The 54,289-nt window shown below is 70.9% G+C and carries 55 protein-coding genes (1 of these 55 cut by a window edge); 27 read left to right on the forward strand and 28 right to left on the reverse strand.

Features of this window, described 5'->3' with window-relative positions; all coding sequences use genetic code 11:
* A protein-coding gene (locus tag ACWD3H_RS26405; RefSeq protein WP_451956906.1) for an MFS transporter crosses the window boundary here: on the forward strand, positions 1-912 show its 3' portion. Its footprint begins 411 nt before the window's first position; the window shows 912 of its 1,323 coding nt (coding positions 412-1,323); the start codon falls outside the window, past its left edge; the stop codon is at positions 910-912.
* 107 nt (positions 913-1,019) lie between these two features.
* Positions 1,020-1,202 (forward strand): hypothetical protein, encoded by a 183-nt coding sequence (locus ACWD3H_RS26410; protein WP_451956907.1) that lies wholly within the window; start codon positions 1,020-1,022, stop codon positions 1,200-1,202.
* A gap of 19 nt (positions 1,203-1,221) precedes the next feature.
* Here ACWD3H_RS26410 and ACWD3H_RS26415 read toward each other — a convergent pair whose 3' ends face one another.
* Complete coding sequence (locus ACWD3H_RS26415; RefSeq protein WP_451956908.1) at positions 1,222-1,599, reverse strand: winged helix-turn-helix transcriptional regulator; 378 nt, start codon at positions 1,597-1,599, stop codon at positions 1,222-1,224.
* A gap of 131 nt (positions 1,600-1,730) precedes the next feature.
* Here ACWD3H_RS26415 and ACWD3H_RS26420 point away from each other — a divergent pair, with 131 nt between their 5' ends.
* On the forward strand, positions 1,731-2,096 hold the full coding sequence (locus ACWD3H_RS26420) for a DoxX family protein (protein WP_451956909.1): 366 nt from the start codon (positions 1,731-1,733) through the stop codon (positions 2,094-2,096).
* A 101-nt stretch (positions 2,097-2,197) separates the two neighbouring features.
* On the opposite strand, the gene ACWD3H_RS26425 is transcribed toward ACWD3H_RS26420, so the two are convergent.
* Both ACWD3H_RS26425 and ACWD3H_RS26430 read right to left on the reverse strand, forming a co-directional pair.
* Positions 2,198-2,890, reverse strand: coding sequence for a response regulator transcription factor (locus ACWD3H_RS26425; protein ID WP_355561415.1), 693 nt, complete (start codon positions 2,888-2,890; stop codon positions 2,198-2,200).
* Positions 2,887-4,182 carry a sensor histidine kinase gene (locus ACWD3H_RS26430; protein ID WP_451956910.1) on the reverse strand — a complete coding sequence of 432 codons (1,296 nt, stop codon included), beginning with the start codon at positions 4,180-4,182 and terminating at the stop codon, positions 2,887-2,889. The genes ACWD3H_RS26425 and ACWD3H_RS26430 overlap by 4 nt, the downstream gene beginning before the upstream one ends.
* 113 nt (positions 4,183-4,295) lie before the next feature.
* On the opposite strand from ACWD3H_RS26430, the gene ACWD3H_RS26435 reads away from it, so the two are divergent.
* The 3 genes from ACWD3H_RS26435 to ACWD3H_RS26445 are packed head-to-tail and all read left to right on the forward strand — an operon-like array spanning position 4,296 to position 7,566.
* Positions 4,296-5,228 carry an ATP-binding cassette domain-containing protein gene (locus ACWD3H_RS26435; RefSeq protein WP_451956911.1) on the forward strand — a complete coding sequence of 311 codons (933 nt, stop codon included), beginning with the start codon at positions 4,296-4,298 and terminating at the stop codon, positions 5,226-5,228.
* A complete protein-coding gene (locus ACWD3H_RS26440; RefSeq protein ID WP_451956912.1) occupies positions 5,225-6,793 on the forward strand; it encodes an ABC transporter permease subunit in 1,569 nt (522 codons plus the stop codon). Before ACWD3H_RS26435 ends, ACWD3H_RS26440 begins: the two co-directional genes overlap by 4 nt.
* Positions 6,790-7,566: an ABC transporter permease gene (locus ACWD3H_RS26445; protein ID WP_451956913.1), complete on the forward strand. Its 777-nt coding sequence runs from the start codon at positions 6,790-6,792 to the stop codon at positions 7,564-7,566. The genes ACWD3H_RS26440 and ACWD3H_RS26445 overlap by 4 nt, the downstream gene beginning before the upstream one ends.
* Before the next feature lie 39 nt (positions 7,567-7,605).
* On the opposite strand, the gene ACWD3H_RS26450 is transcribed toward ACWD3H_RS26445, so the two are convergent.
* Positions 7,606-8,589: a helix-turn-helix transcriptional regulator gene (locus tag ACWD3H_RS26450; RefSeq protein ID WP_355561401.1), complete on the reverse strand. Its 984-nt coding sequence runs from the start codon at positions 8,587-8,589 to the stop codon at positions 7,606-7,608.
* A 57-nt stretch (positions 8,590-8,646) separates the two neighbouring features.
* Here ACWD3H_RS26450 and ACWD3H_RS26455 point away from each other — a divergent pair, with 57 nt between their 5' ends.
* Together ACWD3H_RS26455 and ACWD3H_RS26460 are read left to right on the forward strand one after the other, a co-directional pair.
* A complete protein-coding gene (locus ACWD3H_RS26455) occupies positions 8,647-9,405 on the forward strand; it encodes a DeoR/GlpR family DNA-binding transcription regulator (RefSeq protein WP_350929912.1) in 759 nt (252 codons plus the stop codon).
* 95 nt (positions 9,406-9,500) lie between these two features.
* The gene (locus ACWD3H_RS26460; protein ID WP_451956914.1) at positions 9,501-10,670 is read left to right on the forward strand and encodes an MFS transporter; all 1,170 of its coding nucleotides are present in this window, start codon (positions 9,501-9,503) and stop codon (positions 10,668-10,670) included.
* A 114-nt stretch (positions 10,671-10,784) separates the two neighbouring features.
* On the opposite strand, the gene ACWD3H_RS26465 is transcribed toward ACWD3H_RS26460, so the two are convergent.
* The 4 genes from ACWD3H_RS26465 to ACWD3H_RS26480 all read right to left on the reverse strand — a co-directional run bounded on the left by ACWD3H_RS26465 (position 10,785) and on the right by ACWD3H_RS26480 (position 15,782).
* Entirely contained in the window at positions 10,785-12,383 is a 1,599-nt protein-coding gene (locus ACWD3H_RS26465) for a glycoside hydrolase family 13 protein (RefSeq protein ID WP_451956915.1), read from the reverse strand.
* A 39-nt stretch (positions 12,384-12,422) separates the two neighbouring features.
* Complete coding sequence (locus ACWD3H_RS26470) at positions 12,423-13,403, reverse strand: carbohydrate ABC transporter permease (protein WP_355561389.1); 981 nt, start codon at positions 13,401-13,403, stop codon at positions 12,423-12,425.
* A gap of 15 nt (positions 13,404-13,418) precedes the next feature.
* A complete protein-coding gene (locus ACWD3H_RS26475) occupies positions 13,419-14,336 on the reverse strand; it encodes a carbohydrate ABC transporter permease (protein WP_350929900.1) in 918 nt (305 codons plus the stop codon).
* Positions 14,337-14,408: 72 nt separating this feature from the next.
* The gene (locus ACWD3H_RS26480) at positions 14,409-15,782 is read right to left on the reverse strand and encodes an ABC transporter substrate-binding protein (protein ID WP_355561953.1); all 1,374 of its coding nucleotides are present in this window, start codon (positions 15,780-15,782) and stop codon (positions 14,409-14,411) included.
* 388 nt (positions 15,783-16,170) lie between these two features.
* Between ACWD3H_RS26480 and ACWD3H_RS26485 the strand changes: the two genes are divergently transcribed.
* The 3 genes from ACWD3H_RS26485 (at position 16,171) to ACWD3H_RS26495 (ending at position 17,081) form a co-directional block, all read left to right on the forward strand.
* Entirely contained in the window at positions 16,171-16,554 is a 384-nt protein-coding gene (locus ACWD3H_RS26485) for an FAD-dependent oxidoreductase (RefSeq protein ID WP_451956916.1), read from the forward strand.
* Entirely contained in the window at positions 16,551-16,679 is a 129-nt protein-coding gene (locus ACWD3H_RS26490) for a hypothetical protein (protein ID WP_451956917.1), read from the forward strand. Before ACWD3H_RS26485 ends, ACWD3H_RS26490 begins: the two co-directional genes overlap by 4 nt.
* 114 nt (positions 16,680-16,793) lie before the next feature.
* Positions 16,794-17,081, forward strand: a complete 288-nt coding sequence (locus tag ACWD3H_RS26495; RefSeq protein WP_350926173.1) for a Fe-S cluster assembly protein HesB — start codon at positions 16,794-16,796, stop codon at positions 17,079-17,081.
* An 87-nt stretch (positions 17,082-17,168) separates the two neighbouring features.
* On the opposite strand, the gene ACWD3H_RS26500 is transcribed toward ACWD3H_RS26495, so the two are convergent.
* Both ACWD3H_RS26500 and ACWD3H_RS26505 read right to left on the reverse strand, forming a co-directional pair.
* On the reverse strand, positions 17,169-18,350 hold the full coding sequence (locus tag ACWD3H_RS26500; RefSeq protein ID WP_451956918.1) for a zinc-dependent alcohol dehydrogenase: 1,182 nt from the start codon (positions 18,348-18,350) through the stop codon (positions 17,169-17,171).
* Between the two features lie 142 nt (positions 18,351-18,492).
* Positions 18,493-20,808, reverse strand: coding sequence for a phosphoketolase family protein (locus ACWD3H_RS26505; protein ID WP_451956919.1), 2,316 nt, complete (start codon positions 20,806-20,808; stop codon positions 18,493-18,495).
* A gap of 290 nt (positions 20,809-21,098) precedes the next feature.
* On the opposite strand from ACWD3H_RS26505, the gene ACWD3H_RS26510 reads away from it, so the two are divergent.
* Together ACWD3H_RS26510 and ACWD3H_RS26515 are read left to right on the forward strand one after the other, a co-directional pair.
* The gene (locus tag ACWD3H_RS26510; protein WP_451956920.1) at positions 21,099-21,956 is read left to right on the forward strand and encodes a fumarylacetoacetate hydrolase family protein; all 858 of its coding nucleotides are present in this window, start codon (positions 21,099-21,101) and stop codon (positions 21,954-21,956) included.
* A gap of 85 nt (positions 21,957-22,041) precedes the next feature.
* On the forward strand, positions 22,042-23,229 hold the full coding sequence (locus ACWD3H_RS26515; RefSeq protein ID WP_451956921.1) for an FAD-dependent monooxygenase: 1,188 nt from the start codon (positions 22,042-22,044) through the stop codon (positions 23,227-23,229).
* Positions 23,230-23,297: 68 nt separating this feature from the next.
* Here the strand turns inward: ACWD3H_RS26515 and ACWD3H_RS26520 are convergent, their stop codons facing one another.
* Positions 23,298-23,633, reverse strand: coding sequence for an ArsR/SmtB family transcription factor (locus ACWD3H_RS26520; RefSeq protein ID WP_355621942.1), 336 nt, complete (start codon positions 23,631-23,633; stop codon positions 23,298-23,300).
* A 2-nt stretch (positions 23,634-23,635) separates the two neighbouring features.
* Complete coding sequence (locus ACWD3H_RS26525) at positions 23,636-23,836, reverse strand: hypothetical protein (RefSeq protein ID WP_350926187.1); 201 nt, start codon at positions 23,834-23,836, stop codon at positions 23,636-23,638.
* A 291-nt stretch (positions 23,837-24,127) separates the two neighbouring features.
* Here ACWD3H_RS26525 and ACWD3H_RS26530 point away from each other — a divergent pair, with 291 nt between their 5' ends.
* Both ACWD3H_RS26530 and speB read left to right on the forward strand, forming a co-directional pair.
* A complete protein-coding gene (locus ACWD3H_RS26530) occupies positions 24,128-24,295 on the forward strand; it encodes a DUF3073 domain-containing protein (RefSeq protein ID WP_084195352.1) in 168 nt (55 codons plus the stop codon).
* Positions 24,296-24,657: 362 nt separating this feature from the next.
* On the forward strand, positions 24,658-25,683 hold the full coding sequence (gene speB, locus ACWD3H_RS26535; protein WP_355561929.1) for an agmatinase: 1,026 nt from the start codon (positions 24,658-24,660) through the stop codon (positions 25,681-25,683).
* A gap of 5 nt (positions 25,684-25,688) precedes the next feature.
* Here speB and ACWD3H_RS26540 read toward each other — a convergent pair whose 3' ends face one another.
* On the reverse strand, positions 25,689-26,138 hold the full coding sequence (locus ACWD3H_RS26540) for a hypothetical protein (RefSeq protein WP_451956922.1): 450 nt from the start codon (positions 26,136-26,138) through the stop codon (positions 25,689-25,691).
* A gap of 382 nt (positions 26,139-26,520) precedes the next feature.
* Between ACWD3H_RS26540 and ACWD3H_RS26545 the strand changes: the two genes are divergently transcribed.
* The 3 genes from ACWD3H_RS26545 to ACWD3H_RS26555 all read left to right on the forward strand — a co-directional run bounded on the left by ACWD3H_RS26545 (position 26,521) and on the right by ACWD3H_RS26555 (position 30,478).
* On the forward strand, positions 26,521-27,459 hold the full coding sequence (locus ACWD3H_RS26545; RefSeq protein WP_451956923.1) for a CHAP domain-containing protein: 939 nt from the start codon (positions 26,521-26,523) through the stop codon (positions 27,457-27,459).
* A gap of 95 nt (positions 27,460-27,554) precedes the next feature.
* Positions 27,555-28,493 carry a siderophore-interacting protein gene (locus ACWD3H_RS26550; RefSeq protein WP_451956924.1) on the forward strand — a complete coding sequence of 313 codons (939 nt, stop codon included), beginning with the start codon at positions 27,555-27,557 and terminating at the stop codon, positions 28,491-28,493.
* A 146-nt stretch (positions 28,494-28,639) separates the two neighbouring features.
* Positions 28,640-30,478 (forward strand): glycoside hydrolase family 15 protein, encoded by a 1,839-nt coding sequence (locus ACWD3H_RS26555; RefSeq protein ID WP_451956925.1) that lies wholly within the window; start codon positions 28,640-28,642, stop codon positions 30,476-30,478.
* Between the two features lie 63 nt (positions 30,479-30,541).
* On the opposite strand, the gene cbiE is transcribed toward ACWD3H_RS26555, so the two are convergent.
* Together cbiE and ACWD3H_RS26565 are read right to left on the reverse strand one after the other, a co-directional pair.
* Complete coding sequence (cbiE, locus tag ACWD3H_RS26560; protein ID WP_451956926.1) at positions 30,542-31,771, reverse strand: precorrin-6y C5,15-methyltransferase (decarboxylating) subunit CbiE; 1,230 nt, start codon at positions 31,769-31,771, stop codon at positions 30,542-30,544.
* Positions 31,772-31,926: 155 nt separating this feature from the next.
* A complete protein-coding gene (locus tag ACWD3H_RS26565; RefSeq protein WP_355561912.1) occupies positions 31,927-32,325 on the reverse strand; it encodes a TIGR03618 family F420-dependent PPOX class oxidoreductase in 399 nt (132 codons plus the stop codon).
* Between the two features lie 255 nt (positions 32,326-32,580).
* Here ACWD3H_RS26565 and ACWD3H_RS26570 point away from each other — a divergent pair, with 255 nt between their 5' ends.
* Positions 32,581-33,054: a low molecular weight protein-tyrosine-phosphatase gene (locus tag ACWD3H_RS26570; RefSeq protein WP_350926203.1), complete on the forward strand. Its 474-nt coding sequence runs from the start codon at positions 32,581-32,583 to the stop codon at positions 33,052-33,054.
* Positions 33,055-33,147: 93 nt separating this feature from the next.
* Here ACWD3H_RS26570 and ACWD3H_RS26575 read toward each other — a convergent pair whose 3' ends face one another.
* Both ACWD3H_RS26575 and ACWD3H_RS26580 read right to left on the reverse strand, forming a co-directional pair.
* The gene (locus ACWD3H_RS26575; RefSeq protein WP_355561906.1) at positions 33,148-33,945 is read right to left on the reverse strand and encodes an ABC transporter permease; all 798 of its coding nucleotides are present in this window, start codon (positions 33,943-33,945) and stop codon (positions 33,148-33,150) included.
* 35 nt (positions 33,946-33,980) lie between these two features.
* The gene (locus ACWD3H_RS26580; protein WP_451956927.1) at positions 33,981-34,886 is read right to left on the reverse strand and encodes an ATP-binding cassette domain-containing protein; all 906 of its coding nucleotides are present in this window, start codon (positions 34,884-34,886) and stop codon (positions 33,981-33,983) included.
* Positions 34,887-35,054: 168 nt separating this feature from the next.
* Between ACWD3H_RS26580 and ACWD3H_RS26585 the strand changes: the two genes are divergently transcribed.
* Both ACWD3H_RS26585 and ACWD3H_RS26590 read left to right on the forward strand, forming a co-directional pair.
* Complete coding sequence (locus ACWD3H_RS26585; protein WP_451956928.1) at positions 35,055-36,200, forward strand: sensor histidine kinase; 1,146 nt, start codon at positions 35,055-35,057, stop codon at positions 36,198-36,200.
* Positions 36,197-36,868: a response regulator transcription factor gene (locus ACWD3H_RS26590; RefSeq protein WP_355561898.1), complete on the forward strand. Its 672-nt coding sequence runs from the start codon at positions 36,197-36,199 to the stop codon at positions 36,866-36,868. The genes ACWD3H_RS26585 and ACWD3H_RS26590 overlap by 4 nt, the downstream gene beginning before the upstream one ends.
* A 61-nt stretch (positions 36,869-36,929) precedes the next feature.
* Here ACWD3H_RS26590 and ACWD3H_RS26595 read toward each other — a convergent pair whose 3' ends face one another.
* Both ACWD3H_RS26595 and ACWD3H_RS26600 read right to left on the reverse strand, forming a co-directional pair.
* Positions 36,930-37,898 (reverse strand): FAD binding domain-containing protein, encoded by a 969-nt coding sequence (locus ACWD3H_RS26595; RefSeq protein ID WP_451956929.1) that lies wholly within the window; start codon positions 37,896-37,898, stop codon positions 36,930-36,932.
* Between the two features lie 187 nt (positions 37,899-38,085).
* Positions 38,086-40,599, reverse strand: a complete 2,514-nt coding sequence (locus tag ACWD3H_RS26600) for a molybdopterin-dependent oxidoreductase (RefSeq protein WP_451956930.1) — start codon at positions 40,597-40,599, stop codon at positions 38,086-38,088.
* A gap of 93 nt (positions 40,600-40,692) precedes the next feature.
* On the opposite strand from ACWD3H_RS26600, the gene ACWD3H_RS26605 reads away from it, so the two are divergent.
* A complete protein-coding gene (locus ACWD3H_RS26605) occupies positions 40,693-41,235 on the forward strand; it encodes a TetR/AcrR family transcriptional regulator (protein ID WP_451956931.1) in 543 nt (180 codons plus the stop codon).
* A gap of 145 nt (positions 41,236-41,380) precedes the next feature.
* Here the strand turns inward: ACWD3H_RS26605 and ACWD3H_RS26610 are convergent, their stop codons facing one another.
* Together ACWD3H_RS26610 and ACWD3H_RS26615 are read right to left on the reverse strand one after the other, a co-directional pair.
* Positions 41,381-42,298 carry a helix-turn-helix domain-containing protein gene (locus tag ACWD3H_RS26610; RefSeq protein WP_350964959.1) on the reverse strand — a complete coding sequence of 306 codons (918 nt, stop codon included), beginning with the start codon at positions 42,296-42,298 and terminating at the stop codon, positions 41,381-41,383.
* A gap of 130 nt (positions 42,299-42,428) precedes the next feature.
* Positions 42,429-42,665: a DUF397 domain-containing protein gene (locus ACWD3H_RS26615; RefSeq protein ID WP_350964956.1), complete on the reverse strand. Its 237-nt coding sequence runs from the start codon at positions 42,663-42,665 to the stop codon at positions 42,429-42,431.
* Between the two features lie 229 nt (positions 42,666-42,894).
* Between ACWD3H_RS26615 and ACWD3H_RS26620 the strand changes: the two genes are divergently transcribed.
* The 3 genes from ACWD3H_RS26620 to ACWD3H_RS26630 all read left to right on the forward strand — a co-directional run bounded on the left by ACWD3H_RS26620 (position 42,895) and on the right by ACWD3H_RS26630 (position 45,335).
* A complete protein-coding gene (locus ACWD3H_RS26620) occupies positions 42,895-43,398 on the forward strand; it encodes an ATP-binding protein (RefSeq protein ID WP_355566648.1) in 504 nt (167 codons plus the stop codon).
* Positions 43,399-43,564: 166 nt separating this feature from the next.
* Complete coding sequence (locus tag ACWD3H_RS26625) at positions 43,565-44,380, forward strand: SAM-dependent methyltransferase (protein WP_451956932.1); 816 nt, start codon at positions 43,565-43,567, stop codon at positions 44,378-44,380.
* A gap of 136 nt (positions 44,381-44,516) precedes the next feature.
* A complete protein-coding gene (locus ACWD3H_RS26630; protein WP_451956933.1) occupies positions 44,517-45,335 on the forward strand; it encodes an SAM-dependent methyltransferase in 819 nt (272 codons plus the stop codon).
* Positions 45,336-45,554: 219 nt separating this feature from the next.
* Here ACWD3H_RS26630 and ACWD3H_RS26635 read toward each other — a convergent pair whose 3' ends face one another.
* The 3 genes from ACWD3H_RS26635 to ACWD3H_RS26645 form a co-directional block, all read right to left on the reverse strand.
* Positions 45,555-47,915 carry a glycoside hydrolase family 65 protein gene (locus ACWD3H_RS26635; protein WP_451956934.1) on the reverse strand — a complete coding sequence of 787 codons (2,361 nt, stop codon included), beginning with the start codon at positions 47,913-47,915 and terminating at the stop codon, positions 45,555-45,557.
* Complete coding sequence (locus ACWD3H_RS26640; RefSeq protein ID WP_355566636.1) at positions 47,915-48,655, reverse strand: beta-phosphoglucomutase family hydrolase; 741 nt, start codon at positions 48,653-48,655, stop codon at positions 47,915-47,917. Before ACWD3H_RS26640 ends, ACWD3H_RS26635 begins: the two co-directional genes overlap by 1 nt.
* 349 nt (positions 48,656-49,004) lie before the next feature.
* On the reverse strand, positions 49,005-49,685 hold the full coding sequence (locus ACWD3H_RS26645) for a fasciclin domain-containing protein (protein WP_451956935.1): 681 nt from the start codon (positions 49,683-49,685) through the stop codon (positions 49,005-49,007).
* A gap of 210 nt (positions 49,686-49,895) precedes the next feature.
* Here ACWD3H_RS26645 and ACWD3H_RS26650 point away from each other — a divergent pair, with 210 nt between their 5' ends.
* A complete protein-coding gene (locus ACWD3H_RS26650) occupies positions 49,896-50,357 on the forward strand; it encodes a PPOX class F420-dependent oxidoreductase (RefSeq protein ID WP_350926237.1) in 462 nt (153 codons plus the stop codon).
* A gap of 106 nt (positions 50,358-50,463) precedes the next feature.
* Here ACWD3H_RS26650 and ACWD3H_RS26655 read toward each other — a convergent pair whose 3' ends face one another.
* Entirely contained in the window at positions 50,464-51,108 is a 645-nt protein-coding gene (locus tag ACWD3H_RS26655; protein ID WP_355618141.1) for a hypothetical protein, read from the reverse strand.
* A 17-nt stretch (positions 51,109-51,125) separates the two neighbouring features.
* On the opposite strand from ACWD3H_RS26655, the gene ACWD3H_RS26660 reads away from it, so the two are divergent.
* Entirely contained in the window at positions 51,126-51,317 is a 192-nt protein-coding gene (locus ACWD3H_RS26660; RefSeq protein WP_451956936.1) for a hypothetical protein, read from the forward strand.
* 25 nt (positions 51,318-51,342) lie between these two features.
* On the opposite strand, the gene ACWD3H_RS26665 is transcribed toward ACWD3H_RS26660, so the two are convergent.
* From ACWD3H_RS26665 to ACWD3H_RS26675, 3 genes are read right to left on the reverse strand one after another with little or no spacing between them, the layout of a single operon-like run.
* A complete protein-coding gene (locus ACWD3H_RS26665) occupies positions 51,343-52,446 on the reverse strand; it encodes a Gfo/Idh/MocA family protein (RefSeq protein WP_451956937.1) in 1,104 nt (367 codons plus the stop codon).
* Positions 52,443-53,192, reverse strand: coding sequence for a sugar phosphate isomerase/epimerase family protein (locus ACWD3H_RS26670; RefSeq protein WP_451956938.1), 750 nt, complete (start codon positions 53,190-53,192; stop codon positions 52,443-52,445). The genes ACWD3H_RS26665 and ACWD3H_RS26670 overlap by 4 nt, the downstream gene beginning before the upstream one ends.
* Positions 53,189-54,109 (reverse strand): ROK family protein, encoded by a 921-nt coding sequence (locus ACWD3H_RS26675; protein WP_451956939.1) that lies wholly within the window; start codon positions 54,107-54,109, stop codon positions 53,189-53,191. The genes ACWD3H_RS26670 and ACWD3H_RS26675 overlap by 4 nt, the downstream gene beginning before the upstream one ends.
* Between the last annotated feature and the right edge of the window lie 180 nt (positions 54,110-54,289).

The raw sequence follows: 54,289 nt of genomic DNA on the forward strand, positions 1-54,289 counted from the left end.
GTCGGCCTGCTGCCCGCGGCGAACGGTCTCAGTTCGCTCGTCCGCTACACCGGGTCGATCATGGGCCCGTTACTGGCAGGCGTGCTGATTCCGGTGGTCGGGCTCGGCACGCTTTACCTGTTCGACGCCGTTACGCTGCTGGCCGTCGTGTGGGCGGTGGCCAAGTTGCCGCCGATCTTGCCCAGCCCTCACCCGGTGTCACGTGACGGATTGCCCGATGGGATATCAAAAGCACCAACGGACGATGCGCCGGCACAGCGTGACCGGCGTCGGTCCACGCTTGGACAGGTGCTCGCCGGGTTCCGCTACCTGCTTGCCGGCCGGGTGCTCGTAGCCGTGCTGGCAGTAGATCTTGCTGCGATGGTCTTCGGGATGCCGATAGCGCTTTTTCCGGAACTGGCGCAACGCACCTACGGCGGGCCCGCGGGAGGAGGCCTGGAGCTGGGCCTGCTTTACGCCGCCTACCCGGCCGGTGTCTTCGCGGCCGGGCTGATGTCGGGAAGGTTCACCCGCGCCCGTCGCCACGGTGCCCTGATGGCATCGGCTGCCGCCGTCTGGGGGGTAACCGTCGTGGTCCTTGGCTTGGCTCCGCGACTCTGGCTCGCGCTGGCGGCGCTCATGTTCGGCGGTGCGGCGAACTTCGTGCTCAGTACCTTCCGCAACGCCATCTCACAGGCGTATACCGACGACGCCATGCGCGGCCGGATTCAAGGATCACTCACCGTCGTCCTCATCGGGGGCCCGCAGATCGCCAACCTGCTGCACGGGACCGCCGCGGTGGTATACGGCCCTCAGGTGACGATCTGCGTTGGCGGGCTGCTCACCGTGATGACCGTCGCCATGATCGTGTGGATGGCACCTCAGCTGTGGCACTACGCCGCCCCGAGAACAGAGGATGTTGTCAGCGGGTGAGCACCGGGCCGGGTACCGCTGAACGTCAGGTCGTCTGGCTCACCCGACGGCCGCATTCCTCCGGGCAGCTCGGGCAAGGCGAAGGAGTAACGGCCCAGCATGTTCGCATGGGCGTGGCTGAAGGGCGAGCCGACGCGCGGGTCTTCCGCGAGCCGGTCGGCGACGCCGGCACCAGGGCCGCGTTCGTCGCGGACCTGCGGAGAGCTGCCGCCAGGGCGGTGCGGCCATGGCCGAGGACCTGCTTCTGGCCCGGGGCGCCGTTGAAGATCGGCGTACCAGGGGCGAAGTAGCCGGAGGCGGGGCATCGGGTCATTGGTTTCGGGTCTGGTAGGCCTCTCGGCTGGTCTCGATGTGCGGGACGTGCTCGATGGCCCAGCCGGCGAGGGCCAGTGCTGGCGGAATGAGGCTCTTGCCGGTGGGGGTCAGTGCGTATTCGACCCGTGGCGGGACCTCGGCGTGCACCGTCCGGGAGACCAGGCCGTCGCGTTCGAGGTTCCGGAGCGTCAGGGTCAGCATGCGCTGGGAGATCCCGGGGATCTGCTGGTGCAGGCCGGTGAAGCGCAGGCTTCCCTGATCGAGGGTCGCCACGATCAGCAGCGTCCACTTGTTGCAGATGCGGTCGAGGATGGCGCGGATCGTCCGTCCTCCATCTCCTCGGATCATGCAGGTGCGCTCGTACTCCGACATGACAGCCCTCTGTGTGTAACGCACATGCATGTGCCTTTTGTAAGGCTTTCAATAGTGACGCATCATGAAGCTACTTACGACTGGTAACCATCGTGGCCGGCGCCGCGTCACTAGCCCCCGAGGTGTCCTTCATGGAGATTTCCTACTGGATCGTCGCGGCACTCCTGGCCGTCTTCTACCTCTACGCCGGCGGCAAGAAGATCACCCAAAGCCAGGAGCGGCTTCAGCCGATGATGGGCTGGGTCGACACCGTTCCCATGCCGCTCGTCCGCTTGATCGGAGTCCTGGAAGTCCTCGGCGCGGCCGGCCTGATCCTGCCGCCGCTGACCGGGATCGCGCCCTGGCTCGCCATCGCCGCGGCGAGCGGCCTCGTCCTGATCCAGATAGGCGGCATCGCGGTCCACCTGAGCCGCAGCGAGGTCCGGCAGATCGGACTCAACATCGCCCTCCTGGCAGCCGCCGCCGCAACCGCCTGGCTCGGCACCATCTGGCTCTGAACCCTCTGCCCAACGTCGTCTGCCCTCGCTTGGCTCCGGGGCGCTCCATGTTGACCTGCGGCCCGACGACAGTCGCGGGTGCTCTCGGTGCTCGCAATCGATTAGCCGCCTCGGGTGATCGGCCCGCGGGAGCGCGGCACGACCAGTCCTGTCTCGTACGCCGTGACGACCGCCTGTGTCCTGTCGCGTAGCCCGAGCTTGTTCAGCACCCGGCTCACATGCGTCTTGACGGTCTCCTCCGTGACCGTCAAACGGCTTGCTATCTCCGGATTGGACAGGCCTTCCGCGACCAGCCGCAGGACCTGCGTCTCACGAGGGGTGAGCGCGGCGAGCGCGGCCATGGAGACGGCGTCGGGCTTCGGGGGCAGCAGGGCGAACTCACTGATGAGGCGGCGGGTGACCGCCGGAGCCAGGAGCGCCTCGCCTGCGGCGATGACCCGTACCGCGTCGAAGAGCCGCTCGGCGGTGACGTCCTTGAGCAGGAATCCGCTCGCTCCGGCACGCAGCGCGTCGTAGACGTACTCGTCCAGGTCGAAGGTCGTCAGAATAAGGACGCGTGGCCCGCCGGCGAGCCGCCTGGTGGCCTCGATACCGTCCATCCCCGGCATGCGGACGTCCATCAGGACGACGTCGGGCGACAGCTCGCGGCAGATCCGTACCGCCTCGGCCCCGTCGCGGGCGGTGCCGACGACCTCGAGGTCGGGCTGGGTGTTGAGCAGTTCGGCGAAGCCGGTGCGGACGACCAGGTGGTCGTCGGCGACGACGACGCGAACCATCGGTGGCCTGCCGGTCATCCGGCCGCCCCGGGCAGGCGCGCCTCGACGAGGAAGCCACCGCCTGCGGCGGGGCCGGTGCGCAGCTCACCCCCGACGGCTGTGGCACGCTCCCGCATGCCGGACAGCCCGTGACCGCCGGCAGGCACCGAGGCACGGGGGCCGGGTCCGTTGTCGCGGATGAGCAGGCGCAGGGCATCGCCACCGTAGTGCAGCTCCACGTCGACGGCGGCGCCCGGCGCGTGCCGCCGGGCGTTGGTGAGGGCCTCCTGGACGATGCGGTGGGCGGCGAGCTCGACACCTGGGTCGAGCGTGACCGGCGGACCGCGCAGGATGAGGCGGACACCCGTGCCTGACGCCTGCCGCGCCTGGTCGAGCAGCTCGTTGAGCTCGGCCAGGCGCAGGCCCGGCTGGGGCCGCCGGTCCGCCGCGTCCGCCTCGGCGTCCTCGCGTAGCACGCCGAGCAGTCGCCGCATCTCGGTCAGCGCCGCCCGGGCGGTGTCCCCGATGGCCGACAATCGTTCCGCACCGGCGGCCGGCATCCCGGGCACGGCCAGCCGGGCCGTCTCCGCCTGCACGGCGACCATGGAAATGTGGTGGGCGACGACATCGTGCAGCTCGCGGGCGATGCGAGCGCGCTCGCCGCGCGCGGTGTGCTCCAGCAGGCTGTCGGCGATGACCTGCCGGGCCGCGCTGTTCTCCAGGGCCTCAGCGCGGGCTCGCCGTGCGATCCCGGCCAGGGCCGCCGCCGGAGCCAGGCAGGCCGCCGACAGGATGAGAACCCCCGCCTCGCCGCCCGCGGGAACGGCAAGCGCCAGGATGGGGAACGGTGCCGCGAGAAGGACGGCCAGCCGCTGCGAGCCGGTGCGGCCGAGCCGGTATCCGCAGATCAGCTGTGCGGCCACACCCGCCACGGTCAGCGTGTGAAAGGCCACCGGCGACAACATGACCGTCGCGGAGACGACCACCGCGGCCGCGGCCGGCTGCGTCCACAGCAGCGCGACGGGCAGCGTGGTGGCCAGGCCGAGCAGGCCGAACACCACGAGATACAGAGCGGGGTTGCCGCTTTCGACCGGCGGCGCACCCCCGCCGTGCACGATCGACTCGCCCACCGGTGTAGTGACGGCATGACCGAACGCCTTCGCCAGCGGTGTGTCGCGGGCGTGCGCGATCGACTCGGCCAGCGCGAGCACCGCCAGCAGCGCGCCGGCCGCGACAGGCGCGTGCCGGGTCGCGGCGATCCGCCGCCAACCGGCGGCCCATCCGCCGATCCGGTCGTCCGCTGGGTGCACGAAGGCCATTGTCGTGGTCATCTGACGTTCTGGCATCCCTCACGTGAGGGATGCCGTGTCGCTCCTGCCCGTGACGGCGAAGATGGCTCCGCGGCGTGACGACCGCGTCCCCGCCGCTGCCTAGTCTGCCTGGCATGCGAGCAACCATCGAAGTCGCCGGGCTGCGCAAGCGCTTCGGCCGGACCACGGCGCTGGACGGGATGTCCTTCACCGTCAAACCGGGGCAGGTCACCGGTTTCGTCGGCCCCAACGGGGCGGGCAAGTCCACCACGATGCGGGTGATCCTCGGCCTGGACGCGGCCGACGAGGGCTACGCGCTGGTCGGCGGGCGGCCCTACCGGAGCCTGCGCCGGCCGCTGTGCCACGTCGGGGCGCTGCTGGACGCCGCCGCGCCGCAACCGAGCCGTACCGGGCGCAACCACCTGCTGTGGCTGGCCCACTCCCAGGGACTGTCCGCCAGGCGGGTCGACGAGGTGATCGGGCTGGTGGGGCTGGAATCGGCGGCCAGGCGCAAGGCGGGCGGCTACTCGCTGGGCATGCGGCAGCGGCTCGGGATCGCCGCGGCGCTGCTCGGCGACCCGCCGGTGCTGATGCTCGACGAGCCGGTCAACGGCCTCGACCCCGAAGGCGTCGTGTGGATTCGCGGCTTCCTACGGTCGCTGGCCGAGCAGGGCCGCGCCGTCCTGGTCTCCAGCCACCTGATGAGCGAGTTGCAGGACACCGCCGGTCATCTCGTGGTGGTGGGCCGGGGGCGGGTCGTCGCGGACACCGGCGTGGCCGAGCTGATCGCGGCCGCGTCCCGCGGCCAGGTCGCGCTGCGCACCACGGCGCGGGCGGAGGCGATGGAGGTGCTGGCGCGCGCCGGCGCCACCGTGGCCGCCACCGAGCGCGACACGCTCACCGTCTCCGGGCTGGAGGCGACGCGCGTCGTGGCGCTTCTCGGTCAGAACGCGGTGCCGTTCTCCGAGGTGACGGCCCACCGCGCGACGCTGGAGGAGGCGTACATGGACCTGACCCGGGACGAGGTGGAGTTCCGCGCCTCCCTGGGACAGGAGGCCACGCGATGACCACCGGCACCGTCACCCCGTACCGCTCGGACCCGCAGGCCGGGCGCGGCGGCTTCGCCCAACTACTGCGCGCGGAGTGGACCAAGTTCCGTACGGTCCGCGGCCAGCTGATCGGCATGGTGGTCACGGCGCTGGTCATCGTGCTGCTCGGACTGCTCACCGCCACAGGCAGCCACACATCCTGCGGCGGTGCGAGCGATGTCTGCCCCGCCCTCCCGGTGGGCCCGGGCGGCGAGGCGGTGGACGACACGTTGTCCTTCGCGCACCGGCCGTTGTCCGGAGACGGCGGCATCACCGTCCGGGTGACCTCGCTGAGCGGCATCATCACCTATCCCCCGCCCGACCACGACAAGATCGTCTCCGGTGTCGTGCCCTGGGCGAAGGCCGGGATCATCATCAAGGACGGCATCCGGCGGGGCTCCGCCTATGCGGCGGTGATGGTCACCGGCAGCCACGGAGTGCGCATGCAGCACAACTTCACCCGGGACACCGCCGGCCGGCCCGGCGGCGTTTCCGCGGCGTCCCCGCGCTGGCTGCGGCTGACCCGATCCGGCGACACGCTCACCGGCTACGAGTCGGCCGACGGCAGGCAGTGGACCAAGGTCGGCACGGCTCGCCTGACCGGACTGCCGGCCACGGTGCGGGTCGGGCTCTTCGTCACCTCCCCGGGCGATCTGACGGTGAAGCAGGCCGATCTCGGCGGCAGCATCCAGCAGGTTCGCTTCACCCAGGCAACCGCTGTCTTCGACCAGGTCAGCCTGGAGGGGGCGACGCCCCGCGGCGAGTGGAGCCGCGACAATGTGGGAGGCGCCGGAAAGACCGACTGGGAGCGCTACCACCGGCCGAGCGGGGTCGTCGAGTCCGGTGGCACGTTCACCGTGACCGGATCCGGTGACATCGCGCCGAGCACGGAAGGCCTGAGCATCGAGACCACCCTGTCCGGTGTGCTGGCCGGGCTGATCGTGGTGATCGTGGTGGCCGTGCTGTTCATCACCGCCGAATACCGGCGTGGCCTGATCCACACCACCCTGCTCGCCAGCCCACGGCGCGGCCGGGTCCTGGCCGCCAAGGCCGTGGTGATCGGCACGGTGACCTTCGTCGCCGGGCTGGCCGCCGCCGGCACGGTCGTCCCCGTCGGCACACGGATCCTGCGCGCGGACGGCAACCCCGTGCTTCCGGTGAGCACGCTCACCGAGCTCCGCGTCGTGGCCGGCATCGCGGCACTGCTCGCCGCCGCCGCCGTCTTCGCACTCGCTCTCGGCGCCCTGTTCCGGCACAGCGCCGCGGCGGTCACCGCCGCCATCGTGGCCATCGTCGTGCCCCATATCCTCGCCACCGCCTCCGTCCTGCCCCTGGGGGTGGCGCAGTGGCTCCTGCGGCTCACTCCGGCGGCCGGCTTCGCGATCCAGCAGAGCATCCCGGAGTACGCGCATGTGCTCGGCCACCACAGCCCGCAGGGCGGTTACTACCCGCTGGAGCCATGGGCCGGGCTCGCCGTGCTGGGCGGCTACGCGGTGCTCGCCCTCGGCCTGGCCGTCTTCCAACTGCGCCGGAGGGACGCATGAGACGAGCGCTGCACGCCGAATGGACCAAACTGCGCACCATACCGGGCACCGGCCGGCTGCTGCTCGCGGTCATCGTGCTGACCGCGGCCGTGAGCGCCGCGGCGGCCGCGACCGTCTCCTGCCGGCCGGTGGGATGTGACCACGACGTCCCCAAGCTCAGCCTCATGGGGGTCCAGGTGGGTCAGGCCGCCGTCGCCATCCTGGCCGTCCTGGCGATCAGCGGCGAGTACGGCGGCGGGATGATCCGCGCCACCCTCGCGGCGATGCCGCGCCGCAGCCACGTCCTGGCCGCCAAGGCCGCCATCCTTACCGGCCTGACGACGGCCGCCGGGACCGTTGCCGTGCTCGTGTCCGTACTGGGCGGGCGGCTCATCCTGCCCGGCAACGGCTTCACCCCCGCGCACGGCCACCCGCCGCTGTCGCTGGCCGACGGGCCGACGCTGCGCGCGGCCGCCGGCTCGGTCCTCTATCTCGCGCTGATCGCCTTGCTCAGCCTCGGCGTCGCCACCGCCGTACGGGATTCCGCCGCCGCCATCGGCGTCGTGTTCGGCCTGCTCTACGTTCTCTCGGTGCTTCCCTTCATGATCAGCGACCCGGACTGGCAGCGGTTCCTGTGGCGGCTCTCGCCGATGAACGCGGGGCTCGCCATCCAGTCGACCACCAACCTCTCCGCTCTGCCCCTGGCCCCGTGGGCGGGCCTCGGCGTACTCGCCGCCTGGGCCGCCGCGGCGCTCCTGGGCGGCGGCCTGGCGCTGCGGCTGCGCGACGCGTGAGCGCACCTCCCGGCAGCGCCCGGCCGGTCAGGCGAACGTTCAGCCGGGACTCGTGCCGTAAAGCGTGGCCAGGCCGGCGACGGTGGCGGCCATCCGCTCACGCAACTCGGGCGGCTCCAGCACCTCGATGTCCGCCCCCAGGCGCAGTAGCAGCCAGTGGGCGTGCCTGACGGACTCGGTCGGCAGGCGCAGCACCACCCAGCCGCGCTCGTCGGGCGGGCCCGCGGCGGCGAGCGCGGCCTCGGCGACCTCGGCGCCCACCGTGTGGCGAAGCATCCCCTCGGTGCCGGGCGCCATCCGCACCAGCGCCTCACCGGTGTACATCCGCTCGCGGAAGTCGGCCGCATAGCGCTGCCAGAAGGTGGGCAGATCGAAGTCGGCGGGGCGCTCGAAACGCCCCGCCAGGAGCTCGGCGCTCACGATCCGCGCCACCTTGTAGGTGCGCGGCTCCCCCTCACCGGCGGCGGCCACCATGTACCACGACCCGCCCTTGAGGACCAGGCCGTACGGGTGTGCCAGGCGCTCGACGTCGCGGGGCCCCCAGCGGCGGTAGGTCATGCGCAGCGGGCGCTGCTCCCACACCGCCTCGGCGACCTCTCCCAGGAAGGGAGCCGCGTCGGCGTCGCGATACCAGCCGGGCACGTCCAGGTGGAAGCGCTCGCGCATCCTGGCGGCGTGGAAGCGCGGCTCGGGGGGCAGCGCGGCGAGCATCTTCAGCTCGGCGTTCGCCGCGACCTCGGCCAGTCCTAGTTCGGCGGCGGGGCCGGGCAGCGCCGCCAGGAACAGCGAGGAGGCCTCCTCGGCGGTCAGGCCGTTGAGGCGGGTGCGGTAGCCGTCCAGCAGGCGATATCCACCGGCGGGCCCGCGGTCGGCGTAGACCGGCACCCCGGCCGACGACAGCGCCTCGACATCGCGGTAGACCGTGCGGACGGAGACCTCCAGCTCCCTGGCCAGCTCGGTGGCCGTCAGCTGCCCCCGCGTCTGCAGGAGCAGCAGGAGGGAGAGCAGACGACTCGCGCGCATGGCGGCCATTGTTCCGCACGTTTGCCAACCTCACACACTCCATGTTCAAATGAACACATGGAAGGTAACAATCGCATTCGCGCGATCATGTCGGCGCTGCGCGCCAGCGACGCCGTCTCCGTCGCGGAGCTGGCGGTCGAGCACGCGGTCTCGGAGATGACCATCCGCCGCGACCTCGACGAGCTCGCCCAGCAGGGCGTGGTCAGGCGGGTCCGCGGCGGCGCGGTGAGCCTGCTGCTGCGCGGGGAGGAACCGCCCTTCGTGGTCCGCGAACGCGAGGCGACAGAGGCCAAGCGGCGGATCGCGAGCGAGGTCGCGGCCCTGCTCGCCGACGGCGAGGCCGTGCTGCTCGACAGCGGCACCACTTCCCTGGAGATCGCCCGCGCGATCCGTGACCGCCGCCTGACGGTCCTGCCGCTCTGCCTGCAGGTCACCGCCGAGCTCAGCACCGCCCCCCGGATCCGCCTGGTGCTGCCCGGCGGGGAGGTCCGCCCCGGTGAGCTGAGCTTCACCGGCCCGTTGACCGAGAGCGCCATCCGCTCCCTGCGCTTCGACACCGCGGTCATCGGCTGCTGCGGCCTGTCCGCCGAACATGGCCTCACCGCCCACGACCTGTCCGACGTCGCCGTCAAGCAGGCCGCGATCGCCTCCGCCCGGCGCGTGGTCGCGGCCACCGACTCCGGCAAGTTCACCCGCACCGCGTTCGGCGCGGTCTGCCCGCTGGACCGCCTCGACATGGTCGTCACCGACACCGCGCTTCCCCCCGCCGAGCACGACGCCATGATCGCGGCAGGCGTCGCCGTCCGCGCCGTCTGACCCGCCGGCCGGAGCCCCTGCTCCACGGCCCGCCCCAAAGTCCGCGGCCCGAACCGTCTGCTCTGATCCGCACCACTTGACTGGAGCCCTCCCCCATGCACGTCATCCCCTTCGACCGGGCCGCGCTGCTGCGCGGCCGGGTAGCGATCTACCTGCTCTTCCTGCTCTCCGGCATGGCCATCGGCACCTGGACGGCGCGTATCCCATCGATCAAGCAGGGGCTGGAGCTGAGCGAGGGCGAGCTCAGCATCGCGCTGCTCGGCATCGCCGCCGGGGCGATCGCCGGCATGCAGGTGGTCGGCCGCCTGGTCGACCGCTACGGCAGCGCCAAGGTGATGCTGCCGATGGCCTTCGCCCAGAGCGTGGTGCTGATCCTGCCCGCCTACATGCCGAACCTGGCCGGCCTGGCCGTCGCGCTGTTCGTCTTCGGCGCGGTGCACGGCACCCTGGACGTCGCGATGAACGCAGGCGCCGTCGAGGTCGAGCAGGCCATGGGCCGGCCGATCATGTCGTCCTTCCACGCGGTGTTCAGCATCGGCGGGTTCCTCGGTGCCACCACCGGAGGACTGCTCGCCCAGGCTTCGTTCAGCCCGGGAGCCACGTTCGCCGCGGTCGCCGCGGTGATCGCCGCGCTCGCGCTCTGGGCGGCCCGCTGGGCGCTCCCCCCGACCGCACAGGCCGCCCCCTCGGGAACGGAACCGGCGTCCGGCAAGGGTGAAGGGGTGATGCTGCTGGGTGTCCTGGCCTTCTGCTGCATGATCGGAGAAGGAGCCACGGCCGACTGGAGTTCCGTCTACCTGAGCGAGAGCCTTGGCAGTTCCGACGGGTTCGCCGCGGCCGCCTACGCCGCCTTCTCGGTCATGATGACCGCCGGCCGATTCGCCGGCGACAGGCTGGCCGCCTGGCTGGGGCCGGTGAACCTGGTGCGCGCGTGCGGTGCGCTGGCCGCCTCCGGACTCGGGGTGGCCCTGCTGGCCGACCATCAGGTCGCCGCGGTGATCGGTTTCGGCTGCTTCGGGGCAGGCCTGTCCTGCATCGTTCCCCAGGTCTTCTCCGCGGCCGGTCGCCGCGACCCGGCTCGCGCCGGACAGGCGCTGGCCCGGGTGTCGAGCCTGGGCTACGTGGGATTTCTCACCGGCCCCGTGCTGATCGGAGGTGCCGCCGAGCTGATGGACCTGCCCCGCGCGCTGGGGATCCCCGCCCTGCTGGCCTTTTTCGTGGCCTTGGCCGCGGGGGCTCTCAGAGCCACGCCCTTTACAAAGTAGATCAAAATAGTGAGCGGGGCCGGAGTGTCACCCGGATGCACCAGGCCACCGGTGGACGGTGCCGCTGACCGGCCGAGCGAGGTACGGCCGGTCAGCGGCGGCCCCGGAGGGGGATCAGATCACACGGAGCCAGACGGCGGTGTCGGAGGGGAGCCTGTCCCCCTCCAGCGGACCGCTGGCCAGCAGGACCGACTCGTGCTCCGGCAGGGAGACCGGCTCCGCGCCGAGGTTGACCACGCAGATCAGGCCCGACTCCCGGCGGAAGGCCAGCACCCCCTCCCCCACCTCCAGCCAGGCCAGCGTGCCGTCACCGAGCAGCTCGCGGCGGAGACCCAGCCCGGTGCGGTAGAGGGTGAACATGGACGCCGGGTCGGCGGCCTGCACCTCGGCCGTCAGCGCCTTCCACTCCGGCGGCTGCGGCAGCCACGGCTGCCCCGCGCCGAACCCGAACGGCGGCTCGTCACCCGACCAGGGCAGCGGCACCCGGCAGCCGTCACGGCCGGGATCGGTGTGGCCGGAACGGACCCAGATCGGGTCCTGGCGCAGCTCGTCCGGCAGGTCCTCCACCTCCGGCAGCCCCAGCTCCTCGCCCTGGTAGACGTAGAGCCCGCCGGGAAGCGCCATCGCCAGCAGTGCGGCCGCGCGGGCCCGCCGCTCGCCCAGCACCGGATCCGACGGCATGCCGTGCTTGCGGTCGGCGTGGTCGAAGGAGGTGTCGGCCCTGCCGTACTTGGTCACCGGGCGGGTCACGTCGTGGTTGGACAGCACCCAGGTGGGGGGCGCGCCCAGCGGGATGTGCGTGGCCAGGGTCTCCTCGATCGACCGGCGCAGCGCGGCGGCGTCCCAGGGGCACGCCAGGAAGTCGAAGTTGAACGCGGTGTGCATCTCGTCGGGGCGCAGGTAGAGCGCGAAGCGCTCCTGGTCGGGCAGCCACACCTCGCCGATCAGGATCCGGTCGTCGTACTCCTCGGCCACCCGGCGCCAGCCCCGGTAGATGTCGTGCACGCCGTCGAGGTCGGTGTACGCCTCCTGTCCTCCCTCGCTGTCCATGTCCTTGACCAGCAGGGCGGCCGAGTCGATCCGGATGCCGTCCACGCCCCGGTCGAACCAGAAGCGCAGCACGTCGTGGAACTCCTCGACGACCTCGGGGTTGGCCCAGTTGAAGTCCGGCTGCTCGGGGGCGAACAGGTGCAGGTACCACTGGCCGTCGGCGACCCGGGTCCACGCGGGACCGCCGAAGATCGACTGCCAGTCGTTGGGCGGCAGCTCACCGCTCGCTCCCCGGCCCTCGCGAAACAGGAAGCGTTCGCGCTCGGGCGACCCGGGCCCGGCCTCCAGTGCCCGCACGAACCACTTCTGCTGGTCGGAGCCGTGGTTGGGGACGATGTCGGTGATCGTCTTGATGCCCAGGGCATGCGCCTCGGCGATGAACTCCTCCGCCTCGGCGAGCGTGCCGAACGATGGCTCGATGTCACGGTAGTCGGCCACGTCGTACCCGCCGTCGGCCATCGGCGACGGGTACCAGGGGTTGAGCCAGATCGCACCGATGCCCAGGTCGGAGAGGTATGGCAGGCGAGCGCGAAGTCCCGCGAGGTCGCCGATCCCGTCGCCGTCACCGTCGGCGAAGCTCCGGAGATAGACCTGGTAGATCGCGGCTCCCCGCCACCATGTTTCGGGGTCCGGGGTCGCTCCCGGGAAGGTGCTGCCGGACATGCTGGAACAACTCCTTGCGGTTGAAAGTGGGTAACGAGGTCAGCCCTTGAGGCTGCCGGCCGTGAGGCCGGCCATGATGCTGCGCTGGAAGATGAAGAAGACGACCATGGTCGGGATACTCGCGATCACCAATGAGGCGATCAGCACGTTCTGCGGCATCTGCGCCGAGAGCGAGGCGATGCCCACGCTGATCGTCATCTTCTCCCCGTCCGGCAGTACGAGCAGCGGCCAGACGAAATCCTTCCAGACGTTGACCACCGAGAGAATGGACACCACTCCGAGGATCGGCCGGGAGACCGGCAGCACGATCGACCACAGGATGCGGGCGGGAGAGGCGCCGTCGATCTGGGCGGCCTCCAGCAACTCCCGGGGGATCGAGTCGAAGAAACGCTTGAGCAGGAAGATGAAGAACCCGTTGGCCGCCGCGGGCAACCAGATCACCCACGGGGTGTTCAGCAGGTCCCAGCCGAAGATCGGCATGTCCTTGACCGTCAGGTAGGCGGGCAGCAGGATGACCATCGGCGGGATCATGAGCGTGGCCAGCATCAGCGCCAGGACCACGTTGCCCAGCACGGGCCGCAGTTTGGACAGCGCGTAGGCGGCCGAGACGTCGATGGCCAGTGTGAACAGCCAGGCGCCGCCGGCGTAGACGACGGTGTTGGTGAGGAAGAGTCCCAGGTCGAGCTGGTCCCACGCCTCGGCGTACACCCCGAGGTCGAAGGAGGTGGGAAAGAAGCTCGGCGGGATCTGGGCCAGTTCCTCGGGGGTCTTCAGCGCGCCGGTGACCATCCAGTAGAGCGGGAACACGAACACGGCGGTGAAGACCACCAGCACCAGGGTCAGCGTGATCCGGTAGATCAGCCGCCCGCGCGGGGTGTTGAGCGTGTGCGGGGAGACCAGGCTACGAAACTCCCTGGGCGCCTCCTTGGCCGCACGCGTCCGCCCGGCCTTCTTCCCCGAGCCCCGCTCCGGTGGCCGGGCGGGGGCGGGGCGAGGTGGGTGGACTGTGAGGTTCGACATCGGCTCGGCTCCTCCCTAGCTCTGGTTGTCCCGCGACAGGCGCAGGTAGAAGGCGGAGAACACCATCAGCACGACCATGAGCATCAGCCCGAGCGCGCCCCCGGCGCCGAAGTCACCGAAGTTGAAGGCGTACTGGTACATGAGGTAGGCGACGGTGAGCGTCGCGTTCTCCGGGCCGCCGCCGGTGAGCAGGTACGGCTCGATGAAGACCTGCATGGTCGCCACGATCTGCAGCAGCAGCATCACCAGCAGGATCAGCCTGGTCTGCGGGATCGTGACGTGCCAGACCCTCTTGAAGATCCCGGCACCGTCCAGTTCCGCGGCCTCGTACAGCTCGCTCGGGATGCTCTGCAGCGCGGCGAGGTAGATCAGCGTGCCGGTTCCCAGGTTCATCCAGGTGGAGACGATCACGAGGGAGATCAGCGCGGTGTCCGTGGAGTCCAGCCAGCTCAGGGCCGGCAGGTGCGCCAGCTCCAGGATCTGGTTGAACAGTCCGGCGCCCGGGTCGTAGAACCACTTGAACAGCAGCACCCCGACGGCCGGCGGCAGCATCACCGGGAGATAGACGATGAACCTCAGGTAGGCCCGCGCGTGTCGCAGCTCGTTGAGGACGATCGCCGCCACGAAGGGGATGACGTAGCCGAACACGAGCGCCAGGCCGGTGAAGGCGAGGGTGTTGAGCCACGCGTCGGCGAACGCCGAGTCCTCCGTCACGGTGCGGAAGTTCTCCAGGCCGACCCAGGTCGGGTCGTCGACGAAGTTCGTCTGCTGGAAGCTGAGCAGGACCTCCCGCACCATGGGGTACCAGGAGAAGAAGGCGAAGCAGATCAGCGCCGCGCAGAGGAACCCGTAGGCGGTCAGGTTGCGTTGCAGCCCCCGCCGGAACGCCCCCGCTCCCCGCCGCCGTGAGCCTTTCACGGTCATTGTGGTCATCGGTCGACTCCCGATTTCGACATGAGTGCCGGGGTGCCGGCCGACGGGCCGGCACCCCGGAGGGGCAGAAGATCAGCTCGACTTCGCCAGCACCTTGTTGGCCTTGGCCTCGGCATCGGCCAGGAGCTTGTCGATGTCGGCGTCCTGCCTGGTCAGCACCGCCGACATGGGGACGTCAAGGATCGCGTAGAGCTCCTGGGACTTCGGCGGCTCCAGCTTGTTCTGGATGGTCGCCGATCCCTCCACGAAGGGGGTGAAGTTCTCCACCGGCACCGTGGCGTTCGCCTTACGCAGCTCGGTGATCTCCTTGCCCGGCGCGGCGTCGCCGTACAGGTCGGGGATCGGCAGGCCGACCGGGCGGCCCTGCTGCTTGCTGCGCGCGTAGTTGAACTGACCCTGGCCCGGGGTCAGCTCATGGAACTCCAGCCACAGCATGGCGGCCTTGATCTTCTCGGGCGTGGCCTTGGGGTTGATCATGTAGCCGTCGCCGCCGTTGAGTGAGGCCCTGGCCTCGGGCAGGGCGGTGACCCCGTAGTCCTCGAACTTGCCCTTGAAGTCGTTGTTGACCGTCTGGACGACATCCGGGGCGCCGATCATCATGCCGAGCTTGCCGCCGCCCATCATCCGCATCAGGTCCTCCCACTGGAGGAGCTGCTTGGTGCCCATGCTGTTGTCGGTCCAGCGCATGGTCTTGAGGTTCTCCAGGACGGCCTTGCCCTCCGGGCTGTTGAACGCCGCGGTCTTGCCGTCGGGAGTGACCATCTCGCCGCCCCGCCCGTAGAGGGAGGCGGCGAAGTGCCAGCCACCGGTGTTGCCGGCGCTGTACTCACCGAATCCGACATATCCGGCACCAAGTCCGGAGATCTTCTTCGCGGCCTCCTGCACCTCGGCCCAGGTCTTGGGCGGCGCGGCGGGGTCGAGACCCGCCTGGGTGAACAACTTGCGGTTGTAGACCAGGCCCATGGAGTAGTTGTTCCTGGGAAGGCCGTAGATCTTGTCGCCTTCCTTGAAGATGCTCATGACGTCGGGCCGCAGGTCGCCCAGCTTGGTGACGCTGCCGACGTACGGGCTGATGTCGGCCGCCTGGCCCGCCGCGATGATCTTCTTGACATCGGTGTAGTAAACGTAGAAGACGTCCTCCATCGTGCCGCCGGCCAGCTTCGCCTGGAAGGTGTCCGGGTTGATGCAGGGGAAGGCGTCCTTGCTGTCGATCGTGATGTTCGGATGCAGTTTCTGGAACGCGGCGACGTCCTCGTCCCAGGCGGTTCGCTCCAGCGGGTTGCTCTTCGGCGGCTGGCAGCCGACGGAGATCGTGACCGGAGCATCGGCCCCAGCGGCGCTCGGACTGGTTTCGGCGGCCTTGGATCCGCTGTCGTCGTTGCCGCAACCGGCGGCGGTGAGCGCGATGGCTGCGGCGAGCAGCATCGAGAGCTTGGGGGATTTCATCCGAGGCACTCCTTGGCGGGTCGGTTGCGAGAAACATATAGATACGTGCAGGAAGTAGCAAGAGTCCGTCAGTTCAGATGCAAAAAAGTGACAGTGACCGGTCGGTCATCCCGCCGTAACACCTCACCGCAACCAAGAAATCCGTCTGACCTGCGAGTATGTCGAGACGACGCGGGATGGAGTCATCCAGCTGCAAGAAGATGCTTGATGACGTCATTTTCTTGTCGGAACTTTCAGAAAGCGGTTGTTCGAAGCCGTACCGTCCGGGGCGCCGGAAGGAGGGCCCGGGCCGGTGGCAGCGGTGCCCGGCCCCCGCGTGGACACTCGAAGGAACGCGCGGGCACGGCGTGACGAGATGGCCGTTTGGGCACTCCACACCGTGGAAGCCGTGGCATCGACGGCCCACGAGAGGGAGACGATGGCGGAACGACTGGTGGTGATCGGCGGCGACGCCGCGGGAATGAGCGCCGCCTCCCAGGCCAGGGACCGGCGCGGGCCCGACGACCTGCGGATCGTCGCCTTCGAGAAGGGCGCGCACGCCTCCTATTCGGCCTGCGGGATTCCCTACCTGGTGGGCGGTGCGGTCACCGATGTCGAGTCCCTGGCCGACCGGCGCCCAGAGGTGTTCCGCGACAAGCTGGGCATAGACCTGCGGCTGCGCAGCGAGGTCGTCGAGATCGACCTCGACCGGCGCGCGGTGGCCGTACGCGACGAGGGAGGCGACCTCGGCGGGGAATCGACGCCCTGGCCATCGCCGTCTGGCACGAGATGACCGCAGAGGAGATCACCGGGCTCGACCTGTCGTACGCTCCCCCGTTCGCCCCCGTGTGGGACCCCATTCTGATCGCCGCACGCAAGACGGCCGAACACGTCGAGCGGCTCGGCCGGAAGGGCTGATCCGCCGGCCCGACCTGGACGCGGCGGCCACGAGAAACTCCGGGTGGATGGTTGGGCCGGATGAGAGCGGGCAAGGGCGAAGAATCCAAGTGCCGATACCGACAAGGAGTAGCAATGCTCACATTGACGGACACCGCAGCCCAGGTAATCCGGGATCTCAGCTCGCAGGTGACGGACTCTCCCGATACCGGGGTCCGCATCTCGTCCCAGAGCGACGGCACCGGATCGCTCATGCTGTCGATCGCCGAACACCCCGAGTCCGCCGACAAGGTGGTGGAGTCGGCGGGAGCACGGATCTTCCTCGACCCGCAGGTCGTGGACATGCTGGACGACAAGTCCCTGGACGCCGACGTCGACGAGGGTGGCGGCGTCGCGTTTCTCGTCACCGAACAGCCTCACTGACCATCCGCCGTAAATCCGGCACGCGTGCCCCGATCCCCCCAGGGGGACCGGGGCACGTCCGTGTTCTCAGCGCTCCCTCGGTCCTCGTCAGGGGTTGAGCAGGATCTTGATGGCCCCGTCCCGCTTCTTCTGGAAGATCTCGTAGCCGTAGGGGGCCTGGTCGAGCGGGAGCCGGTGGGTGGCCAGGTCCATGACCCCGAGCGGATCGGCGTCATCGGTCACCAGCGGCATCAGGTCGTCGATCCAGCGCTTGACGTGGGCCTGACCCATTCGCAGCGTGATGCCCTTGTCGAACATCCTCAGCATCGGCAGCGGGTCGGCCATGCCGCCGTAGACGCCGACGACGGAGATCGTGCCACCGCGCCGTACCGTGTCGATGGCCTGGTTGAACGCGGCCAGCCGGTCGACCCCCGCGTTGGCCATCAACGGGGCGGCGATCGCGTCGGGCAGCAGGCCGGTGACGGTATGGGCGAACTTGGCGACCGGGGAGCCGTGCGACTCCATGCTGACCGCGTCGACGACGGAGTCGGTGCCGCGCCCGCCGGTCAGATCCCTGACCGCCCCGGGGATGTCGCCGGTCACGGACGCGTCGAGCACCTCGACGCCGTGCCTCCGGGCCATCGCGAGCCGCTCCTGCACCCCGTCGACACCGATGACCCGGTAGCCGAGGTGCCTGGCGATCCGGCAGGTCATCTGCCCGATCGGTCCGAGCCCGAAGACCGTGACGCTCCCGCCGTCGGGAATGCCGGCGTACGACACCGCCTGCCAGGAGGTGGGCAGCACATCGGACAGGTAGACGAACCGCTCGTCCGGTGGCCCCTCGGGGACCTTGATCGGGCCGAACTGCGCCTGCGGGACCCGCAGGTACTCGGCCTGCCCGCCGGGGACCTCGCCGTACAGCCTGGTGTAGCCGAACAGGGCCGCACCCATGCCCTGGTCGCGGACCTGGGTGGTCTCGCACTGGGCGAAGAGGCTCATGCGGCACATGTGGCAGTGGCCGCAGGCGATGTTGAACGGGATGACCACCCTGTCGCCCGGTTTGACGGCGGTGACCTCGGGGCCGACCTCCTCCACCACGCCCATCGGCTCGTGGCCCAGGATGTCGCCCTCGCCCATGAACGGCCCCAGGACCTCGTACAGGTGCAGGTCGGAGCCGCAGATGGCGGTGGTGGTGATCTTGATGATCGCGTCGTTCGGTTCCTTGAGCGCCGGATCGGGAACCTCCTCGACCCGTACGTCGCGCCTGCCATGCCAGGTGAGAGCTTTCATTTCCCCTCCCCTATCGCTTGAGCTGTGACGATGCCTCCTTACCCGCTCCGTGGGGGCCAAACTGGGTGGTTCTCCGCCGGGGGTGCGACCTGCCCGGGAAACCGGCGTGGCCTCCACGGGCGGGGCACGGGCGGGGTCGTGGTCAGTACGGCCAGGTCCAGTCGCGGATCTCGGCGGGATCCTCGCCGTACTCACGGGTGTAGGCGCGAGCGCTCAGCCGGCGGTCCATCATGTGCTGGCGCAGATGCGCCGACCGCTCCGCCAGCCCGGGAACCCGGTCGATGACATCCATGACCAGGTGGAAACGGTCGATGTCGTTGAGCATGGCCATGTCGAACGGGGTGGTGGTGGTCCCCTCCTCCTTGTAGCCGCGCACATGGATGTTGTCATGGCCATGGCGCCGGTAGGTCAGCCGGTGGATCAGCCACGGATAGCCGTGGAAGTTGAAGACGACCGGCTTGTCGGCGGTGAAGAGCGTGTCGAACTCCGCGTCCGACATGCCGTGCGGATGCTCGCTCGGCGGTTGCAGCCGCATCAGGTCCACCACGTTGACCACCCGCACCTTCAGCTCGGGCAGGTACTCGCGCACCAGGGCCGCCGCCGCCAGCGTCTCCAGCGTGGGCACGTCCCCCGCGCACGCCAGCACCACGTCCGGCTCGGTGCCGGCATCGCTGCTGGCCCATTCCAGGATGCCCAGGCCCCGGGTGCAGTGCGCGATCGCCTCGTCCATCGGCAGCAGGTCCAGCACCGGCTGCTTACCCGCCACGATCACGTTGACGTAGTCACGCGAGCGCAGGCAGTGATCCGCCGTCGACAGCAGCGTGTTGGCGTCCGGCGGCAGGTAGACCCGCACCACCTCGGCCTTCTTGTTCATCACCACGTCCAGGAAACCTGGATCCTGATGGGAGAAACCATTGTGATCCTGGCGCCACACATGCGATGACAGCAGGTAGTTCAACGACGCGATCGGCCGCCGCCAGTGAATCTTCCGGCAGGCCTCCAGCCATTTGGCATGCTGGTTGAACATCGCGTCGACGATATGGATGAACGCCTCGTAGCAGTTGAACAGCCCATGACGGCCGGTCAGCAGGTATCCCTCCAGCCAGCCCTGGCACAGGTGCTCGCTGAGCACCTCCATCACCCGCCCGCCCCTGGCGAGGTTCTCGTCGGTGGGCAGGGTCTCGGCGTCCCAGGCCCGGCCGGTGACCTCGAAGACCGCCGACAGCCGGTTGGACGCCGTCTCGTCGGGGCCCATCAACCGGAAGTTGTCGGGGTTGGCGGCGATCACGTCACGCAGGAACATCCCCAGGACCCGGGTGGGCTCCGTCGACACGCGAGCGGGAGCCTTCACCTCGACCGCGTAGTCGCGGAAGTCGGGCAGCGCCAGCGGCCGCAACAGCTCACCGCCGTTGGCGTGCGGATTGGCGCTCATCCGCAGCGGCCCCTCGGGTACCGTCTCCAGGACCTCCGCCACCGGGTGGCCCTGGCCGTCGAACAACTCCTCCGGCCGGTAGGAGCGCATCCACTCCTCCAGCATCGCCAGATGCTCGGGACTGTCACGCACTCTGGTCAACGGCACCTGATGCGCCCGCCAGGTCCCCTCCACCGGCAGGCCGTCGACCTCACGCGGCCCCGTCCACCCCTTCGGCGTCCGCAGGACGATCATCGGCAGGCGGCCGGCCCGTCCGTGCCGGTAGTCGGCGATCTGGTCGAACACCCGCTCCAGGGTCTCGGCCATCAGCGCGTGCATGACCTCGGGGTCGTCGCCGGAGACGAAGTGCGGCCGGTAGCCGTACCCCTCCATCAGCTTGACCAGTTCCTCCTCGGGGATCCGGGCCAGCACGGCCGGGTTGGCGATCTTGTAACCGTTCAGGTGCAGGATCGGCAGCACCACCCCGTCACAGGCGGGGTCGAGGAACTTGTTGGAGTGCCAGCTGCCCGCCAGCGGCCCGGTCTCGGCCTCGCCGTCACCGATGACGCAGGCCACCACCAGGTCCGGGTTGTCGAACGCGGCTCCGTAGGCATGGGCCAGGGCATAGCCCAGCTCACCGCCCTCGTGGATCGACCCCGGGGTCTCGGGCGCGACGTGGCTGGGTATGCCGCCGGGAAAGGAGAACTGCCGGAAGAGCCGCTGCATCCCCTGAGCATCCTGTCCCACATTCGGATATTTCTCGGTATAAGAGCCCTCCAGCCAGGCATGCGCCACCGCCGCGGGACCGCCGTGGCCGGGACCGGCGACGTAGATCATGTCCTGGTCGCGTTCGGTGATGATCCGGTTGAGGTGGGCGAAGCAGAAGTTCAGCCCCGGCGTGGTCCCCCAGTGCCCCAGCAGCCTGGGCTTGATGTGCTCGGGTCGCAACGGCTCGGTCAGCAGGGGGTTGGCCAGCAGGTAGATCTGACCGACCGACAGGTAGTTGGCCGCGCGCCAGTAGGCGTCGACGTGCGCGAGTGCGTCCATACATCGACAGTTCCTCCACGGAGGCGTTCCAACCTCGACGGGGCGAACGTGTTCATCCCGCGTGCCGGGCACGAGCGGGAAGGCGCCCGCGGCGGGCGGCCCCACCCGGGTTCCCCCTGGGCACCCCCGCGGCCGGAGCCGGGATCTCCACACCACCGTGATCATCTGTGTCTCCTGCCCCATTACCGTATTGAGGTGGAATGTACGAAGATCTCCGGGTGAGCCGATGGCACCGTGGCGGTGTTCGAGGATGCGGTGGTTCCCCTTGCCGGGAACGTCGGGAGTGAGCGATGAGATTTGTCGGGTTTCGGGATGGTCGTCAGGTCCGGGTGGGAGTGCTGACCGGCACCGACCAGGTGGTGCCGCTGGCCGAGGTGAGCGAGTTCTACGAGGACCTGCCCGGCTGGACCGCCAGGGCGCGCGAGCTCACCACCGGTGAGCCGGCGGGTGAGCCGGCAGGTGCGCTGGCGTTGGGCGAACTGAGCCTGGCTCCGGCGGTGACCGGTTCCGCACGGGTGCTGTGCGTCGGGTTGAACTATCGAGAACACGCCACAGAAGGCGGTTTCTCCACCCCGGAGACACCGACGATCTTCGGACGGTGGACGACGTCGCTCGCGGTCGACGGGACGCCCGTGCCGGTGCCGCCGGACGAGGCGGGCCTGGACTGGGAGGTCGAACTGGTCGCGGTGGTCGGTACGGCCATGCGGTGCGTGGACCCGGAGACCGCGCTCGCCGGGGTGTTCGGCTACGCGGTCTTCAACGACCTGAGCGCCCGGCGGGCACAGCGGCTGACCGCGCAGTGGACGCTCGGCAAGAACTCCGACCACAGCGGGCCGATCGGGCCTGTCGTGACCGCCGACGAGGTGGGCGACCCGGCCGGCGGCCTCCGGCTGGTGACCCGGGTCAATGGCGAGGTCGTCCAGGACGGCGACACCAAGGACATGATCTTCCCGGTCGGGCAGGTGCTGGCGCACCTGAGCCGGACGATGACGCTGCTGCCCGGGGACCTGGTGGCGACCGGCACGCCCTCGGGGGTGGGGCACGCACGCACCCCGGCGTGGTTCCTGCGGCCCGGTGACGTGGTCGAGGTGGAGATCGACCGGCTGGGCTCGGTGCGCAACCCGATCGTGGCCTGGCCGCAGAGCTGAAACGACGTCGCAGGCGTCTTGGCCGGTGCGCTTCCATATCGCGGCGCGCCGGGATGAGAGGCCGTTCGAGGAGAGGAACCCCTGAGTGAGAATCGCCATCATCGGCGGAGGCCTCGGCGGGCTGGCCGCCGCCCTGCTGCTGCGGCAGGCGGGTGTCGAGGCAGTCGTGTACGAGCAGACCGCCGAGCTGCGTGAGGTCGGCGCCGGGATCGTGGTGGGCCCCAACATGGTCCGTCCCCTGGCGCGGGCCGGGCTCGGCGAGCGGCTGGCGTCCTTCGCCGTGCCGCTGGAGGCCGCCTGGGAGTTCCGGCGCTGGCAGGACGGCCGGGTGCTGTTCTCCCAGCCGATGGGCGAGGAGTGCCGCCGGCTGTACGGCGCCGACTGCTATGTCGCGCACCGGGCCGACCTGCTCGAGATGCTGCTGGAGGCACTGCCCTCGGACGCGGTCAGGGCCGGCCGGAGGCTGGAGACCTTGCGCCAGGACGGCTCCGAGGTCGAGCTGGTCTTCACCGACAGCCGGGGCGAGAAGACGACGGTGACCGCCGACGGGGTGATCGGCGCAGACGGCATCCACTCGGCGGTACGGCCCACGGTCGTCGAGGAGGCGCCGCCGCGTTTCTCCGGGCTGTGCGCCTACCGGTGCCTGGTCGAGGCCGAGCACGCGCCGGAGCTGGCGCTACGCCGGGTGCAGACGCTCTGGCTGGGCCCGGGCCGTCACTTCGTCCACTACCCCATCAGGGACAGAAAGCTGATCAACATCGTCGCGATCGTGCCCGCCGGCGAGTGGCGTGTCGAGTCGTGGACCGCAGAGGGGCGGATCGAGGACCTGGCGCGCGAGTTCGAGACCTGGGACCCGCGGCTGAGGCAGCTGGTCGCCTCGGCCACCGAGACCAGGCGCTGGGCCCTGTACGACCGCACTCCCCTGGAGCGCTGGACATCCGGGCGGGTGGCCCTGCTGGGTGACGCCGCCCACTCGATGCTGCCCTTCCTCGGCCAGGGAGCCGCCCAGGCGGTCGAGGACGCGGTGGTCCTCGCGAGCTGCCTGCGTGCCGCCACCCGCGAGACGGTGGCGCAGGCGCTGGCCCGCTATGCGGAGATCCGCCGGCCCCGGGCCTCGCAGGTGCAGCTGATGAGCCGTGGCCGCGAGGTGCAGAACCACCTGCCCGACGGGCCCGCCCAGCTGGAGCGCGACGCGGCCTTCGCCGGCGGCGACCCGCTCCGGCAGAACGCCTGGCTCTACGGCCACGACCCCGAGACGATCATGGCGGGCTGAGGCGGCCCGGTCTCGCGCCGCCGGGCTCCGGCCCGCTCGGGGCGGGAACCCGGCGGCGGCGGGCGTGCTCACCCGCGAGCCTCGGCGCGCAGTTCGGCGAGCAGCTCACCCTGCTCGGCGAGCAGCTCGGTCAGGATGGATCGCGCCGCGAACATCAGGGTGGCCACATCCGGGGTGGAGAGCGCGTACACGACGGTGGCGCCCTCCCGGGTGGCGGTCACCAGCCCGGCACGGCGCAGCACCGCCAGCTGCTGGGAGAGGTTGGACGCCTCGACGTCGATGGCGCTCAGCAGATCCCGCACCGGCAGGGGGCCGTCCTGCAGCAGCTCCAGCACCCGGACACGGACCGGATGGCCGAGGGTGCGAAAGAGCTCGGCCTTGGCCTGGTGCAGTGGCACCGGCATGATCACGCGGCCCCGGCGACTGGCCCGCCACCGGGGGGGCGTACATCGACGCAGTGCCGGGCGGCGATGCGCAGCAGGTTCTCCAGGCGCCCGGTCAGGACCTCGACCGCGTGATCGTCGGAGGCCCGGCGCATGAGCTCCAACTCGCCGTCGACATCGGCTATGCGCGCCCTTAACTCCGCCGCGAACTCGCTCTCGCTCACGCCCCCCACCTCCCGTGGATCAGGTCATCCCCGGCGTCCGGTTTACCGGCACACCCTTCCTGATGATGTGCCAAATTGCATAATTCTTCAAATCGTAATGACGTTGGCTATGATGGCGGGAGCCGTTTTCCACAGGTCCCCGGCCGGTCGGGCCCGATCAATGACGGATCGACCGCCAAGCGGGATACTTGGTGCGGCTACCGCGGGCTGACCTGCGGCGTCAGAGCGCGCCAGCCGGCGATGCGACAGTGACGAGAGGCCGAGCACGGCCTGCGTGAGGGAGTACAGCCAATGGGACGGGGCCGAGCCAAGGCGAAGCAGACAAAGGTTGCTCGCGAGCTGAAGTACAGCAGCCACAGCATGGATCTCGACCGGTTGCGTAAGGAGTTGGGCGCCGGTGACGATACCGCGCCGGAGAGCGAGGCCGACGACCCTGTCGGCGAGCCGACAGGCAGGTAGGGCTGGTTGCGCGGGGTTTCGCGGATCGAGGGAACGGCCCGTGCCCCCGAGTACGACGGCGAATCCCGCGCAACATCCTGCAACATCATTGAGGCGACCGGGCAGAGCTGCTTACCGTCACGGTTGTGCGATACCGCCGCACGGCGGGTCACACCCCCGTACGGCGCGTCGACGGAGAGCTCTGGCGGGTCCCACCTCATCAAGACGGTGACCGGCTGCCCCTTCCCCCCGGACGCCGGGATCTGCCAGTTCACACGCCGTGGCCCCGGGAAGAATCGCCGGCTCCCGCGAGGTCACGCCTCGCCGAGGCGGAAAGTCTCCCTGGGCCACGGCCACCACCCATCGCGTGTGCCGGAGAGGCCTTGACGAACCGCTACGGGGCCCAGTTCGGGCCCGACATCACCTTCCTCGGCGTCGACCGATGCTCACTGGATGACCCCGCCGGCTATGCGGGCGCCGACGTCGTGATCGTGGGGGCGCCGTTCGACGGCGGCACCTCGCACCGGCCGGGAGCGCGCTTCGGGCCGCAGGCGATCCGGATGACCGACTACCTGCCGCACGACGGGGCGCGCCCCAGCCTGGCACTGCGCACCGACGGGCTGCGCGACCTGCGCGTCCTGGACGCCGGTGACGTCGAGATGCCGCCCGGCGACATTCTGGCCTCGCTGTCCGCGCTGGAGGCCGCCGTCGAGAAGGTGGCCCGAGCCGGAGCCATCCCGGTGGTCCTGGGCGGTGACCACTCGATCGCCTTCCCCGACGCCAAGGGCGTGGCCAACGTCCTCGGGCACGGCCGGATCTCGATGATCCACTTCGATGCCCACGCCGACACCGGCGACATCGAGTTCGGCTCGCTGTGGGGGCACGGGCAGCCGATGCGCAGGCTCATCGAGTCGGGGGCGCTGCGTGGCGACCGGTTCCTGCAGATCGGCCTGCGCGGTTACTGGCCGCCGCCGGAGACGCTGGACTGGATGGCGGAGCGCTCGATGCGCTCGTACGAGATGACCGAGATCGTGCACCGCGGCCTGACGGAGTGCCTCACCGAGGCCTTCGCCATCGCGACCGACGAGTGCGACGGTGTCTTCCTGTCCGTCGACATCGACGTGTGCGACCCGGGTCACGCGCCGGGCACCGGGACGCCCGAGCCCGGCGGCATCACCGCGCGCCAGCTCCTCGACTCCGTACGGCGCATCTGCCTGGAGTTGCCGGTCGTCGGAGTCGACGTGGTGGAGGTCAGCCCGCCCTACGACCACGCGGACATCACCGCCGCGCTGGCCAATCGCGTGGTTCTCGAGGCGTTGAGCGCCATCGCCCGGCGGCGGCGCGACGCCCGGGACGGTACGGCGTGGAACCCGCTGCTTCCCCTGCTCGCCGACCGCCCGGACCGCTGAGAGGTCTACCTGGCTCTCGGGCGGTTGCCCCACCTGGGCTTGCGGAACAGATCGCGCCGCTCCAGCAGGTAGACGAGCTTCGAGGCCGCGAGCCTGACGGCCTCCTCGTGCCGGTGGCGCTTCTGCGGTACGACGGCGCTCCAGCGCTCAAGCAGCAGGGCGATCTCCTCGGCGAGTTCGCCGATCACCCGGTAGCGGGTGCTGAAGGCGTAGAGGTCCCCGTGCACCGCGTTCACCAGGTCCTCCTCGACCCGGTGGGCGAGCGGCCTGACCCGGCTGAGGATCCCGGCCTCCATCGCCGGAGTGACCGGTGCCCGGCGGGCGTCGCCCTCGGGCACCATGATGAGAGCCCGGACCCGCGCGACGGCCAGGGCACGCTCGGCCTGTGAGGTCGAGGGGTGCTCGGCGAGGTCCAGGAGGCGGCGGAGGGTCTCCTGTGTCTTGTCGTCGAACATGGAAACCCATTCCGCCTTCGCGTCCGGTGTTTTCGCCGGACCGGGAGATCGGGTCTCGGCGTCGGCATCCGCGCATGCCGCGCATGTGCGATCACATGCTATTCGACCCGATGGGCACGGGCGGCTCCCGGTGTGCCCCCTGCTCCCGAGGGTGGCCTCGGCCTCTCGCTCGTGGTGTCCGCTCCCGGCCGCCGAACGATACTAAAGGGTGTACGGCAGGGTTTCACCCCTTTTGTCGAATCCGGTATTCGACAGCCCCGCAAGCCTGCTTTTTCCGCTAATAGCCTCACTTCTCGGTTTTTATGCGAATACAGTCCAGCTCTATCGGACGGCGCCCCCTTCGCGGAAGGGCGGAGGAGAGTGGACGGGGTGGCTCACGGCCATGGATCCGATCGGTGACGATCTGCTCAGAATCATCAGGCCCGAGATCGGGTACCGGGAGGGACCCGGCCGGCACAGCAAGTTCGGTGAGTGGTACGCGGCCAACGTGGTCCAGGACCCGCAGTACGAGACGGCCCCGTGGTGCGCGATGTTCATCGCCTGGGCCGCGGAACGGGCGGGCGTACAGCAGTACGTCGGGCAGTTCGCCTGGACCCCGTCGCAGGCCCGCTGGTTCGAGACGAACGGCGCCTGGTCGCGGACACCTGAGCCGGGTGCCCTGGTCTTCTTCGACTGGTCGGGCGGCAAGGACATCAAGGGGATCGACCACGTCGGTGTCGTCGAGAGCGTCGAGGGTGGAACGATCCACACCATTGAGGGGAACGTCGACCGGGTCTGGCTGAAGCGCAAGACGCGCGACCAGAGCAAGGTCGTGGGCTACGGCCTGCCGCGCAAGGTCAAGGAGAACCTGGCGGGAAAGAACGACACCGCCCCGCAGCAGATCGGCCGGATCGAGGTCCGCCCGGCACTCGCCCCGGCCTCCACCGCCCTGACCGACACCCCGGGTACGCTCCCCGTCTCCATGGAGACCGCCGTGGTCGCGGGGCTGCTGACCTTCGTCCTCGGCACGTCGTTCGTCCTGTCCCGGCTGCGTCCCCGCGTCTCGGCGGGACGGCACCGCAGGAGGAACGGGCGGCAGGAGCCTCGGCGGCGGGCGGAACGGCGGACCGGTGGGGCGCCCCCGGCCGGGGCCTCGCTCTCCCTGGCCGGGGCGCCCGAACAGGACGGGGCCGGCAGTCCGGAGACGCTCCGGGTGCGCAGACCGGGCTGGGCGCACGAGCCGTACCGCGCGGATCACCCGCGGCCCGTCAGCGGCCTTGCCCCCGAGATCTCCGCCCCCGAGACCCCGGCCCCCGAGGCGGAGGCGCGCCGGGCCGCGTGACCTCCCGGGCCGGTGAGCGCGCACTCACGGGTTGATTAATAAGGTTAGGCAAAGCTAAGTTACTGGAAACGGCACTTCCCAGTAAAGGCGGCGTGATGACAGCGGGCGGCGAGCAGACCCTGGAGCGGACAGCGGGGGTTCCGGTCTACCGGGGCCACCACGTGGAGGTTCTGCGGACGGCACGGCTCAGCCCGAGCTTCGTCCGGGTCACCTTCGGCGGCGAGGACCTGGCGGGCTTCGCCGACAAGGGCTTCGACCAGCGGATCAAGGTGATCCTCCCGCTGCCGGACGGCAGCCTCACCCCCCTGGGCGACGGGGACGACTGGTACCAGCGGTGGCGTGCGCTCCCGCAGGAGCTGCGCAACCCGATCCGCACCTACACCGCCCGCGCCGTCCGGCCTGAGCTGCGCGAGCTCGACGTCGACTTCGTCCTGCACGGTGAGACCGGCCCCGCGTCCCGGTGGGCGACCCATGTGACCCCCGGAGACCGGGTCGTGGTGGTCGGCCCCAACGCCGCCCACCCCGGCCCCACCGGCGGCCAGGAGTGGGCGCCGCCCGCCGGGGCGACGCACCTGCTGCTGGCCGGGGACGAGACGGCCGTGCCCGCCATCACCACGATCGCCGAGTCGCTCTCCGGTTCCGTGCCCGCCACGGTGCTGCTGGAGGTCCCCGAGGCCGCCGACGCGCTCGCCCTCGATGTCCGCCCGGGTGTGCGGGTCACCTGGCTGCCCCGCGGGGGTGCCCGCCACGGCGACCTGCTCATTCCCGCCGTCCGCGACGCCCTGAGCGCGCTCGCCGCACCGGCGGGCACCGCCCCCGATGCCGCCGCCCCGCTGGAGGACGTCGACGTCGACACGGAGATCCTTTGGGAGGTCCCTGACTCCTCCACGACCGACGGCCTGTACGCCTGGCTGGCGGGCGAGGCGGGGATGGTCAAGCTGCTCCGCCGCCACCTGGTACGGGAGGCGGGAATCGACCGCTCCTCGGTGGCCTTCATGGGCTACTGGCGGCTGGGACGCGCGGAGAGTGCCTGAACCCGGCGGCAGAGGCCCCGCGGGGCCTTTGCCGTTCCGTACCCGAAAACCTGCCGACTCCTTGCCCCGAGGCGGAGCCGGACAGGTGTCCGGGCCGCGTAGCTTGAGGACGTAGGGTACCCGGCTCGCGACCTGGGAGGGCCGACATGACAGCAGCACGGCCCGGCCCTCAGGACCCGGCGGGAGCTCCCGGATACCCGCCCATCGCCGACCACGGGTTGATCGGTGACCTGCGCACCGTGGCGCTGGTGGACACCCGCGGCACGATCGACTGGTACTGCTGCCCGCGCTTCGACGCGCCGAGCGTGTTCGGCTCGATACTGGACACCGCCCGGGGCGGCTCGTTCGAGCTGGGCACCGATGTGCCCGCGAGAACCAGGCAGTTCTACTTCCCGGACACCAACGTGCTGATCACCCGGTTCTCCGCGACCGACGGGGTGGGCGAGATCCAGGACTTCATGCCGGTCGTCGACGACTGCGGCGAGTGCGACCGGCACCGGCTGATCCGGCGGGTGAGATGCGTACGGGGATCACTGCCGTTCCGGGCACGGGTGGCTCCCAGGTTCGACTACGGCAGGCAGTCCCACATCCTGAGCATGCGGGACGGCCGGGCGATCTTCGAGTCACCGTCGCTCCGCCTGACCCTCGCCTCCAGCGCGACCCTGGAGGCGGACGGTCAGGACGTACGCTCGGAGTTCAAGCTCAACGAGGGCGAGTGGGCGGTGTTCGCCCTCGACAGGCTCAGCGACGACCTGGCCCCGCGCCCGTGCCCGATCGAGGAGGCCGAGGAGCAGTTCACCGCCACCGTCGCGTTCTGGCGCCGCTGGCTGTCGGCGTCGCGCTACCGCGGCCGGTGGCGGGAGATGGTGCACCGCTCCGCGCTCACACTGAAGCTCCTCACCTACGCGCCCACCGGCGGGATCGTGGCCGCCGCGACGACCAGCCTGCCCGAGCGGGTCGGCGGGGAGCGCAACTGGGACTACCGGTACGTCTGGATCCGCGACTCGGCGTTCTGCGTGTACGCGCTGCTCAGGCTGGGCTTCGGCGAGGAGGCCGAGGCGTTCATGAACTTCCTGTCCAAGCACGTCAGCCACGACTGCGGTGGTCCCTCCGGGCCGTTGCAGATCATGTACGGCATCGACGGGCGCACCGAACTGCCCGAGATCGAGCTGCCCCACCTGGAGGGCTACCAGGGCTCGGCCCCGGTGCGCGTCGGAAACGCCGCCGTGGACCAGCTCCAGCTGGACATCTACGGCGCTCTCCTCGACTCGGTCTACCTCTACGACAAGTGGCACCGGCCGATCTCCAGTGACCTGTGGGAGGAGGTCCACCTCCTGGTCGACTGGGTCTGCGACAACTGGGACCGGCCGGACGAGGGCGTGTGGGAGACCCGCGGCGGGCGCAAGAACTTCGTCTACTCGCGGCTGATGTGCTGGGTGGCGATCGAACGGGCCATGCGGATGGCCGCCCACCGCGGCCTGCCCGCCAACACGCAGCGCTGGCAGCTGGCCCGCGACGCGATCTACCGGCAGATCATGCGGCGCGGCTGGTCGGAACGGCTGCGGGCGTTCGTCCAGCACTTCGACGACGACGTCCTCGACGCCTCGGTGCTGATGATGCCGCTGACCAAGTTCATCTCCCCCACCGACCCCAAGTGGCTGTCCACCCTCGACGCGCTCGGCGCGAACCTGGTGTCGGACGCGCTGGTCTACCGCTACGACCCCTCGGTCAGCCCGGACGGGCTACACGGGCAGGACGGCACGTTCTCGATCTGCTCGTTCTGGTACGTCGAGTCGCTCACCCGCGCCGGGCGCCTGGACGAGGCGCGGCTGGCGTTCGAGAAGATGCTCACCTACGCCAACCACCTCGGCCTGTACGCCGAGGAGATCGGGCAGACCGGTGAGCAGCTCGGCAACTTCCCGCAGGCCTTCACCCACCTCTCGCTGATCAGCGCCGCGTTCAACCTCGACCACGCCCTGGGCTGATCCCCCGGCCACGGCGGGCGCCGAGACCCGGACCGCCGGGAGCACCCGTGCCGACCGGGCCGCTCAGCGGGCGCTCTTCCGAACCGGCGGCTTGACCACGGTCCAGATCGTGACGGGCGCCATGGGCCGCCAGCCGGTGAAGCCGCCGGCCGGGGCGGTCCTGCTGACCGCCAGCCGGACCAGGTCTCCACCGAGTTCCCCCTGCCAGGAGGCCAGAACCGCCTCCGACTCGACGGTCACCGCGCCGGCCACCAGCCTGCCGCCCGGTCGCAGCGCCTCCCAGCAGCCCTCCACCACCCCGGGAACGGTCACCCCACCGCCGATGAAGACGGCTCCCGGCGCCTTCAGCCCGGCGAGCGCGGCGGGGGCGGCACCGGTCACCACGTCGAGACCGGGAACTCCCAGCGCCGCGGCGTTACGGGCGATCACGGCCGCCCGTGAGGGGTGGGATTCCACCGCGACGGCCCGGTTCTCCGGATGGGCACGCATCCACTCGACACCGATGCCGCCCGCCCCCGCACCGATGTCCCACAGCAGCTCGCCCGGGGTGGGCGCCAGCCGGGACAGGACGACCGCGCGCACCTCACTCCCGGTGAGCCGGCCGTCGTGCTCGAACACCTCGTCCGGCAGGCCGGGCAGGCGGGGCAGCGGAACGGTCCCGGCATCGGCACGGCACTCCACGGCGACGACGTTGAGAGCGTGGGTCACCGGCAGGGACCACTGACCGGCCGTACCGGAGATCACCCGCTCCTCGGCGCCGCCCAGCCTTTCCAGGACCGTCATCGCGCTCGCGCCGTAACCTCGGGCGGCGAGCAACCCGGCGACCCCGGCCGGAGTGTGGCCGTCGGCGCTGAGGACCAGGACCCGGCGGCCGTCCTGGACGGCGGGGTGCAGCACCTCGACGGGACGCGCCACGAGGCTGACCACCTCGACCCGGTCGACCGCCCAGCCGAGCCTGGCGCAGGCCAGGGAGACCGACGACGGGTGCGGCAGGATCCGGACCCGGTCGGCGCCGAGCAGCCGTACCAGGGTCGCGCCGATGCCGTGGAACATGGGATCGCCGCTGGCCAGCACGCACACCCGGCGGCCCCGGTGGGAGGCGATCAGCCGGGGCAGGGCGGGCAGCAGCGGGGAGGGCCAGACGACGCGCTCGGCGCTGGGCTCGGGGAGAAGCCCCAGCTGCCGAGCGCTCCCCATCAGGACCTCGGCGGCGTGCAGCTCGCGCCGCGCCTCCTGGGAGAGCCCGGCCCAGCCATCGGCTCCGATGCCGACGACGGTGACGAGGTCAGACATCACCCACCCCTTCCCGATGCCGTTCTACCGCTCCACCGGGCGACATGCTAGCCCGGTGCCGGGCCTGGCCGCGGATCGCGGCCAGGCCCGGCGACGGTCAGCCGTGCACCGGTGCGGCGGGTGGGCGCGGGCACGCCGCGACCACTCGCCGCCGCTCAGCTCGCCGGGTTGAAGATGACGTCATCGGGCGTGATCCGCACGGTGACGCGCTGCTCATCCGGCTTACGGAAGGGATAGGACTCCACACCGAGATACTTGTTCGCCAGGCCGTCGATGACCTCGTCCGCGCCCTCCAGCTCCAGCCGGGCCTTCCCCGAGACGCTGACCAGGTGGTAGGCGTTCTGGGGGTCCAGGACGCTCACCGACACGCGCGGGTCCTCGCGCAGGTGACGCTCCTTGGCCCGGCCCACGGCCGTGTTGAAGACGACATCGTCTCCGTCGACGTCAACCCACACGACCGTGCTGTGCAGCGAACCGTCCGGCCTGACGGTGGTCACCCAGGCATGAATCGGCTGCTTGAGCAGGTTCTTGGCGTCTTCGCTCAGTTTTCCCACGGGAACCTCCACCTCATGGACGATGTCTACAGGGCAGTCGAACATCGCTCGCACGTGATCGATTCCACCTCCGCCGAGAAAACCGCCGGCGATTCGCGGAACCGGGCGCGTGCCGGCGGGCAACCGTCCGGGAGGGCTGCGGTCATCGAGGCTTCGCGGGCGGATCCGGCGCGGAGTCCGCTTCGGCGACGATCCCTTCCCCGACAGCCCGCGCACCCGGTCGCCGCACCCTCGGCAGACGGCATCCTGGTAGGCATGAGTTATCGCATATGCGTGGTGTGCATGGGAAATATCTGCCGGTCGCCGATGGCCGAGGTCGTGCTGAGAAAGACCCTCGACGAGCACGGCCTCGGAGATCGCGTCACGGTCGACAGCGCGGGCACCGGCGGCTGGCATCAGGGCGACCCGATGGACCCGCGGGCCGCCGAGATGCTCGCCGACCACGGCTACGACGGCTCGCGGCACCGGGCCCGGCAGTTCCTGCGTGACTGGTACGGCCGGATCGACCTGGTGCTGGCCATGGACACCCGCAACCTGAGCGCCCTGCGCCGCCTTGCCCCCAAGGGGGCGGACGTGCGCCTGTTCCGCTCCTTCGACCCCACGGCCCCGGAGGGCTCCGAGGTGCCCGACCCCTACTACGGTGAACGTGAGGGTTTCGCCGAGGTACTGGAGATGGTCGAAGCGGCGAGCAGGGGTCTGGCCGGGCATCTGATGATCACCCTTAGGTGAGACTCCCCCGGCGTTGCCGTTCGATTCTGCCGTGGGGAGTCCTCGAAGCCGCCGCCTTTACAAAGTAAGCCACAGGCCCGGCATCCGGAAGGATCACACGTCCCGGCGAGCGAGCGTGACGGCGGCCGCGGCGAGCGCGACGACGACGTACAGGAACATCACCGCCAGCGCCGCGGGCGGCGACAGTCCGATCCCGGCGGCCGCGTCGCCCAGCCCGACCGCCACCGGCGGCTCACCCGTGGCCTGGGCGGTCAGGTCCTCCAGCAGCACCGAGCCGATCCTGGCGTTCCACGGATCGGGCAGCAGGAGCGCGAACCTCGGGAACACGTACAGGTACACGACGACGGCGGTGATCGCCCCCGCGGTGGAGCGCAGGACGGCGCCCACGCCGAGCCCGATCATGGCGAGCACCACCACCGACAGCCCCCCGGCGAAGATCTTCGGAAACTCCTGCGACAGTGGCGCGGCGAAGTCCGGGATCGGGCGGTCACCGATGATCAACCGGCTGACGAAGAAGGTGATGAAACCGCTCGCCTGCCCCACCGTGAACGCGACGGCGGCCACGACCGCGGCTCTGGACGCCAGCACGACTCCCCGCTGCGGCAGCACCGTGAAGCTGGTGCGGGCCATGCCGGTGGCGTACTCGGAGGTGAACGAGAGAACGCCGAGCACGGCCATGCAGATCTGCACCGGCATCAGGATGATCTGCTCGGGACGCGCCGCGCGCAGGGTGAGCCGCCCCTCGGGCGGCAACCCGTCCCAGAGGCTGCCCACGTACAGGGTGAACACGGCCGCGAGCACGACGAAGACCGCGACGACCGCCAGGACGTACCAGGTGGAGCGGACCGTGCGGAGCTTCAGCCACTCCGCGGCCGGCACGTCGACAGCCATCAGGCCACCCGGTCCCTCGCGCCGCGACAGACCGCTCATCGCCCGCCCGCCCGGTGCTCGACGCTGTCAGCGGTCAGCTCCATGTAGGCCTCCTCCAAGGAGGCACTGCGCGGGGTGACCTCGTGCACGGCGAGGCCGCTCCCCGCGGCCAGGTCACCGATCGCCGCGACGTCCAGTCCCCTGACGACCACTCCCCCTCCCGGCTCCGTGTCGACCGTCGCCCCGGCGGCCTCCAGTACTCCGGTGAGCTCGGCGGCCCGGGGGGAGCGCACCAGCACGCCCCGGTCATGGCGGGCGGCCAGTTCTCCGACCGTGGTCTCGGTGACCAGCCTGCCGCGGCCGATGATCACGAGGCGATCGGCGGTGAGCTCCATCTCGCTCATCAGGTGGCTGGAGAGCAGCACGGTGCGTCCCTCTGCGGCCAGCGAGCGCATCAGATGGCGGATCCACCGCACGCCCTCCGGATCGAGCCCGTTGACCGGCTCGTCGAACATCAGCACCCCCGGGTCGCCGAGCAGCGCCGCCGCGATCCCCAGCCGCTGACGCATGCCGAGGGAGAAGCCACCGACCCGTCTGCGGGCGACTCCGGCCAGGCCGACCTGCTCCAGGACGTCCGTCACCCTGGAGAGCCCTATCCGGTTGCCACGCGCCAGGCAGCGCAGGTGGTCGAGCGCGCTGCGGCCGCCGTGCACCGCGTTCGCGTCGAGCAGCGCGCCGACCTCGCGCATCGGGTACCGCATCGTGGCGTAGCGGCGCCCGTTGACGAGCCCGTGGCCCGAGGTGGGGGCGTCCAGGCCGAGCAGGACGCGCATGGTGGTCGACTTGCCCGCGCCGTTGGGGCCGAGGAAACCGGTGACCAGACCCGGTTTCACCTGGAACGACAGCCCGTCCAGCACGGCTTTGTCGCCGTGGCGTTTGGTCAGCCTCATGATTTCGATCATGTCGTCGAGGCTCTCGCGGGGCGGGCCGCGCCCGCGTCGGCCTACGGCGGGCACTTCACGCTCAGCCCCGGGTCCGACGGCGGCGGCCACGGCGCGCGAAGGTGGGCCCCGGGGATGACGTCCTTGAGGTGGAGGCGAGGACACGACCCCGGCGGATACCGTTCCAGCGTGGACGACTCACTCTTCCTGAGCCGCTGGAGCCATGACCGGCTCGTCCGCCTCGATGCCGTGGCGGCGGCCGGATACGCGGTCGCGCTCCTGTTGTTCGCGGCCGGAAGCCCGGATCCCGCGGTGCCCGCCTGGGCGGAGTACCTGGTCCTGGCCGGGGTCGCCCTGCCGCTCGCGGTGCGGCGGCTGTGGCCGCTCACCGTCTTCTGCGCCGTCCTCGCGATGTCGCTGGCGTCCGTCCTTCTCGGCCTGGCGCACGACAGGTTCGCGGCGGCGGCCTTCGCGATCTACATGGTGGCGCTCACCCTGCCCCGGCCGCGCGGGGAGCCCACGCTCGCGATCGGCGCCTGCAGCGCGGTGGCCGTCCTGCTGCTGTCGGTGGCGGGTGGCCCCGGCCGGGCGGCGAACATCGCCGGGGTGCTGCTGGCAGGAGTGGCCTTCATGGGTGGCGCCTGGATCGCCGGTCGTGCCGTGCGCGAGCGCCGGGCGCACGCGGTGCGGTCGGCCGAGCAACTCGCCGACCGGGCGGTCACCGAGGAACGGCTGCGGATCGCCCGTGAGCTGCACGACGTGGTGGCGCACAGCATGAGCCTGATCGCCGTCAAGGCGGGCATCGCCAACCACGTCGCCGCGGCGCGGCCCGAGGAGGCCGCGGACGCGCTGCGCGTCATCGAGATCACGAGCCGGGGCGCGCTGACCGAGATGCGCCGGCTGCTGGGCGTGCTCCGCTCCGATCTCGACGCACCACCCGACCTCACCCCCTCCCCCGGTCTGACGGACCTCTCCGTGCTGGCCGGGCAGGCGGCGATGGCCGGGGTCCGCGTCGAACTGGACGTCCGGGCGACCGGCCTGCCGGAGGGAGTGGAGCTGTCGGTGTACCGGATCGTCCAGGAGGCGCTGACCAACGTCGTCAGGCACGCCGCCCCCGCCCGGTGCCGGGTCTCGGTCGAGGCGTCGGCGGGCGAGGTCAGGGTCGAGGTCGCCGACGACGGGCCCGGTGAGCGGGTGCTGCCCGGCGGCCCGGGGCACGGATTGATCGGGATGCGCGAGAGGGTGGCCGTGTACGGCGGGAGTCTCACAGCCGGGCGCCGTCCCGAGGGCGGGTTCGGGATCTCGGCGCGCATGCCGTACGGGGAGGCGCCGTGATCCGGGTGCTCGTCGTGGACGACCAGGCGCTGCTGCGCGGAAGTTTCCGGCTGCTGGTGGACAGCGCCCCCGATCTGGTGACGGTCGGCGAGGCCGGGACGGGTGCCGAGGCGGTGGAGCTGGCCCGCGACGAGTCGCCGGACGTGGTGCTCATGGACGTGCGGATGCCGGAGATGGACGGCATCGAGGCGACCCGGCGCATCTGCGGCCCCACGGGCGTCCTGGGGGTGCGTGTGCTCATGCTCACCACGTTCGACCTGGACGAGTACGTCTACGCGGCGCTACGCGCCGGGGCCAGCGGCTTCCTGCTGAAGGACACCCCGCCGGGCGATCTGCTGGCCGCGATCCGGGTGGTCGCCTCCGGCGAGGCGTTGCTCGCCCCGACGGTGACGCGCCGGCTCATCGCCGAGTTCTCCCGGCTCCCGGAACCGGCGCGCCCGGTGGCCCGCGAGCTCGAGGGGATCACCGGACGGGAGCGCGACGTTCTGGCGCTCATCGCCCGGGGGCTGTCCAACGCCGAGATCGCCGAGCACCTGACCCTGAGCCTGGCGACCGTGAAGACGCACGTGGGCCGGCTGCTCGGCAAGCTCGGCGCGCGCGACCGGGCCCAGCTCGTCATCGTCGCCTACGAGACGGGGCTGGTCGCGGCCGCGCGACCGCCCCGCTGAGGTGTGTTTCGCGGCTTCTCGCCACGGCGAGGAGCCGCGCGGGTCGGTACGGGCGAGCCGGTCAGCGGTGCCCGGCGGTTCCGGTGGCGCGCTCCAGAACCTCCAGGACGGTCCCGGAGAGCAGGGCGAGCTTGTAACGGTTGCGAGCCGCCGGGGTACACCGGGCGGTGGCCAGCCCGGCCGCCCGGTCGAGAGGTTCCCCGGCCAGGAGCGCCTCCTCGACCTCGGGCAGGCGCACCGGGACGCGGGCGACGCCGCCCGCGGCCACCCTGGCGAAGGTGATCCTGCCGCCGTCCACGACCAGCCGCGCCGCCGCCTCCACCAGCGGCCACTCGGCCTCGGACCTGCCGATCGCCCGGTGGTAGGCGGCCCGCTCGCCCGGCACGGACGGCGGCAGGACGACGGACAGCAGGATCTCCCCCGGCCCCAGCAGGTGGTCACGGGTGGGGTCGGAGCCGTCCCCGTACAGGTCGCCGACCGGGAACGGGGCCCCACTGCGGACATCATCTCGGACATCATCGCGGACACCGCCGTGGACCTCGGCCAGGGCGTCACAGGCGAGCAGCGCCACCGCCAGCGACGACGGGTGCGGGGCTATGCACGGTCCGGTGTCGACGATCGCGGCGTTCGGGGCGAGCCCGGCGCGGGCCGGGCAGTGGCCGCCGCCGTTCTGGTGGCAGGAGAAGGACGGGCCGCGGAAGTACGCGCAGCGGTTGCGCTGCAGCAGGTTGCCCCCGACCGTGGCCACCTCCCGGATCTGGGGCGTGGCCAGGCCCGCCGCCGTCAGCGCCAGGCAGGGGTGGGCGGCACCGAGACGCGCGTCGGCGGCGACGCGCGCGACCGTGGTCAGCGCGCCGATCCGGACTGCGCCGTCCGGCTGCCAGGCGAGGCCGGTCAGACCGGGCAGGCCGCGCAGGTCCACGTGCGGCCCGGCCGCGCGGCGGCCCATCAGGTCGGTGCCTCCGGCGCGGAACTCGCCCCCGCGCCGCACGGCGTCGCCGAGGTCGTCGAGGTCGGTGAGCGCGGTCATCGGACGCCTTCCGGTGCGCGGACCCGGAACCGCCGCTCCGGGGAAAGGGCCGATGGGACGGCTCCCTCGGGGAGCACGAGGTACGGCCCAGGGGCCGGCGGGAGCCTCGTCGCGGGGGCTTCAGGGTCCGGCTCCGGGGAGAGCGGACCCGCTCCGGGGAATCCGGGGGGCGGCTTCGGGGAGGAGGTCAACGGGAGATCCCTTCGAGGAGCCGGTCGGGGCGGATGGGCAGGTCGTGGGGGCGCCAGCCGGTGGCGTTGTGGACGGCGTTGCCCACCGAGGCGGCCACGCCGATCGTGGAGATCTCGCCGACTCCGACGCCGTTGCCGTTGACGTGGTCCCAGCCGTCGCGGTGGAAGTGCACGGTGATCTCGGGGGTGTCACCGATGCCGGGAATGCGGTAGTCGTCGAGGTTGGCGGTCAGCACGGTTCCCGTCACCGGGTCGACCAGGCGCTCCTCGTACAGCGCGTAGCCGATGCCCTGCACGACGCCGCCCTCGCACTGGCTGCGCGCCAGCCGTTCGGCGTAGATGTGGCCCACCGCGATCCCCGCCCACACCCGCAGCGGCCTGACGGCTCCCAGGCGGGTGTCGACCTCGACCTCGGTGACGTGGACGGCGCCGCTGAACCCCCGGCCGAGGGCTATACCGGCCACCGCGACCGGGGTCAGATAACCGCGCCGGTCGCGGCGGCGCCTGCCGACGACCCTGGCCCCGTCGCTCAGGCCCAGCTCCCGCAGCCGCCGCGCGGCGTCGCGTACGGCCGGGGCGACCGAGGCCGTGGTGCGGCTGCCGATGGAGGGCGGTCCGTGCACAGTGCCCGTCCTGCCGATCTCGACGCGGACGCGCTCGGCGGGCAGCGCGAGTTCCTCCCGCAGGATGTCGGCGATGACGCTGCGGATGCCGGTCCCGATGTCCTGGGTCGAGGTGGCGGCCACGACCGTGTCGCCCTCGACGCGCAGCTCCACCTCGGTGGCGGGGTCGAGCATGTAGAGCCAGTTGGCGGCGGCCACCCCGACGCCCCTGCGGAAGCGGCCCGTCTGGGAGCCGGTCCGCGGCCGGTCGGCCCACAGCGGCAGGGCCAGTGCCCTGTCGTAGAGGGCGTGCCGTTTGCGGTTGCCGTCCCAGCGGCGGCGCAGCGCGATCGGGTCCTCGCCGCGGCGGTGGGCGGCCTCGTCCACCGCCTGCTCCAGCGCCCAGAGCAGGGGCGGCGCCCCAGGTCCGCGGAACGGGGTGCCCGGCGGCTCGTTGGTGACCACGTCGTAGTCGCGGAGCCGCCGGGGCGCGGTGCCGTACATGAGGCGGGCCATCCCGGCGACCATCGATCCGATGGCCACGCCGCCGCGCCCGTGGACGTCCACGGTGAGGGCGGCGAGGTCGCCCCGGTCGTCGGTGAGCAGTTCGAGCGTGGTGCGGGTACCGGGGCGGTTGCCCGCGTCGGTGAGTTCCTCGGCGCGGCCGAACACCACGCGGACCGGTGCGCCGCAGGCCCGGGCGAGCTCGACGGCCGCGACCGTCTCGACGGTGACGCCGCTCTTGGCCCCGAAACCGCCGCCGACGTGATCGGCGACGACGTGGACCCGGTCGGCGGGCAGGTTCCAGCGTCTGGCCGCGTGTTCGGTGGCCAGGCCCACGGTCTGGGTGGACAGGTGCAGGTGGAGGTCGCCCTCGCCGTCCCAGCGGGCCACGCAGGCGTGCGGCTCCATCGGGGTGTGGACCTGCACGGCGGTGGTGAACGTGCCGGTCACCAGGCGGGGGTCGGCGTCGCGCCGCGCGGCCTCGATCCGTTTGACGGCGGTGCGTCCGCGCCAGCTCGCCCTGGTGAAGGGGCCGCGCACATTGCCGTGCCAGCCGCCGGGCAGGTCCAACCCCTCGCTGGAGCTGGGGGCGTGCTTCCTGGTGGACTCGTCGTAGACGGGCGGGGCCTGGGGCGTGTCGTCGAGCGCGGCGGGCATCGGGTCGTAGCCGATCTCCGCGGCCTCCGCGATCGCCAGGGCCTCGCGGCGGGTGGGGGCGGCCACGGCGGCGACGGGCTGGCCCGCGTAGCGGACGGTGCGATCGGGCGGCAGCAGGTCGACGACGTGCGCGGTGCCGGCGGTCACCGCGGTGACGCGGGCGTGTGCCCTGGTGGAGCGGATGACCACCCCCTCCAGCTGGCCGTCCAGGCGTACGTCGGTGGTGTAGCGGGCCCGGCCGGTGATCTTGTCCATCGCCTCCAGGCGGGCGGGGGTCCCGGCGGCGCCGTCGTGTTCGCCGCGGCAGGCGGCGGCGATCGCCGCGTGGATCCCCTCGTAGGCGCCGCACCTGCACAGGTGGCCCGCCATGGCGGCGGCGATCCGCTCGCGCGGCGGAGCGACGTCGCCGTGCTCGGCGCGCCAGGCGTCGACGAAGGCCGCGGCCTCCACCACGAACCCTGGCGTGCAGTAGCCGCACTGCAGGCCGTCGTGGACCGCGAACGCCCGCTGGACGGGGTGGTCGAGGCCCTCCGCGGTGACGACCTCGCGTTCCTCCAGGACGGCGGCGGGCAGCAGGCAGCTCGCCTGGGGCGTGCCGCCCACCATGACCGTGCAGGCGCCGCAGACTCCGGTGCGGCAGGCGGCCTTGGCGCCGGTGAGGCCGAGCCCGTCGCGCAGGACGTCCACTGCGGCGTCGTCGGAGCCTGCGTCCACCGTGGCGGGGACTCCGTTCACCGTGATCTTCATAGCTCTCCAGTTGACGTCGTCAACATCACGTTGACAGTGTCAACCAGCTACGTTGACATTGTCAACACAGGCTGCCGGGGAAGGTGCGGGCGCATGATGGACGACACCAGGACCCGCCTGGTCGAGAGCGCGCTGAGGCTGCTGCGCGAGGAGGGGCTCGACGCCGTGACACTGCGCGCCGTCGGCGACCTGACCGGCCTGTCCCGCACGGCCCCCTACCGGCACTTCACCGACAAGACCGCACTGCTGGCCGCGCTCGCCGTCCGGGTCATCGCCGACCTCAGCGCGCACGTCGCCGCGGCGATCTCGCAGGAAGCCGACCGGCGCGACCGGCTGCGGGCCTTCTACCTGAGCTACGTCGAGTACGCCACGGCGCACCGTGAGGAGTACCGGCTGGTGTTCGCCTCGGAGTTCCTCGCGGGCCACCATCCGGAACTGGAGGAGGCGATCGACCAGGTGACGACGGCGCTCGGCATGGCGGGCGCCGGGGAGGGGGCGGCGCCCAAGGCCCGGCTGATGGCCCTGCTTTCGACGGCCCACGGCCTCGCGGAACTCGCGGTGGCCGGGCAGTTGGCGCACAAGGGACTCGGCTACGAGGACATCGTCGACGTCCTGGTGGCCCCCTTCGTGGACTGACGGCCCGGAGCCCGGCCACCTCCGCGATCAGATCGGGGCGGCGCCCTCGCGACCACGGCGCGGGAGCGCGGACGCGGCGAGAGCCTCTCCCCAGGGGCGAGACCGCCGGGGGGGCGAGGCGGCGGCGGGTCGCCCCGCCTCCCGGCTAGCGCTTCCTGCTCAGCTCCTCACGGATTCCCAGCAGGATCTCGCGGGTGCGGGTGACCGGCTCGGCCTCGATGCACAGGCGCTCCATGACCTCCAGGTAGCTGTCGACGTCGTCGCGCTTCTCCAGGTAGACGGCGCTGGTGAGCTGTTCCAGGTAGACCACGTCGGGCAGGTCGGGCTGGGCGAACCGCAGGATGCTGAAGGGCCCGCCGGCCGCGGCGTGCCCACCCACGCTGAAGGGCACGATCTGGACCGTCACATTGGGCAGTTCGAGCGCCGTCAGGATGTGGTCGATCTGCTCGCACATCACCTGAACCCCGCCGAGCGGGCGGCGCAGCACGGCCTCGTCCAGCACGGCCCACAGGTGGGGCGGCGCGGAGCCTCGCAGCAGCCGCTGGCGCGCCATGCGCAGCCGCACCCGGCGGTCCAGCTCCTCCCGGGAGGCCGAGGGGAAGCCCAGTTGGACGACGGCTCGCGCGTACCCCTCGCTCTGCAGCAGTCCCGGCACGAACTGGACCTCGTAGTTGCGGATGCCGGTGGCCGACTCCTCCAGCCCCACGTACGTCTCGAACCAGCTGGGCAGCACGTCGTTGTAGTTGTGCCACCAGCCGGTGAGGTTGGCCTTCTCGACGAGGGACAGCAGCGGCTCCCGCTCGTCCTCGCTGGTCACGCCGTACAGGGTGAGCAGGTCTGCGACGTCCCTGATCCGGAAGCTGACCCTGCCGAGCTCCATGCGGCTGACCTTCGAGTGCGAGGCCCGGATGGCGTTCCCCGCCTCCTCCAGGGTGATGCCCCGGTGCTCGCGCAGACGGCGGAGCTGCGCTCCCAGGACGATCCGCAGCACCGTGGAACTGCCTCTCGGCACGGCCATGGGGGTTGGAACGACCGGCTGACCGTCGGCGTGAGGTGTGATCATCTACAGTCCTTTGGGCACGGAACGCGAGCCTGTTCCGACTTCCTTGCGGCGATCGCGACCTTTCACGGTACTCCGCCCGCCAAGCCCAGGCCATAGAGAATTTTATTCTTCAACCACCTCTCGCCGGCAGTCAGGTGATCAGGTCGTCGAACTCCCCGCTCTTCACCCCGCGGACGAAGGCGTCGGCCTCGCGGCGCGTGTAGATCAGCGCGGGCCCTTCGGGATCGCGGGAGTTGCGCATCGCGACCCTGCCGTCGGGGAGTTCCGCGAGCTCCACGCAGTTGCCGCTGGGGTTGCTGAAGTGGCTCTTGCGCCAGACGATTCCGCCCATCAGGGCTGCCGGCATGCCGTTGTACAGCTGGTTCATCCTCGCCTCTCACCGATTAGGGAGGGAAACAACACCACGAGCATAGAGCTTTTTGTGCAGATGCACGTGCATCTGTACTTGCCTATGCACATTACGGCGTGCAAGATGACTAGACGGATCGCCCTTGCCGCACGATCGCCCACCCCCAAGGTCGTCGATGACTGGTTACCAGAGACATGAAGCCACACCCATCCGAGCTGAGATCGGAGGGTGGGAACGGTGGTTGTCGATGCTCGATCACCTACTGCCCCCGAGCGGCCTGCCCCCCTGGGCCGGCGGCGAGAGCCACGTCAACCGGCTGCAGATGGCCGTACGCAGCTTTCGCCACGATCCGTGCGTCGCACGGACCGCCCGTGAGTTCACCGCCGGCGCCCTGAGGGCCTGGGAGCTCGAGCAGCTGATCGACGACACCGGTGTCGTGGTCTCCGAACTCGTGACCAACGCCGTACGTCACGGCACGCGGGGCGTCCAGCACTCCCGGGCCTGCCCCGAGGTCAAGGTGATCCTCTGCCACACCGAACGCTCGATGCTGTGCGCGGTCACCGACTCCAGTGACCAGGAGCCCTGCCTGCGCGAGCCCGACTACGAGGCGGAGAGCGGCCGGGGGCTACAGGTGGTCGACGGCATCAGCGAGATGTGGGGCTGGGCTCCCCTGGAGACCCGCGGCAAGGCGGTATGGGCGGCCTTCGCCCTCCCTGGGAGAGGGGGACGCCACCTGGAGGCCTGCCACTGAGCGCGGCGCGGCCCGTCACCGGCGAAACGGCGCCCAACCGGAGCGCAGGCAGCCGAGCATCAGGAAGATGCGCCGCCAGAAGGGGTTATTGACCCGAAATACATCACCTCGGGGCCTGAGGGCCGATAATGTCCGCTGAAAGCCGCACCGCCGGACGGAGGACATCATGGCGTCGCCGCAACCTGAGCGCCTCAGGTTCGACCCCACGATCCCGAACGCGGGCCGGATAGCCGACTACTTCCTGGGTGGCAAGGACAACTTCGCCGCCGACCGCGACGCCGCGCGGGTGGCGCTCGAACTGGCCCCCGAACTTCCCGCCATGTCGGTGGAGGGACGCAGGTTCCTCGGCCGCGTCGTGCGGTTTCTCGCCGAGACCGGCATACGCCAGTTCATCGACATCGGCTGCGGACTGCCGACCCAGGGCAGCGCGCACCAGATCCTGCACGACATCGCTCCCGACGCGCGGGTCGTCTACGTCGACAACGACCCGATGGTCGTCGTGCACGCCCGGGCCCTCCTGAAGGAGGACGGCCGGGCCACGGTCATCGAGGCCGACGCCCGCGACCCGGAAGGCCTGCTGGCCCATCCCGGCCTCACCGGCGTGATCGACCTCGATCGGCCCGTGGCGATCCTCCTCTTCTCGTTCCTGACCGACTTCCCGGACGACGCCGAGGCCCTGCGGGTCACCGCCACCCTGCGGAAGGCCATGGCCCCGGGCAGCTACATGGCCATCTCCCACGCTGTCTCGGACCTGTGTCCCGAGAGAACCGCGAAGCTCGCCGACCTCTTTCAGGATCGCGGGTCGATCACCGGTCCCCGCCGCGCGAACCTGCGCACCAGAGCCGAGGTCGAGCCTTTCCTCGATGGGTTGAAACCCGTCGAGCCGGGCCTCGTCTACATTCCCCGGTGGCGGCCGGAGGGCGCGGTGCCCCACCGGCCGGACTCCGTCTGGGTCGTCGGCGGAGTAGGCCGCAAGGAATAGACTGCCCCGGAAAACAGCTTGGCCCCTCGATCGTTACCCACGCCCTGACAGTTGAGTGTCACCGGAACCGACCGGGTGCCGAAATCCCCGGACCGCGAGCCCGGGAGGACGTCAGAGGCGACAGAGGAGATGACAGATGAGCGACGCCGACCGGCGACCGGCGGCCGGCCTGAACACGAGCGTGCCCAACATCGCCAGGATGAACGACTACTTCCTGGGGGGCAAGGACAACTTCGCCGCCGACCGTAAGGCCGCCGAGGAAGTGCTCGCCATCGCGCCGGAGATCAGGACCATGTCCCAGGAGGCTCAGGCCTTCCTACGCCGGGTGACGGGCTATCTCGTCGAGCAGGGCATGACCCAGTTCGTCGTCCTCGGTTCCGGGCTGCCCACCCGCAACAACGTCCACCAGGTGGCCCAGGCGATCGCGCCGGACACCCGCGTGGTCTACGTCGCCACCGATCCGGTCGTGCTCTCCCACGCCCGCGCCATGCTGGCCACCAACCTCCACACCACCATCGTCGAGGGTGACGTGCTGCACCCCCGCGAGTTGCTCAACGACCCCGAGCTGCGGCGCCTGATCGACCTGGACCTGCCGGTGGCCGTCCTGATCCTGTCGGCCCTGCAGTTCATCCCCGACGAGGACAACCCGCACAAGAACGTGGCGATCCTGCGCGACGCGGTGCCCGCGGGCAGCCACTTCGCCATCGGCCACGTCGTCTTCGACACGCGCCCGGAGGCGGCGGGTCCGCTGGTCGACATCTACCGGAAGGTCCTCGGCCGCCATGAGGACGCCTCCCGGCGCAGTGACCAGGTGCTGCGATTCTTCGACGGGCTGGAGCTGGTCGAGCCCGGCCTGGTCTACGTCCGCCACTGGCGCCCCGACAACCCGCTGGCGACGCAGGGCCGTGAGAAGACGTGGACGATGGGCGGGGTAGCCCGCAAGGTCGAATCCTGACCGGTTTCGCCCGTTCCCCTGGCGGGCGGGAGGGCGGTCTTCTCGCCGGGTAGCTCTCCGCGGAGCGGGCAGCGCGCGTCCTGCCTGGTGAGCAGGCGAGACGGGCTGTGATCTTCCTGCGCCGCTTGGCCCGGTCCGCCTGTCCTTATGCTCCGCCACGTCACCGAGGATTGCCGCAGCCGCTGTGATCGGGTTCGGTGTGCGGCGGCGGGTGTGTTGTCACATGTGTTCGGGGTGGCGGGATTTCGGGCGGCGTCCTGGTGGCTGCCGGGGCTCGGGACGGGGCGGCAGAGGTGGTGTGGGGCGTTGTTGCGGACGCCGGCCGTTGAGCGTGACCGGCCGCTGGTAGTGCCGGATCGTCAGATCGGCTCCCTTGAGCAGGCGGTAGGTGGTGGCGGAACCGGTGATCTCCACTTGCAGGCTTCGGCCCTGGATCTGCACGGTGAACAGCAGCCGAGTGAGGGTTTCCGGCAGGCGGGGCGCGAAGTGGAGCGTACCGTCCCGGTGGCGCATGCCGCCGAAGCCGGCGACCAGCACCAGCCAGGTGCCGGCCAGGGAGGCGATGTGCAGGCCGTCGCGGGTGTTGTGCTCCAGGTTCTCCAGGTCCATCAGCGCGGCTTCGCCGAGGTAGTCGTCGGCGAGGCGCAGGTATCCGGTCTCGGCGGCGATGATGGCCTGACTGCAGGCGGACAGGGAGGAGTCCCGCACGGTCAGCGGTTCGTAGTAGGCGAAGTTGCGTGACTTCTGCTCCGGGTCGAACGCGTCGCCGCGCAGGTACATCGCCAGGACCAGGTCGGCCTGTTTGACGACCTGTTTGCGGTACAGGTCGAAGTAGGGGAAGTGCAGCAGCAGCGGATACTGATCCTGCCGCGTGCTCGCGAAGTCCCACTTCTGGTGGCGGGTGAATCCGGCCGACTGCTCGTGGACCCCCAGCTCGTGGTTGTAGGGCACGGCCATGGTGTGGGCGGCGGCACGCCAGGCGGTCGCCTCGTCGTCGTCCACCCCATAGGAGGCGGCACGGCCGGGATGCCGTCCGGCGATGTCGGCGGCGGCCAGCAGGTTCGCCTGCGCCATGAGGTTGGTGTACAGGTTGTCGTCGGCGATCGCGCTGTACTCGTCGGGTCCGGTCACCCCGTCGATGTGAAAGCGGCCCTGGTGGTCGTGGTGACCGAGCGAGCACCACAATCGCGCCGTCTCCACCAGCAACTCCACCGCGACGTCGCGCTCGAACTCCTGATCCCCGGTGAAGGCGAGGTAGCGCAGGACGGCGTCGGCGATGTCGGCGTTCACATGGAAGGCGGCGGTACCCGCGGGCCAGTATCCGGAGCACTCCAGGCCCTCGATGGTGCGCCAGGGGAAGGCAGCGCCCTGGAGGCCGAGCTGGGCCGCCCGCTCCCGAGCCGGGGGCAGTGTGGACTGCCTCCAGCGCAGCGCTTCGGCCACGGCCTGCGGCACGGTACAGGTCAGCACCGGCAGAACGAAGGTCTCGGTGTCCCAGAAGCAGTGACCGTCGTAACCGGATCCGGTCAGGCCCTTGGCGGGGATGGCCCGGCACTCGGCGCGGGCACCGGCCTGCAGCACGTGGAAGAGTGCGAACCTCACTGCCTGCTGGATCTCCGCATCACCGTCGATCTCGATATCGGCGCCGGCCCAGAAATCGTCCAGGTAGCCGCGCTGTTGCGCCACCAGCCCCGGCCAGCCCGTGCTGCGCGCTCCGGCGAGCGCGGCCTCCACCTGGTCGCGCATCGCCGGCAGCGAACGCACCCCCGACCAGCCGTAGGCGACCAGCTTTTCCAGCCGCAGGACCTGCCCGGGGTTCAGCGACGCCGTGATGGTGAACCGGCCGACGTCCGCGCCGCTCTCGCCGTAGGTCTGTGTCGAGTCGGGTCCGGTGACAAGGTGGTCGGCCGCGGCGGCGACCCGCAGGCCGCTGTCGGCGGTGCGGTGGATCAGGCGCAGCCGGGTGCTCTCGGCGAGGTGTTCCTCCGGTCGCAGGGATGTCTCCAGGGCAGCCGAAACCCGCGGGTCGACGGAGGATGGCCGCGGCAGTTGCTCGTTGGCCAGCAGTTCGGACTGGATGACGACACGGATGGCCGCGTCCAGCGGCTCCACCTCGTAGGCGACGGCGGCGACGGCTCGTTGGGTGAAGGAGACCAGCCGGGTCGAGCGGACCCGGACGGTTCGCCCGGACGGTGAGGTCCACACGCAGGTGCGCCGCAGGACCCCCGCGCGCAGATCCAGCAGCCGTTCATGAGAGCGCAACCGGCCGTAGCGCAGGTCGAACAGCGCATCGTCGACGAGCAGCCGGATGATCTTGCCGTTGGTGACGTTGAGGATGGTCTCGCCGATCTCCGGATAACCGTAGCCGGCCTCCGCGTACGGCAGCGGGTGCCGTTCGTACACCCCGTTGAGGTAGGTGCCGGGCAGACCGTGCGGTTCCCCTTCGTCCAGGTTGCCACGCCAGCCGATGTGCCCGTTGGCGAGCGCGAACACCGACTCGCTCTGGGCCAGTACCTCCAGGTGCAGGGCGGTCTCCCGCAGACTCCACGGCTCGACCGCGTACGAGGGATGGCTGATCATCACTCCTCCCGAAGCAGTTCGGCCAGGTCCCTCACCACGACGTCCGCGCCGTGCGCGCGCAGCGCGTCCGCCTGGTCGGCCCGGTCGACCCCGACGACGTAGCCGAATCCGCCCGCCCGGCCGGCCTCCATTCCGGCCAGCGCGTCCTCGAAGACCGCCGCGCCGGCGGGTGGGACGCCCAGGTCGCGCGCCGCCGCGAGGAAGGTGTCCGGGTGCGGTTTGCCCGCGAGCCCCCGTTCGGCCGCGATCACGCCGTCGATCCGGGCGTCGAAGAGCCGCTCGATGCCGGCCGCGGCCAGGACGGCCTGGCAGTTGGCGCTGGAGGACACGACCGCGGTCGCGAGCCGCGCACCGCGGGCCGCCACCACCAGGCGTACCGACCCCGGATACGCCTGCACTCCGTCCTTGCGGATCTTCTCCAGTACCAGGAGGTTCTTGCGGTTGCCCAGGCCGTGCACGGTGTCACGCTCGGGCGGATCGCCCGGCTCCCCCTCGGGCAGCACGATGCCGCGCGCGGCGAGGAAGGTACGTACCCCGTCGAAACGCGGGCGCCCGTCGACGTAGGCGTCGTAGTCGTCCACCGCGTCGAACGGGCGGAACCTCTCGCCGTCTCGCCGTCTGAGGAAGTCGTCGAACATCTGCTTCCAGGCGGCCGCGTGCACCACCGCCGTCTTGGTCAGCACGCCGTCGAGATCGAACAGGCAGGCACGGATCTCGTCGGGGATCCCCAACCTCGTCATGGACCACACCTTCCCGGCACGATCCCCACGAATACCTGCGAGTGGGGTTCGACGTGCTCAGGACTCAGCGACTCACGCGGCAGCGGGTCGGTCATGAGGTGGAGCTGACCCGCGGCCAGGTAGTCGGCGGCACGCCGGCACACCTCCAAGTCCCCGGTTCCTCCTCCGAGAGGCACAGGTGATGTCCATCTGCGCCTCCAGATCAGCCGTCGGCCGCCGGCGCGGCCTCGCGGCACCACTCAAGGAGGTGGTGGACGACCAGCAGAAGACCGCCGAGACGGCCACGGGTGAGGGGCGCCTCCGCAGGCACCCCTCGCCCGGCCGGATCGCGACCACTGGGCCACCGCGATCACTTGGGCTTGAGTACCCCGTCGACGAGGTAGACGACGGCGTTGGAGGTCTGGATGTCGCCGCAGACGACCTTGGCGTCGTTGACCGTGTAGTCCTCACCGGAACCCTTGACCTTCAGCGTTCCCCCCTCCATCGTGGTCAGCTCGCCCTCCGCGAGGTCCTGCGGAGTCTTCTTCCCCTCGACGACGTGGTAGCCCAGGAGCTTGGTCAGCTTCTCCTTGTCGCCCAGGATCTTGTCGAGCTTCTCCTTCGGGATCTTGTCGAACGCGGCGTTGGTGGGCGCGAACACCGTGATGTCCTTGGCGGAGTTGAGCTTCTCGGCCAGACCGGCCTGATCGATCGCCTTGGACAGCGTGGACAGGTCGGGGCTGGAGGCGATGGCGGTGGCGACCGGCTGCGTCGCCATCTCGCTGGGACTTCCCGCCCCGCTGGTGGGCAGGGACGCGCAGCCGGGGCCGAACGGCTCCGTCATCACGCCCGAAGGCTCGGGCGATCCGCTCTCGCCGGGCATCATGGATTCCGTGGGCGCGGCGCTCTCCATCGGCGGGCTGGAGGCCATGTCCGTCGGAACCGGCGTGGGAGAGGTGATGCGCGCGGGGGCGGCGACCGCCTGCGCGGCGGGGACGGCGGACAGGGCGAGCACGGTCAGGGCCGATGCCAGAAGAGACTTCTGCTTCACGGTTATCTCCTTGATTGGGCGGATGAGCCACCGGGGTCCGTCGGCCGGTTCCCGAGCCACTCATGTGCTGTATTGGAGATCAATTCCCTGAGATTTGGCGCCAAATGCCCCATTAGAAGACTCTTGACCACATATCTCCCGAGAAAGAGGGCCATTTTCCACCCGGCAGAGCGTTAATTCAGGCGCGCCGTATCCCCGTACAGTAGGAGCATGAGCCCAAAGATCGCGACCAACGAGGTCGTCTCACACGACCGGCTGCTGGATTTCCTCCGTGATCGCCACCGCGCGCTGGTCATCACGACGCGGCGCGACGGCAGGCCACAGGCGTCCCCGGTGACCTGCGGCGTCGACGCCGAGGGCCGCATCGTGGTGTCCACCTATCCCGAGCGCGCCAAGGCCTCGAACGCCCGCCGCGACCCCCGGGTGAGCGTCGTGGTCCTGTCGGACGACTTCGACGGCCCCTGGGTGCAGGTGGACTGCGCGGCCGAGGTCCTCGACCTGCCCGACGCCCTCGAACCGCTGGTCGACTACTACCGGTCGATCTCCGGCGAGCACCCCGACTGGGAGGAGTATCGTGCGGCCATGACCCGGCAGGGCAAGTCGCTGCTACGTCTCACCCCCGAGCGCTGGGGCCCGATCGCCACGGGAGGCTTCCCCGCCCGGCTGGCGTGAATCACCCCAGGTCGGCCAGGACCGCGTCCCGGAGACCAGGGCGCCCTGCTGGGAACCGGTGTCACGGTGGGCGCCGCACACGTATCGGCCCGCCGCTCCGTTCCCCCTACGGGGCCTGCCCCAGGTTCACGGTGATCTCTCCGCCGAGCCGGAAACCGCCGGTCAGCTCGAGGTCGTCACCACTCCAGAACCGGCCCGGGTCGTACCAGTTCGGCCTGCGGCCGCCGGGCAGGAGCCCCATGGCCTCGTAGGTGACCGCGACGACCTCGGCGCAGTAGGCGCTCTCCAGGGCGCTCTCCCCGGTGCCCCGCTTGAAGATCCTGGGCACCCGCCCCTTCGCCCAGCGACCGGCGAGCCTGGCCGTCGACGGGAACGGCGTGCCGTCCAGCCGGGCGACGGTGCGCAGAACGGCGTCCTCCATCTCGCGGGTGACCTGCGGCTCCAGCTGCCTCAGCCAGCCGCGCTGGCCGTATCTGGTGGCCCAGACCGTGACCGCCTCCTGCAGGTCGTGCAGCTGCACACCGCGCTGGTTGGTCCCCGACCACAGGTCGGGCAGGGACCGGCCCAGCTCGGCGTGCCACATCATGGGGGGCATGTCCTCGATGACCACCGACATTCCGACGTGGTTCACCGGGCTGTTCGTCACGGTCTGGATGGCTCGATCGGGCACCGTTCGGCCGCGGAACAGCCACACGTCGCCGGTGCGGGTCAGGTTGACTGCCTCATCGAGGCTGATGTTCTTACCGGACATTCCGCTAGCGTAGGCACATGCGATGGTGGAAGGTACTCGGTCTGGCAGGTGTCGCAGGTGTCGCGGCCACGGGGGTGGTGATCGCGCGAGCCGAGCGCCGCCGGCAGGCCTACACCCCGGACGAGATCCGCACCCGCCTCCGCGCCCGCCTGGCGGAGTCCTCCGAGGGCGCCCCCGAGGCCGTCGCCCCCGCCGACCGGAACCCCTGACCATTCGGGCGCGGCCGTCCGGGGATCAGCCGAAACGGATCTCGGCCGGATCCCACCCTTCAGGCAGTGGTGCGGGCACCGGGCAGGTGCTGGCGATCTTCACGAACTCGGCCTGCTCCGAGGACTCCGCGACGGCGATCATCGTGTCGAGGACGTGCAGGCCCAGCTCGCCGGTGGCGCGATGCGGCCTTCCCTCGCGGATGGCCTGGGCCATGTCGAGCACGCCCAGACCACGACCGGCCTCGGTGCCCGTCGTGGGAACCGGCACCCATTCCTCGTCGGCGGCCCGGCGCAGTCGCACCTCACCCCCGAACGTGTTGGGATCGGGCACCTGCATGGTCGCCTCGGTGCCGGTGATCTCGATGAACCCGGCGCGGCGGAGCGGCGAGTCGAAGCTGAAGATCATCGTGGCCGCCTGTCCCGCGGCGAACTCCAGCAGCGCGGTCGTGTGGGTGGGGACCACCGCGGGAAAACGCGTGCCGACCCTGGGCCCTGAGCCGATGACCCGCTCGTCCCTGGCCCTGCGGCCGACGGCGGCCACCCGCTCCGCCGGGCCGAACAGGGTCACCAGGGCCGTCAGATAGTAGGGGCCCATGTCGAACAGCGGCCCGGCCCCCGGCTGGAAGAAGAACTCGGGGCTGGGATGCCACGACTCGGGGCCCGGACTCTGGAACAGGGTCAGGGCGGTGAGCGGCGTGCCGATGGCCCCCTCGGCCACGAGCCGGGCCGCGGTCTGCAGCCCCGCGCCCAGAAAGGTGTCGGGGGCACTGCCCAGGAGCACCCCCGCCGACGCGGCGGCCTCGACCAGTTCCGCTCCGGACTCCCTGTCCACCGTGAACGGCTTCTCGTTGTAGACGTGCCTCCCGGCCAGAACGGCGGCGAGCGCCACCTCGGCGTGCGCGGACGGGACCGTGAGGTTGATCACCAACTCCACGTCGGGGTGCGAGATCGCCTCCTCCGGCGCGGCCGCCACCGGCACACCGTAGCGCGCCGCGACCTCTTCGGCACGTGCCCGATCGAGGTCGGCGCACGCCACCACCCGCACGCCGGGGAAGGAGGCGAGGTTGTTCAGGTACTGGTGGCTGATGTTCCCGCAGCCGACGATCGCCACTCCGAACGGTCCGGTCACGAGCTCACCCGCCCGGCGGCGACGAGGCCGGTCAGGTAGGCGTGGCTGTCGGCCAGTGCCTGGAACATGTCGGTGGCACAGTGGTCGAGCTCCACGATCCGCACCGCGCCCGGAGCGGTGTTCAGCGCGTCCACGATGGGCACCTCGCCCGAGCCGACCGCGGTCATCGGGCCCTGGAGGGTGGCGGGTCCGTCCTTGACGTGCAGGTGACTCACCCGCTCGCCCAGCCGGGCCAGCAGCCCCGAGGGGTCGACCCCGCCGGTCGCCGCCCAGTAGAGATCGACCTCCAGCAGCACCGAGGGGTCCAGCAGGTCGGCCAGCACCTCCAGCGCGGGACGGCCCTCCACCCGCTGCTCCAGCTCCCACCAGTGGTTGTGGTAGCCGAGCCGCAGGCCGTGGTCCGCCGCCTCCCTGGCCACCTCGCCGATGCTCCTGGCCGCCTGCTCCAGCTCCTGTCTGCCGGCGAACCACTCGGCGGGGGCGGCGGGCACGATGACGGTCGTGGCGCCGATGGCCGCGGCGGCGGCCAGCGCCGTCGCGCGCCGCTCGTCGAGCAGCGGGGCGTGCACGCTGCACACCGCGAGCCCGGTCTCCTCCAGCTCCTCGCGGAGCCCATCCGGATCGAGGTGCGCGTCGTACGGCTCGACCGCGCCGTACCCCATCTCGGCGATGCGGCGCAGCACGGCGCGGCGGTCGACGGCCGCCTGTTCGCGCACGGAGTACAACTGGACGGCGAGTGGGCTCATCGGCTCTCCTTGAGGACCAGTGCCGCGGCGCCGTACAGGCCGGCGTCGCGTTCCAGACGGGTGCGCTCGACGTTCAGGCGGCGCAGGAAGCCAAGGCCCGCCTGCTTGGCGACCGCCTGGCGCAGCGGGGTGAGCAGGGTCTCGCCCGCCCCGGAGACGCCGCCCCCGATGACGACGTCGTCGATGTCGAAGAGCGCCGCCGTGGTGAGGATCGCCACGGCCAGCGCGTCGGCGGCCCGCTGGAAGGCCAGCTGGGCCATGGGGACTCCGCGCGCGGCGTCGGCCGAGAGCGTGCGGGCGTCCGTCGGGGTACCGGGGTCGCCCCAGCCGTTCGCCAGCGCCCAGCGGACCATGCTGGGGCCGCTGGCGATCGTCTCCAGGCAGCCGGTCGCCCCGCAGGGGCAGAGCTCACCGTTCCGGTCCACGGAGATGTGCCCGATGTGCCCGGCGTTTCCTGTCGGTCCCAGGTACGGCACCCCGCCGAGAACCAGCCCGCCGCCCACGCCGGTGGAGACCACGATGCCCAGCAGTGCCCGGGAGCGCGAGCCGTGCCCGCCCCGCCACCACTCCCCCAGCGCCATGCACTGCGCGTCTCCGGCGAGCGCGACGGGGAGGCCGGGAAGGAGCTCGCTCACCGTGCCGACCAGCGGGAAGTCACGCCAGGAGGGGATGTTCACCGGGCTGACCGTGCCGGCGACGGCGTCAAGGGGACCCGCGGAGCCGATGCCGACCCCGCTCAGGCCCCCCGTGCCGGTACCGCCGCCGGTGCCCGCGCCGACGTCGCGGACCAGCAAGGCCAGCGTCGCGGCGGGGTCGTGGCCGACCGGCAGTTCCACCCTGCGGACCATGGTGCCGTCCGGCCTGACCAGCGCGGCGGCGAACTTGGTGCCGCCGATGTCGATCGCGAGGGCGGTCACCGGCCGCCCCCGCGGGCACGCCGGTGCGCGGGGGGACGGCAGGTGGCCACCGGGAGCACCACGTGGCTGTGCAAGGGGATCCTCCGGTGATCAATGGAACAAAGAGTACGTTCCCCCGGCGACCGGGCAAACAGGCTGAAGGTATGACGACGCTGACAACGTTGTCAACGATGCGCGGGG

It is taken from the genome of Streptosporangium sp. NPDC002607, assembly GCF_053592655.1.

Excerpts from the sequence above, each read along its gene's own strand:
- ACWD3H_RS26410 (WP_451956907.1), top strand. The coding sequence starts at position 1,020 with ATGGGCGTGGCTGAAGGGCGAGCCGACGCGCGGGTCTTCCGCGAGCCG.
- ACWD3H_RS26415 (WP_451956908.1), bottom strand. The coding sequence starts at position 1,599 with ATGTCGGAGTACGAGCGCACCTGCATGATCCGAGGAGATGGAGGACGG.
- ACWD3H_RS26420 (WP_451956909.1), top strand. The coding sequence starts at position 1,731 with ATGGAGATTTCCTACTGGATCGTCGCGGCACTCCTGGCCGTCTTCTAC.
- ACWD3H_RS26425 (WP_355561415.1), bottom strand. The coding sequence starts at position 2,890 with ATGACCGGCAGGCCACCGATGGTTCGCGTCGTCGTCGCCGACGACCAC.
- ACWD3H_RS26430 (WP_451956910.1), bottom strand. The coding sequence starts at position 4,182 with ATGACCACGACAATGGCCTTCGTGCACCCAGCGGACGACCGGATCGGC.
- ACWD3H_RS26435 (WP_451956911.1), top strand. The coding sequence starts at position 4,296 with ATGCGAGCAACCATCGAAGTCGCCGGGCTGCGCAAGCGCTTCGGCCGG.
- ACWD3H_RS26440 (WP_451956912.1), top strand. The coding sequence starts at position 5,225 with ATGACCACCGGCACCGTCACCCCGTACCGCTCGGACCCGCAGGCCGGG.
- ACWD3H_RS26445 (WP_451956913.1), top strand. The coding sequence starts at position 6,790 with ATGAGACGAGCGCTGCACGCCGAATGGACCAAACTGCGCACCATACCG.
- ACWD3H_RS26450 (WP_355561401.1), bottom strand. The coding sequence starts at position 8,589 with ATGCGCGCGAGTCGTCTGCTCTCCCTCCTGCTGCTCCTGCAGACGCGG.
- ACWD3H_RS26455 (WP_350929912.1), top strand. The coding sequence starts at position 8,647 with ATGGAAGGTAACAATCGCATTCGCGCGATCATGTCGGCGCTGCGCGCC.
- ACWD3H_RS26460 (WP_451956914.1), top strand. The coding sequence starts at position 9,501 with ATGCACGTCATCCCCTTCGACCGGGCCGCGCTGCTGCGCGGCCGGGTA.
- ACWD3H_RS26465 (WP_451956915.1), bottom strand. The coding sequence starts at position 12,383 with ATGTCCGGCAGCACCTTCCCGGGAGCGACCCCGGACCCCGAAACATGG.
- ACWD3H_RS26470 (WP_355561389.1), bottom strand. The coding sequence starts at position 13,403 with ATGTCGAACCTCACAGTCCACCCACCTCGCCCCGCCCCCGCCCGGCCA.
- ACWD3H_RS26475 (WP_350929900.1), bottom strand. The coding sequence starts at position 14,336 with ATGACCACAATGACCGTGAAAGGCTCACGGCGGCGGGGAGCGGGGGCG.
- ACWD3H_RS26480 (WP_355561953.1), bottom strand. The coding sequence starts at position 15,782 with ATGAAATCCCCCAAGCTCTCGATGCTGCTCGCCGCAGCCATCGCGCTC.
- ACWD3H_RS26490 (WP_451956917.1), top strand. The coding sequence starts at position 16,551 with ATGACCGCAGAGGAGATCACCGGGCTCGACCTGTCGTACGCTCCCCCG.
- ACWD3H_RS26495 (WP_350926173.1), top strand. The coding sequence starts at position 16,794 with ATGCTCACATTGACGGACACCGCAGCCCAGGTAATCCGGGATCTCAGC.
- ACWD3H_RS26500 (WP_451956918.1), bottom strand. The coding sequence starts at position 18,350 with ATGAAAGCTCTCACCTGGCATGGCAGGCGCGACGTACGGGTCGAGGAG.
- ACWD3H_RS26505 (WP_451956919.1), bottom strand. The coding sequence starts at position 20,808 with ATGGACGCACTCGCGCACGTCGACGCCTACTGGCGCGCGGCCAACTAC.
- ACWD3H_RS26510 (WP_451956920.1), top strand. The coding sequence starts at position 21,099 with ATGAGATTTGTCGGGTTTCGGGATGGTCGTCAGGTCCGGGTGGGAGTG.
- ACWD3H_RS26520 (WP_355621942.1), bottom strand. The coding sequence starts at position 23,633 with ATGCCGGTGCCACTGCACCAGGCCAAGGCCGAGCTCTTTCGCACCCTC.
- ACWD3H_RS26530 (WP_084195352.1), top strand. The coding sequence starts at position 24,128 with ATGGGACGGGGCCGAGCCAAGGCGAAGCAGACAAAGGTTGCTCGCGAG.
- ACWD3H_RS26540 (WP_451956922.1), bottom strand. The coding sequence starts at position 26,138 with ATGTTCGACGACAAGACACAGGAGACCCTCCGCCGCCTCCTGGACCTC.
- ACWD3H_RS26545 (WP_451956923.1), top strand. The coding sequence starts at position 26,521 with ATGGATCCGATCGGTGACGATCTGCTCAGAATCATCAGGCCCGAGATC.
- ACWD3H_RS26550 (WP_451956924.1), top strand. The coding sequence starts at position 27,555 with ATGACAGCGGGCGGCGAGCAGACCCTGGAGCGGACAGCGGGGGTTCCG.
- ACWD3H_RS26555 (WP_451956925.1), top strand. The coding sequence starts at position 28,640 with ATGACAGCAGCACGGCCCGGCCCTCAGGACCCGGCGGGAGCTCCCGGA.
- cbiE (WP_451956926.1), bottom strand. The coding sequence starts at position 31,771 with ATGTCTGACCTCGTCACCGTCGTCGGCATCGGAGCCGATGGCTGGGCC.
- ACWD3H_RS26570 (WP_350926203.1), top strand. The coding sequence starts at position 32,581 with ATGAGTTATCGCATATGCGTGGTGTGCATGGGAAATATCTGCCGGTCG.
- ACWD3H_RS26575 (WP_355561906.1), bottom strand. The coding sequence starts at position 33,945 with ATGGCTGTCGACGTGCCGGCCGCGGAGTGGCTGAAGCTCCGCACGGTC.
- ACWD3H_RS26580 (WP_451956927.1), bottom strand. The coding sequence starts at position 34,886 with ATGATCGAAATCATGAGGCTGACCAAACGCCACGGCGACAAAGCCGTG.
- ACWD3H_RS26595 (WP_451956929.1), bottom strand. The coding sequence starts at position 37,898 with ATGACCGCGCTCACCGACCTCGACGACCTCGGCGACGCCGTGCGGCGC.
- ACWD3H_RS26600 (WP_451956930.1), bottom strand. The coding sequence starts at position 40,599 with ATGAAGATCACGGTGAACGGAGTCCCCGCCACGGTGGACGCAGGCTCC.
- ACWD3H_RS26605 (WP_451956931.1), top strand. The coding sequence starts at position 40,693 with ATGATGGACGACACCAGGACCCGCCTGGTCGAGAGCGCGCTGAGGCTG.
- ACWD3H_RS26610 (WP_350964959.1), bottom strand. The coding sequence starts at position 42,298 with ATGATCACACCTCACGCCGACGGTCAGCCGGTCGTTCCAACCCCCATG.
- ACWD3H_RS26615 (WP_350964956.1), bottom strand. The coding sequence starts at position 42,665 with ATGAACCAGCTGTACAACGGCATGCCGGCAGCCCTGATGGGCGGAATC.
- ACWD3H_RS26620 (WP_355566648.1), top strand. The coding sequence starts at position 42,895 with ATGCTCGATCACCTACTGCCCCCGAGCGGCCTGCCCCCCTGGGCCGGC.
- ACWD3H_RS26625 (WP_451956932.1), top strand. The coding sequence starts at position 43,565 with ATGGCGTCGCCGCAACCTGAGCGCCTCAGGTTCGACCCCACGATCCCG.
- ACWD3H_RS26630 (WP_451956933.1), top strand. The coding sequence starts at position 44,517 with ATGAGCGACGCCGACCGGCGACCGGCGGCCGGCCTGAACACGAGCGTG.
- ACWD3H_RS26635 (WP_451956934.1), bottom strand. The coding sequence starts at position 47,915 with ATGATCAGCCATCCCTCGTACGCGGTCGAGCCGTGGAGTCTGCGGGAG.
- ACWD3H_RS26640 (WP_355566636.1), bottom strand. The coding sequence starts at position 48,655 with ATGACGAGGTTGGGGATCCCCGACGAGATCCGTGCCTGCCTGTTCGAT.
- ACWD3H_RS26650 (WP_350926237.1), top strand. The coding sequence starts at position 49,896 with ATGAGCCCAAAGATCGCGACCAACGAGGTCGTCTCACACGACCGGCTG.
- ACWD3H_RS26655 (WP_355618141.1), bottom strand. The coding sequence starts at position 51,108 with ATGTCCGGTAAGAACATCAGCCTCGATGAGGCAGTCAACCTGACCCGC.
- ACWD3H_RS26660 (WP_451956936.1), top strand. The coding sequence starts at position 51,126 with ATGCGATGGTGGAAGGTACTCGGTCTGGCAGGTGTCGCAGGTGTCGCG.
- ACWD3H_RS26670 (WP_451956938.1), bottom strand. The coding sequence starts at position 53,192 with ATGAGCCCACTCGCCGTCCAGTTGTACTCCGTGCGCGAACAGGCGGCC.